The sequence below is a fragment of the Pseudomonas sp. JBR1 genome (assembly GCF_028198185.1).
GTDB lineage: Bacteria > Pseudomonadota > Gammaproteobacteria > Pseudomonadales > Pseudomonadaceae > Chryseomonas > Chryseomonas oryzihabitans_E.
On the sequence record NZ_CP116340.1, the window covers coordinates 2,262,910 to 2,319,694 of the forward strand.

The following is a 56,785-nucleotide window of genomic DNA, read 5'->3' on the forward strand; positions in this document are numbered from 1 at the left end:
TCCTCGCGGTCCATGTGACCCGTGAGGTGCACAACGGTCAGATCGTCGTGGCTCGGGTGGGCGATGAAGTCACCGTGAAGAGATTCAAGCGCTCGGGCAACCAGGTCACCCTGCTGGCGGAAAATCCCGAGTTCGCCCCTATCGAAGTCGATCTTTCCAGCCAGGAATTCGCCATCGAAGGGTTAAGCGTTGGCGTCATCCGCCGCTAACGTCTAGGGCTGGCCTGCGGGCCAGCCTCTTGTCACCGCCTTTTGCCTTACGCCGAAGTCTTGATCGGGGGTATCTGTTCGCGCTCCGGAAAGCGCTCAAGACCAGGCTGAGCACAGTGACGTCATGTATCCGTGGTACATGACCTCAAGTGGATTTGATCGAGTCGCCTCCAGGAGGTCGCCATGCAATTTCCCCTGATGTTCGATGCACCGCGCTCGTCCGTTCAAGAGCTGGACCTGGCACCTGAGTTCCTGCTGCAGGAACTCACCGCCTTTCTGCCCAAGTCCGGCAAGCCGGCACGGGAGCTGCCAGCCGCTCCGCTGCCGGATACCTTCAGCGAGATGTCCCTGCATGGCAGCCAGGAACAGTGCCTGCAACTGCTGGCCCCCATCCTGCGCCAACTGAGCGACAAGGACGATGCCCGCTGGCTGACCCTGGTCACCCCGCCATCGCTGCTCAGCAATGCCTGGTTGCGCAGCACCCATCTGAATCCGGAACGGGTGCTTCTGCTGCAGACGCCGAGTGCTGCCAAGACGCTGCAACTGGCCTGCGAAGTGCTCCGCAAGGGGCAGAGCCACACGGTGATCAGCTGGCTGCACGACCTGAGCGATGCGGGCAAGCAGCAATTGGCGCGCGCCGCGGCACAAGGCCACAGCCAGAGTCTGAACGTCAGATTCGCGTAGGGAGCAGGCGGCGGTACGTGATGTAGCGGCGGCATTCCAGGGCGGAATGCCGGATCGAGAAAAGAATCAGTGCAGGACGCGCGGTTGATCGTCGCGCTGGAGGCTATCGCCTTCGGCCAGTCGACCGGCCATCTGCACACCCAGGTTGAACATGGCCTTGGCCACCTCTATCTGCTGTCCATGCAGGAAATCCTTGGCATCGCTGGAAAACTCCAGGGTAACGAGGGCTTCCTCGTCGTCCGCACGGCGCAACACGATGCGACCATCGGAGAGTTCAACGATTTCCAGGTAGGCAGTAGTCATTCAGTATCTCCACAGCTAAGCGGATAGTGTAACAGCGTGGGGTCTGAGAGGCTGACTTGCCTGAGCCTTTTTCGACGGTCTGCAAGGCCAGCATCCTGGCAGCCTTGGATGAGTTGCTGGTGGAACGGGCCTACCACTCGGTCATGGCACCGCGGAATCTGAGCGCCGTCTGCTTGAGGCTTTCGCGCCAGGCTTCCACTTCTTCAAGACCCAGTTCCGGCTCGGCCGGTTCCAGACTGACCGCCTCGATCAGGGCCAGCGTCGGGTCCTGCTTGGGCCGTCGTGGCGCCTGGGGCGGTTGCAGCAGTCGCTGGTATTCGGTGATCAGCCGTGCCAGCCAGGTCTCCGAATTGCCAGCCAACTCGACCAGCTCGCCCATTTCCGGACTGGGCGCCTCGTTCAGTGCCTCGGGGCCGAGTAGAACGGCGAGCGACGTGGCCTCCATGGTCGGGTGGCGATAGAAGCCCGCTACCTCCTGACAGAGGCCCAGCAGGGCGCCATGCAGGTGGAACAGACAGGCCTCGCGTTCGGCCATGATGCGGCCCTGGCTTTGCGCGGAAGGCGCCGCCTGAGCCGAGCGCCAGCTTTCCAGGGCCAGACCGGCAAAATAGAGCTTCTGGTTGGTGCGGGTGTAACGCTCGTTGGCCATGCCCTTCTCCTGGAGCCGACTCACGCCGGCCGCCTGTCTCCTGCCAGAACCCAGGGCTCTAGCGCTTTTCTTCCACCTGCCACTTCTTGCCGTCGTAGAAGGCCTTCCAGCCGGTGGGCTTGCCCTCGACCTCGGTCTGCACGTACTGCTCCTTGGTCTTGCGGCTGAAGCGGATCACCGCCGGGCGACCTTCGGAATCCTTCACCGGAGCACTCAGCAGATAATGGTACTTGGGATCGATCTCGTCGCGATGGGGCAGCAGTTCGCTGACCAAAGGCGCACGGGTTTCACGATTCTTCGGAAAGCCGCTGGCAGCCAGGAACAGCCCCGAAGCACCGTCACGTAACACATAGGTGTCGTCGACCTTTTCGCAACGCAGCTCCGGCATGGGCACGGCGTCCATCTTCGGTGGTGCGGGCTCGCCATTCTTGAGCAATTTGCGGGTGTTCTTGCAGGCTGGATTGGTACAGCCGAAGAACTTGCCGAAGCGGCCCGTCTTGAGCTGCATCTCGCTGCCGCACTTGTCGCACTCGAGCGATGGACCTTCGTAGCCCTTGATGCGATAGCTGCCTTCTTCGATTTCGTAGCCCGGGCAGTCCGGATTGTTGCCGCAGACGTGCAGCTTGCGATGCTCGTCGATCAGATAGGCGTCCATCGCGGTGCTGCAGATGGGGCAGCGATGCTTGCCGCGCAGAACCAGGGACTCGGACTCGCCCTCGTCGTCATCGGCGATCTCGTCGCCCGGAACCAGGTTGATGGTGGCCTTGCAGCGTTCCTTGGGCGGCAGGGCGTAGCCGGAGCAGCCCAGGAAGACGCCGGTGGAGGCGGTACGGATCATCATCGGCCGGCCGCAGAGCTGGCAGGGAATGTCCGTCAGGGTCGGCTGATTGGCTCGCATGCCCTTCTCGCCCGCTTCGGCGTATTCCAGCTTCTGCTTGAAATCCCCATAGAATTCGTCGAGCAGATTCTTCCAGTCCCGTTCGCCCTGGGCGACGTTGTCCAGATTGCCTTCCATGTTGGCGGTGAAGCTGAAGTCCATCAGGTTGGCGAAGCTTTCGTTCAACCGGTCGGTGACGATGTCGCCCATCTTCTCGGCATAGAACCGGCGATTGTGCACCGTTACGTAGCCGCGATCCTGGATGGTGGAAATGATGGCGGCATAGGTCGACGGCCGGCCGATACCGCGCTTCTCCAGCTCCTTGACCAGACTGGCTTCGGAGAAGCGGGCCGGCGGCTTGGTGAAGTGCTGGCTGGGATCGAGCTTGACCAGGCCGAGGTCTTCGCCCTGCTTCATCTCGGGCAGGACGTCGTCGTCGCCCGGCTTGCCCTGCTGGGGCAGGACACGGGTGTAGCCGTCGAACTTGAGGATGCGGCCACGGGCACGCAGCTCGAAGTCTCCCGCCGCGGCGGTCACCGTGGTGGACAGGTACTCGGCCGGGGGCATCTGGCAGGCCAGGAACTGGCGCCAGATCAGCTCGTACAGGCGCTCGGCGTCCCGCTCCATGCCCGACAGGCTGTTGGGCTTGACGTTGACGTCGGACGGGCGGATGGCCTCGTGCGCTTCCTGGGCGCCTTCGCGGCTGCCGTAGACGTTGGCTTTTTCCGGCAGGTACTGCTTGCCGAATTCGCTCTCGATATAGCCGCGAGCCATGGCGATGGCATCACCGGACAGGTTGGTCGAGTCGGTACGCATATAGGTGATGTAGCCAGCCTCATAGAGACGCTGGGCCATCATCATGGTCTTCTTCACCCCGAAGCCCAGGCGATTGCTCGCCGCCTGCTGCAGGGTGGAGGTGATGAAGGGGGCGGAGGGCCTGCTGCTGGTCGGCTTGTCTTCGCGCTTGGAGATGCGATAGCCGGCCTTCTCCAGCTTGGCCAGCGCGGCCTTGGCCTGCGCCTCGTTCAACGGCTTGAAGGCTTCACCCTTCTCGCGCACCACCTCGAAGCGAACCTGGTCCTTTTTCGGGGTGGCGAGGTCGGCGTGAATTTCCCAGTATTCCTCGGGGACGAAGGCGCGGATCTCACGTTCGCGCTCCACGACCAGCTTGACCGCAACGGATTGCACCCGACCAGCGGACAGGCCACGGGCGATCTTCGACCACAGCAGCGGCGAGACCATGTAGCCGACCACGCGATCCAGGAAGCGACGGGCCTGCTGGGCGTTGACGCGGTTGATATCCAGCTCGCCGGGCTGGGAGAAGGCCTCCTGGATGGCCTTCTTGGTAATCTCGTTGAAGACCACGCGCTTGTAGCGCGAGTCGTCACCACCGATGGCCTCCCGCAGGTGCCAGGCGATGGCCTCCCCTTCGCGGTCCAAGTCGGTTGCGAGATAGACGGTGTCGGCGTCCTTGGCCAGGCGGCGCAGTTCCTCGATCACCTTTTCCTTGCCAGGCAGGATCTCGTAGTGCGCCTTCCAGCCGTGTTCGGGGTCGACGCCCATGCGGGTGAAGAGCTGGCGCCGGGCCTTTTCCTTGGGTGACAGCGCGGGCGCCTCGGCGGCGGTCTTGCGCGTCTTGGCGGCGGGCTCCTTGGCGGTGCCGGCGCCGCTGGTGGGAAGGTCGCGGATATGGCCGATGCTCGACTTCACCACGTACTGGTTACCCAGATACTTGTTGATGGTCTTGGCCTTGGCCGGGGATTCCACGATGACCAGCGATTTACCCATGGGAGAGTCAGATTCCTGCTTGAAAGCGGTGAGCGAGCGAAAGGCGAGCGCCGGGACGGCGGATGGAGGACCAGAACGACTTCAGTCTGGTGCGCCGGGGGCGGTCGGCCAACGCGGCACCGCTATATATAGTGGCGATGTCGGCAAGGTCAAGGCTGGGGCGTGGTATCCAGACCCAGGGGATCGGCTTCGACGCTGATCAGCGCGAAGCGCGGCACCTGCTCGCCATCCACCTGGACGCTCTCCCGAAACATGCTCAAGGGCCGCGCCCAGAGACCGTATTCGCCGTACAGCGCCTGATAGATGACCAGCTCTTCCTCGGTCTCCGAATGCCGGGCCACGCCCAGTACTCGATATTGCTGACCCTTGTAGTGCCGGTAGAGTCCCGTCTGCAATGCCATGTTCCACCTCGAAAAAAGAAAACCGGGACAGCCCTGGGGGCGCCCCGGTCGGATGACGCACGCCGCGGATCAGCGCAGGCGTTCGAACACCGTGGTGATGCCCTGGCCGAGACCCACACACATGGTGGCCAGGCCGAAGGTGCCGTCATTCTGTTTCATGACATTTAACAGCGTGCCTGAAATTCTGGCGCCAGAGCAACCGAAGGGGTGACCCAGGGCGATGGCGCCCCCGTGCAGATTGACCTTTTCCTCCATCTTGTCGAGCACCTTGAGGTCCTTGAGCACCGGCAGGGCCTGGGCCGCAAAGGCTTCGTTGAGCTCGATGAAATCGATGTCGGCGATGGTCAGGCCAGCGCGCTTGAGGGCCTTCTGCGAAGCCGGGACCGGACCGTAGCCCATGATCGCCGGATCCACGCCGGCCACGGCCATGGAGCGGATCTTGGCCAGCGGCTGCAGGCCCAGGTCCTGGGCGCGCTGGGCGGACATGACCAGCATGCAGGAGGCGCCGTCGGTGATCTGCGAGGAGGTGCCGGCGGTCACGGTACCGCCCTTGGGGTTGAACGCCGGCTTCAAAGCAGCCAGGCCTTCGAGGGTGGTTTCCGGACGGATGGTCTCGTCATGGCTGAAGACCTTGAGGAAGCCGTTCTCGTCGTGACCTTCCAGGGGAATGATCTCGTCCTTGAACTTGCCTTCCTGGGTCGCCTTCCACGCCAGCTGATGAGAGCGGTAGCCGAACTGGTCCTGGGCTTCGCGGGTGATGCCGTGCATCTTGCCCAGCATCTCGGCGGTCAGGCCCATCATGCCGGAGGCCTTGGCGGCGTGCAGCGACAGCTGGGGGTTCGGATCGACGCCGTGCATCATGCCGACATGGCCCATGTGCTCCACGCCGCCGACGACGAAGACGTCGCCGTTGCCGGTCTGGATCGCCTGGGCGGCGGTGTGCAGGGCGCTCATGGAGGAGCCGCACAGCCGGCTCACCGTCTGGGCACCGCTGGTATGGGGGATGCGGGTCAGCAGCGAGGCCATGCGGGCGATGTTCCAGCCCTGCTCCAGGGTCTGGTTGACGCACCCCCAGATCACGTCTTCCACCTCGGCCGGGTTGACCTGGGGATTGCGGTCAAGGACTGCGTCGATCAGCCGCGCCGACAGGGTCTCGGCGCGGGTGTTGCGGTGCATGCCGCCCTTGGAACGGCCCATGGGCGTGCGGGCGAAGTCGACGATGACGACGTCTCTCGGATTCAGACTCATTTCTTTACTCCAGGCTCAACCGAAGAAGCGTTGGCCAGCGGCGGCCATTTCGCGGAGTTTGGGGGTCGGGTGGTACAGCGGCCCGAGGTCGGCGTACTTGTCGGCCATGGCGACGAATTCGGCCACGCCCAGGCTATCGATGTAGCGCAGCGCACCGCCACGGAAGGGTGGGAAGCCAATGCCGTAGATCAGGCCCATGTCGGCCTCGGCGGCGCTGTCGACGATGCCGTCTTCCAGGCAGCGCACGGCTTCCAGGCACAGCGGTACCATCATCCGCTCGACGATTTCCTCGTCGGTGAATTCACGCTGTTCGTAGGTGACCGGTGCCAGCACCTCGGCCACGGCCGGATCGGCGACCTTCTTCGGCTTGCCCTTCTTGTCGGTCTCGTAGACATAGAAGCCCTTGCCGTTCTTCTGGCCGAAGCGCTGGGCTTCGTAGAGGGCGTCCACCGCGGTCTTGCGACTTTCCTTCATGCGCTCGGGGAAGCCCTCGGCCATGACGTCGCGGGCGTGGTGGGCGGTGTCCATGCCGACCACGTCCATCAGGTAGGCCGGACCCATGGGCCAGCCGAATTTTTCCATCAACTTGTCGACGCGCTGGAAATCGGCACCCTGGGCCAGCAGCGCGGCGAAGCCGCCGAAGTACGGGAAGAGGATGCGGTTGACCAGGAAGCCGGGGCAGTCGTTGACCACGATGGGGTTCTTACCCATCTGGCGGGCGTAGGCCACGGTGGTGGCGATGGCCCTTTCGCTGGTCTTCTCGCCGCGGATCACCTCCACCAGGGGCATCATGTGCACGGGGTTGAAAAAGTGCATCCCGCAGAAGTTTTCCGGACGCTTGAGCGCCTGGGCCAGGAGGCTGATGGAAATGGTGGAGGTGTTGGAGGTGAGGATGGCGTCCTCGCGTACCTGGCCTTCCACTTCGGCCAGCACGGCCTGCTTGACCTTGGGATTCTCGACCACCGCCTCGACCACCAGGTCGACGCTCTTGAAGTCGCCATAGGACAGGGTCGGCCGGATGCGATTGAGCGCCTCGGCCATCTTCACCGGCTCCAGGCGGCCCTTCTCGACACGCTTGTTGAGCAGCTTGCTGGCTTCGCTCAGGCCCAGCTCCAGGGCCTCATCGCGAATGTCCTTCATCAGGATCGGCGTGCCCTTGAGCGCGGACTGGTAGGCGATGCCACCGCCCATGATGCCGGCGCCCAGGACGCTGGTCAGCTTGACCGGAGCGGCCTGCTTTTCCAGCACCTTGGCCTTGCGCTTGAGCGCCTGGTCATTGAGGAACAGCCCGACCAGGCTGGCGGAGACCGAAGTCTGGGCCATCTTGGCGAAGCCGGCGCCTTCGACCTCCAGGGCCTTGTCGCGACCGTAGTTGGCGGACTTCTGGATCGCCTTGATGGCTTCCAGCGGCGCCGGATAGTGCGGCCCGGCCTGGCTGGCGACGAAACCCTTGGCCGACTCGAAGGCCATCATGGCTTCGATGGCATTGAGCTGCAGCTTCTCCAGCTTCGGCTTGCGCTTGGCGCGGTAGTCCAGCTCACCGGCGGCGGCGCGGCGGACCAGGTCCAGCGCCGCGTCGAACAGGTGCTCGGGCGCGACCACGGCATCGGCCACACCGACCTTGAGCGCGGTGGCGGCGTCGTTTTCCTTGCCGGAGGCGATCCACTCGATGGCGTTGTCGCTGCCGATCAGGCGCGGCAGGCGGACGGTGCCGCCCCAGCCCGGATAGATGCCCAGCTTGACTTCGGGCAGGCCGATGCGCGCGGCGGTGCTCAGCACCCGGTAGTCGGCGGCCAGGGTCATCTCGCAGCCGCCACCCAGGGCGATACCGCCCACGGCGGCCACGGTAGGTACCGGCAGGTCCTCGAAGTCGTTGAAGATGCGATTGATCTCGGCGATGCCGGCCTGCAGCTCTTCGGTCGGCCGGCCGAACATCTCGACGAATTCGGTGATGTCGGCGCCGACGATGAAGACGTCCTTGCCGCTGGTGACGATGACGCCGCGCAGTCCGGCATGGGCTTTCAGGGCGTCCACGGCCTGGCGGAATTCACGCAGGGTGATGGCGCTGAACTTGTTGACCGATTCGCCTTGGAGGTCGAAGCGAAGTTCGGCGATGCCGTCCTCCACGTCGCGCACCGAAAGGGCTTTGCCTTCGAAAATCATCAGCGGGTCTCCCTTGAGTCCTGGTCGCAAGGCGGGCGACAGCTTCGGATGGAAGCCGAAAGTCGCCAGCCCCGATATTGTTCTGTGGAGGGCACCGGCCGGGCCGGGGCGAAAATTCATACAACCGTTTGAACGGCTCGCACAACCTTCTGGCAAAAGCGCGCTCTTGTCAATTGGGACACAAGGGAAAGCGGCGGGTATTCGAACGACGGGTGCTTGAGCTTGCCGCGCTTCTGTGCAAGATAGCCGTGGAGCTATCCCCGACTCCTGGAGTCGAAACTACAAGTGGGCGAGCGTCTGCCTGAGCAGTTGTCGAGCGGAAGCCGATTCTGTTCAGCCAGAACCTGAAGCCCGCGAATCGAGCGCCAGCCATGGTATGGCCTGGCGCCCCATCATGAAGGAGAGATGTGTATGGCCTACCAACACATATTGGTTGCTGTCGACCTGACCGATGATTGCCAGCCGGTAATCCGTCGCGCCGTGGCCCTGGGTCAGTGCTGTGGCAGCAAGGTGTCCCTGGTGCACGTGGTCGAGCCCATGGCCATGGCCTTTGGCGGTGATGTGCCCATGGATCTGTCGTCGCTGCAGCAGCAGCAGATCGAGCAAGCCCGCGAGCGGCTGGATGGTTTCACTACCCAGTATGCCGAGCTGGCGGGCAACTGTGTGCTGGCCTACGGGCAACCGCGTCAGGAGATTCACCGCATGGCCAAGGAGCAGGGCTGCGACCTGATCGTGGTCGGCAGCCATGGTCGTCATGGTCTGGCCCTGCTGCTGGGCTCAACGTCCAACGACCTGCTGCACGGCGCGCCCTGCGATACCCTCGCGGTGGCCCTGAACAAAGACAAGGCCTAAAAGCCTGCTCAAAGTCTGCTGCGCGTCGGCCAAACTGCGTTGAAAATGGCCTGGGTCGCCAGCCCGGTCGGAATGCTCATTTACCACTCGTAAACTCGAGCGCGAGCCCGGTCCGCTTCTTCAGCCATTTTCGTGGGGCCGCCTAGGCCTTGTTTGTCTCTAGCTCGCGAGACTTTGAACGGACTCCAAGCCCGTGGCCGGGTTGGATCACTCCAACTCGGCCCAGCGCTCGATGAGGCGATCCAGTTCCGCTTGCAACGCCTCCATGCGGGCAAGCTTGCCGCGGCTGACCTCGGCAGGTAGCTGATAGAAACCCGGATCGGCGATGGCCGTCTGCAAGGCCTCCAGCTCGATCTCCGCGGTCTCGATGGCACCTGGCAGAGCGTCCAGCTCGCGCTGCTCCTTGTAACTGAGCTTGCGCTTGGCTGGCGCGGCTGTAGCAGCCACGGGAGTGGCGACCGGCGCAGGTTCACTCTTGCTAGCCGGTTGTGCCGACTTGCCGTCTTCACGGGTCTGCACACCCAGCAGACGTGGCGAGCCGCCCTGGCGCAGCCAGTCGTGATAGCCGCCGACGTATTCCTGTACCCGCCCTGCCCCTTCGAACACCAGGGTGCTGGTCACCACGTTATCGAGGAAGGCCCGGTCGTGGCTGACCATCAGCACGGTGCCCTCGAAACTCAGCAACACCTCTTCGAGCAGCTCCAGGGTCTCGACGTCGAGATCATTGGTCGGTTCGTCCAGCACCAGCAGGTTGGCGGGCTTGCTGAACAGCTTGGCCAGCAACAGCCGAGCCCGCTCACCACCGGACAGCGCCTTGACCGGCGTACGGGCACGCTGCGGACTGAACAGGAAGTCCCCCAGGTAGCTCAGTACGTGGCGATCCTGGCCATTGATGGTGATGAACTCGCGACCCTCGGCGAGGTTGTCGATCACCGTCTTTTCCGGCTCCAGTTGCAGGCGCAGCTGGTCGAAGTAGGCGATCTCCAGCTTGGTGCCGTACTGGATCTTGCCGGCGGTGGGCTGCAGGTCACCCAGCAGCAGCTTGAGCAGGGTGGTCTTGCCCGAGCCGTTGGGGCCGAGCAGACCGATACGATCGCCACGCTGGATCATCAGGGTCAGGTCGCGGATCAATGGCTCGCCGCCAGGATGGGCATAGCTCATATGCTCGGCGAGGATGACCTGCTTGCCTGACTTGTCGGCCGTTTCCAGCAGGAGATTGGCCTTGCCCTGGCGTTCGCGTCTCTCGCTACGCTCGTTGCGCATGGCCTTGAGGGCTCGGACGCGGCCTTCGTTGCGGGTACGTCGGGCCTTGATGCCCTGGCGGATCCAGACCTCTTCCTGGGCCAGGCGCTTGTCGAACAGGGCATTGGCGGTCTCTTCCGCAGCCAGCTGCTGCTCCTTGTGCACCAGGAAGCTGGCGTAGTCGCCCTGCCAGTCGATCAGGTTGCCACGATCCAGTTCGAGGATGCGGGTGGCCAGGGCCTGGAGGAAGGCACGGTCGTGGGTGATGAACAGCACGGCGCCGGGATAGCCGCGCAGGGCGTCTTCCAGCCAGGCGATAGCGCCGATGTCCAGGTGGTTGGTGGGTTCGTCGAGCAGCAGCAGATCGGGCTCGGCCACCAGGGCCTGGGCCAGCAGCACGCGCCGCCGCCAGCCACCGGAGAGTTCGGCGAGGGTCTTTTCCGCCGGCAGCTGCAGCCGGCTCAGGGTGCTTTCCACCAGTTGCTGCAGGCGCCAGCCATCACGGGCCTCCAGCTCCTGCTGGACGTGCATGAGGCGCTCCATGTCCAGTTCACCGCTGGTGTCCTGGGTGAGGTGGTGATACTCGGCGAGCAACTCGCCGACGCCCGCGAGGCCAGCGGCCACCACGTCGAACACCGAGCGGTCGTCGGCGCGTGGCAATTCCTGCGGCAGTTCGCCGATCTTCAGCGCCGGGGCGCGCCAGACCTCGCCATCGTCGGCCTGCTGCTCACCCTTGACGATGCGCAGCAGGCTGGATTTGCCGGTGCCGTTGCGGCCGATGATGCATACCCGCTCGCCCCGTTCGATCTGCCAGGACACCCCGTCCAGCAAGGGGGTGACGCCAAAGGCCAGGGATACGTTGGTGAACTTGAGCAGCGCCATGGGTTTCTCCGCGAAAAAGGCCAACCAGTCTAGCAGAGACGCCTACCCCGGCGCCGGTCGACGCGAGCCGGCGAAACGTCCGGACCGCCCGACGGCAGGCCATGGCCAACGCTTTCGCCGCCTGGCGCCGGCACGTAAGCTAGACTGCCCCGTGACGGTCGGCCGCCTGCCCTGCGTAGCGCGCGCCACCCCCTCCGCATCCAGCTTTTACGGAATTCCCATGCGCGGTCGCCTGTTCGTCATCCTGCCCCTGCTCCTCGCTCCCCTGATCGGCTCCACCACCTCGCAAGCCGCTCCCCTGGAGCAGCAGCGGCAACTCTACGACCAGGCCAAGGCGGCGCTGGACCGGGGCGACGCCAGTGTCTACCTGGCCAATCGCGGCGAATTGCGCACCTATCCGCTGGAGCCTTACCTGGCTTACGACGAGCTGATCAAGCGCGTTCCTGGCGCCAGCGACGCCGAGATCGAGACCTTTCTCGCCGAGCACGGCGATCTGCCGCAATCCAACTGGCTGCGGCTGCGCTGGCTGCGCAGCCTGGCCGATCGCGGCGACTGGAATCGCTTCGAGAAATACTATTCGCCCGACTACAACTTCACCGAGCTGGACTGCCTGCACGGCCAGTACCTGATCGCCCAGGGCAATGCCAGCGAGGGCTTCAAGCTGGCGGAAAAGTACTGGCTGGTGGGCAAGGCTCAACCGACCAGCTGCGATGGCCTGTTCCAGGCCTGGGCGGCGCGCGGCCAGCTCACCGAGGAGCGGGTCTGGGAACGCGCCAAACTGGCCGCCGACAAAGGCGAGTACGGCCTGGTGCGCACCCTCTCCGCCCAGTTGCCGACCCTGTCCGGCCAGGCCCAGCGGCTGATCGACGTGGCCCAGAAGCCCCAGCAGATCGCCAATGTCCAGGCCTTCGCCCCGGCCAGCGAAAGCCTCGCCGACGTGGTCGGCCTGGGACTGCGCAAACTGGCCCGCCAGGACCCGGAACAGGCCATGGGCCTGCTCGAGGTCTACAGCCAGCGCATGCCCTTCACCCGCGACGAGAAGGTGGCCATCGCCCGCCAGATCGGCCTGACCCTGGCCAAGAACTTCGATCCGCGCGCCCTGCCGCTGATGGAGCGCTACGATCCCGAGCTGCGTGACGACGACGTCAGCGAATGGCGCGCCCGACTGCTCCTGCGCCTGGGCCGCTGGAGCGATGCCCATGCCCTGATCGAGCGCTTCCCACCGAGCCTGGCCAAGGCCAATCGCTGGGAATACTGGCGCGCCCGCACCCTGGAGCTGATGCAGCCGCAGAGTCCGCAGGTGCTGCGCGAATACGCCGAGGTCAGCCGTGAGCGTGACTACTACGGCTTCCTCGCCGCCGACCGCAGCAAGGCGCCCTATCAGCTTAACAACAAGCCACTGATGCTCAGCGACGCGCTCAAGCGCAAGGTGCGCAACACGCCTGGCGTGCAGCGTGCCCTTGAGTTCATCGCCCGCGGCGAGCCGATCAATGCCCGCCGCGAGTGGTTCTATGTCAGCCGGCACTTCAACCGTGACGAACTGGTCGCCCAGGCCCGCATGGCCTACGACATGCAGTGGTACTTCCCGGCAATCCGCACCATCAGCCTCGCCAAGTACTGGGACGACCTGGACATCCGCTTCCCCATCGCCTATCGGGAAAGCTTCGTGCGCGAGGCCCAGACCCGCGGCCTGCACAGCAGCTGGGTGTTCGCCATCACCCGCCAGGAGAGCGGCTTCATGGCCGATGCGCGCTCCGGCGTGGGCGCCATAGGATTGATGCAGTTGATGCCGGCCACCGCCAGCCATACCGCCAGCAAGTTCGCCATTCCCCTGGCCTCGCCGCAGCAGGCGCTGACCCCGGAAAAGAACATCCAGCTGGGCACCGCCTATCTGTCCATGGTCCATGCCCAGTTCAACGGCAACCGCGTGCTGGCCTCGGCCGCCTACAACGCCGGGCCGGGCCGGGTGAAGCGCTGGCTGAGCGGCGCCCGCCACCTGGCCTTCGATGTCTGGGTGGAGACCATTCCCTTCGACGAGACGCGGCAATATGTGCAGAACGTGCTGGCCTATGCGGTGATCTACGGGCAGAAGCTCAATTCGCCGCAACCCCTGGTGGACTGGAACGAGCGCTTCTTCGACGAGACCTGAGCGCCCGCCGGCTAGTCCGGCCATCAACATAGCGGACTCGAACGCCTGGCGAGTCCGCTGCACAACCGCTCTCCAGAGCGCTTCTGCCGTCCCGCCATGGCTTCCGGCACCGTTCAGGGGTAGGCGACGGCTGCGCAAACGAGCGCCACCCCCTATACTGCAGCCCCTTTTTTTCCGCTATTGAACCGGAGAAACCCATGCTCAAGCGTTCGCTGGCCCTGGCAGCAGGCCTGGCCCTGTCCCTGACGTCCCTGCTCTCCCACGCCGCCGACGAATTGCGCGTCTCGGCCATTCCCGACGAGGCACCCACCGAGCTGATCCGCAAGTTCAAGCCGCTGGGTGAATACCTGCAGCAGCGTCTGGGCATGCCGGTCAAGTTCGTGCCGGTATCCGACTATGCCGGCGTGGTGGAAGCCATGGCGTCGGATCGGCTGGACATGGCTTGGTTCGGTGGCTTCACCTTCGTCCAGGCGCAGCGCAAGGCGCCGATGAATCCCCTGGTGCAACGCGAAGAAGATCAGCAGTTCACCAGCAAATTCATCACCGCCGACCCGGCCGTGAAGAGCCTGCAGGACCTCAAGGGCAAGACCTTCGCCTTTGGTTCGGTCTCCTCCACCTCGGGCAGCCTGATGCCACGCTACTTCATGCAAAAGGACGGCATCGTCCCTGAGCAGTTCTTCTCGCGGGTAGCCTATTCCGGCGCCCATGATGCCACCGTTGCCTGGGTTGCCGCGGGCAAGGCCGATGCCGGGGTGCTCAACGCCTCGGTGTGGAAGAAGCTGGTCGACGCCGGCAAGGTCGACACCAGCAAGGTGCGGGTGATCGCCACCACCCCGACCTACTACGACTACAACTGGACGGTGCGGGGCAATCTGGATCCGCAACTGGCGGCGAAGATCAAGCAGGCCTTCCTCGACCTGGACCCGGCCAAGCCGGCGGACAAGGCAATCCTCGACCTGCAGGCGGCCAGCCGCTTCGTGCCGACTTCGCCGGACAACTACAAGAGCATCGAGGCTTCCGCCCTGGCAGCCGGCCTGCTCAAGTGAGTCTCGCCCTCAGGGGCGTGACGCTGGTACACGCCGACGGCTCGCCTGCCCTGGCCGATCTCGACCTGCACCTGGAACAGGGTGAACAGGTCGCCCTGATCGGCCCGTCCGGTGCCGGCAAGACCAGCCTGCTGCGGCTGCTGGCCACCGGTCTGCGGCCGGTGGCGGGTCAGCTGGAGCTACTCGGGGAAGATCCCTGGACGCTGGGCAACCGCGCACGGCGCCAGCTGCGCGCCCGCATCGGCCTCATTCACCAGGCCCCGCCGCTGCCCGCACGCCAGAGAGTCATCACCGCGGTGCTGGCCGGACGTCTCGGCCAGTGGTCGCTGGCGCGCAGCCTGATCAGCCTGGTGCATCCCCTGGATCGCGACGGCGCCGCCGCCGCCCTGGCGCCGCTGGACCTGGCCGACCGTCTCTACGCCTCCTGCGATCAGCTGTCCGGTGGCCAGTTGCAGCGCATCGGTATCGCCCGGGCGCTCTACCAGCGGCCGCAGCTGCTGCTTGCCGACGAACCCGTGTCGGCCATGGACCCGGTGTTGGCCGGTCACACCCTGGAGGTACTGCGCGACACCGCCGGGCGCCAGGGCACCACCCTGGTCACCAGCCTGCACAATGTGGAGCTGGCGCTGCAGCGCTTTCCGCGCATCCTCGGCCTGCGCGCCGGCAGGCTGCTGTGGGACAAGCCCGCCAGCGCGGTGAGCGAGGCCGATCTCGCGGCGCTCTATGCCAATGACGGCCTGAGCACCACCCTATCGCCCGCCGCGCCGACTCCGGCCGAGACGCCGCTCGATCTGCCACGATGCTGAATCCGCCTCGTCGGGACCCCGCTGCCCGGCCCCGCCTGTTGCTTACCCTGCTGGCCCTGGTGCTGGCCTGGCCGACGCTGCGCCTGGCGGAATTCGATCTCTTCGGACTCTTCACCGGCGACAACGCCCGCACCATGGGCAACTTTCTCGCCGGCTTCTGGCCACCGGCCCATGACGCCGACTTTCTCGCCGTGCTGGGGCGCGCCACCCTGGAAACCCTGGCCATCGCCACCCTGGGCATGGCCCTGGCGGCACTGATCGCCCTGCCCGCCGCCCTGCTGGCCACCCGCGCGCTGTCGATCTCCGCCTTGCCCCGCGCCGGTCGCCCCGGTCGGTTGCCGCGCCTGCTCCGCGGGCTGGTCCGCGGGGTACTGATCGTCCTGCGCAGCGTGCCGGAGATCGTCTGGGCGCTGCTATTCGTCCGCGCCGTTGGCCTAGGCCCCACGGCGGGGGTGCTGGCCATCGCCATCACCTACGGCGGCATGCTGGGCAAGGTCTATGCGGAGATCTTCGAATCGGTCGATCCACGCCCGGCGCGGGCCCTGCTGCTGCAGGGCGCCGGTCGCCTGCAGGCCTTTGTCTATGGCGTGCTGCCCAATGCTGCCGGCGAGATGATTTCCTACAGTGTCTACCGCTGGGAGTGCGCCATCCGCGCCTCGGTGGTGATGGGCTTCGTCGGCGCTGGCGGCCTCGGCCAGCAGGTGGACCTGTCGCTGCGCATGTTTGCCGGTGGCGAGGTGGCCAGCCTGCTGCTGACCTTCCTGGTACTGGTGCTGCTGGCCGATGTGCTGAGCCGGCTGCTGCGCCAGGTGGAACGCGGCCGGGCCGGCGGCCGCGGGCTGTTGACGGTGGTGGCGATGGGCACCGCCCTGCTGGCTTCCATCAGCTACCTGGGCACGGCCTTCGGCGAATTGCTGAGCGCCCGCGCCCTGGGTCAGATGGGTAGCTTCCTGGCCGATTTCCTCAAGCCGGATTTCTCCGTCGTCCAGCTGTCGGCCGTGGTCCGGGGCGCTGTGGAAACCCTCGCGATGTCGGCCCTGGGTACCCTGCTCGCCGGACTGCTGGGGCTGCTGCTGGCCTTGCCGGCGGCCGGCCGCTTCGGCTTGGCCGCCCTGGCGCTGGCGCGACTGCTGCTCAACGCTCTGCGTGCCGTTCCTGAACTGGTCTGGGCGGCACTGATGGTGCTGGCCGCCGGACTCGGCCCCAACGCCGGCACCCTGGCTCTGGCCCTGCACACCGCCGGGGTACTTGGCCGATTGTTCGCCGAAGCCCTGGAAAACACCCCCAAGGCACCGGCCGAGGCCATCCGCCTGGCCGGCGGCGGCGCGCTGACGGCCTTTCTCTACGGCACCCTGCCGGCGGTCTGGCCGCAGTTGCTGGCCTATCTGCTCTATCGCTGGGAAAACAACATCCGCATGGCCAGCATCCTTGGCTTCGTCGGCGCTGGCGGCCTGGGGCAGCAGCTGTACTTCAGCCTGAGCCTGTTCCAGCAGGCCCAGGCCGCCACCGTGATCCTCGGCATGCTGGTGCTGGTGCTGGGCGTGGATCTGCTGAGCAACTGGGCAAGGCAGCGCTGGGTGGTGCGCTGAGCCAAGCCCTAGCGGATTTCCGGTAGCAGCAACGCTGGCAACTGGGCCAGGAAGGCGGCCTCGTCGTCGAGCTGGCGCAGGTCCAGCCAGAGGGCATCGGCGTCGATGCGTCCCACCACCGGGATGGACAGTTGACGCAAGGCTTCTTCCAGCTGCCGCAGGGCGCGGCCGCGCAAGCGCTTGCTGACCTGAGGGCGGCAGCACAGCGCCGCGCCGGGTAGCCGTGCCACTGGCTGGGCGCCGCTGCCGATCATGCCCAATGCCGGTTCCACGCTTACCGCATAGGTCGCGCCCAGGACGGCGGCGAAGGCTGGCAGCAGGCGCTCGGCCTGGGCGGTGATGTCAGCCGCCGGGCGAGATAGCAGACGCAGGCTGGGCAGCCGCTCGGCCAAGCGATCCGGATCGCGATAGAGCGCCAGGGTCGCTTCCAGGGCGGCCAGGGTCAGCTTGTCTACCCGCAGGGCGCGCTTGAGCGGATTCTTCTTGATGCGTTCGATGAGGTCGCGCCGGCCGACGATGAGGCCGCACTGGGGTCCGCCAAGCAGCTTGTCGCCACTGAAGGTCACCAGGTCCGCGCCATCGCGCAGGGCCTGCTGCACCGTGGGTTCGGCGGGCAGGCCCCAGCGGGTCAGGTCCACCAGGGTGCCGCTACCCAGGTCTTCCAGCAGCGGAACCTCATGGGCGCGGGCGATGGCGGCCAGCTCGGGGGTGGCGACGCTGGCGGTGAACCCCTGGACGCTGTAGTTGCTGGTGTGCACGCGCATCAGCAGTGCGGTACGCGGCCCGATGGCCGCCTCGTAGTCGCGCGCATGGGTGCGATTGGTGGTGCCCACTTCCACCAGCTTGACCCCGGCGCGGGCCATGATGTCGGGAATGCGGAAGGCGCCACCGATCTCGATCAGCTCGCCACGGGACAGCACCCCTTCCTTGCGTGCGCCTATGGCATGCAGGGCCAGCAGGACCGCCGCGGCGTTATTGTTGACCACGGTCACCGCCTCGGCGCCGGTCAGTTCGCGTACCAGGTCGGCCACCAGGTCGTCGCGATCGCCGCGCTTGCCGGTGGCCAGGTCGAATTCCAGATTCATCGGCTGACGCGCGGCCTCGGTCACCGCGGCGATGGCCTCTTCCGCCAGCAGGGCCCGCCCCAGGTTGGTGTGCAACACCGTGCCGGTGAGGTTGAACACCCGCCGCACCCGCGGCTGACTGCTCAGCGCCAGGCGCTCGCCCAGGCGTCCGGCCAGGACGCCCTCCTCCACCTCCACGGCGGCCAGGGTGCCCGCTCTCAAGGCCTCGCGCAGATCGTCCAGCAGGGACCGGTAGCCGCCAAGCACCTGCTCGCGACCGTGCCGCTCCTCCAGCGGACGCGAAGCAGGATGGCGCAGCAGGCGGTCGATGGATGGCAGGCGGATGGCGGTCATGAAAGCCTCTTGGGTCGAGTCGACCCCCAGTGTAGCCCGAACCCACGACGGGTCGACCAGGGTACTGGCAGACCCAAGGAGCTGCCGCAGGCGCCGCCAGCCATGACCGCAGGCGGCTGGGCCCAGACCTCGGCCGTCTGGAAATGACCCCCGGGTTCCCGGTTTGCCGCGTGCCAGAGCCCGTCCTAGGATGGAAATCGAGTGCTTGCCCGACCGTCCGCCCACGACGCCGACGGCAGCGCCCTGGCCACCACGTCCACCGCCTTCGACAACAACAAAGGTGCCGTCATGTCCAAGAAAACCTCCCTCTGGGCCAGCGATGGCCTGTTCGACCACAGCGACATCGTCAGCCTCGGCAACTTCACCTATGTGCACACGCTGAAGAGTGCCGAGGTCGCGCCGCCGCAGCAGACCGCCTCGTCCAGCACCCCCACCGTCAGCGAATTTCTCAACGGCGCCATCAGCGAGTACGTGCTGGGTGGCACGCCCGACGGCATGCGGCCCTTCCTGGTCGATGGCCATCAGCTGACGCTGCACAACTCGCTCAACGGCGCGACGGCCCACACCTGGATCACCGCCGAGAACCAGGTACTCATCACCTATGCCGGCACCACCCGCGGCGAGAACCTGCTGATCGATCCCCTCTCCACCGCCGGTGGCCTTCTGAGCGATCTGCAGATCCTCGGCCAGCAGGTGTCCAGCGCCCAGCACCAGTCGCTGGACTTCGCCCACCAGGTGATCGAGGCGGCGGCCAAACAGGGCTATGGCACCCAGGACATCTTCGTCACCGGTCACTCCCTGGGTGGCATCTCGGCGGAATACGTTGCCCAGCAGACCGGTCTGGGCGGCATCAGCTTCGAGGCCTCGGGGATTCCGCGTGACCTGCACGCGGTGGGCCAGGGAGGCAACTTCGTCAACGTGGTCACCCTCGGTGATCCAGTGGCCAACTACAGTTCCGACATCCGTGGCGAGCAACCCTTCGCACCCAGCTTCGTCAGCCAGGCCGAGGGCGGTGGCAGCCTGCCGCACTATGGCTCGCTGTTCCTGATCGGCGCTCAGGCGGATCAGCAGGACCTGGCCGAGGCGGCGGCCAAGGTGGGCCACCTGTTCAGCGGCGACAACGGCGGCCAGGTCACGCCGGTGGATGCCGCCCTGCATCCGGTCAGCGTCACTGCCGGACTGGCCGAGGCAGTACGGCTGATCGCCGAATTCCACCTGCCGGCCGCCGAGTACACCAACCTGGGCGTGACACCTACCGGCGGCTTTCTCGATACCCTGCCGGCCCATATAGGCACCGCCCACGGCCCGGTGCTGATGGTCGGCAACTACAGCGTGGCGGAGCTGCAGGCCTTTGCCGAGACCCACGCGACCTTCGGCTGAGAGCCCTCGCGGTGGCTTCTTTCGCCGCCGCGAGAGAACTCCCCCTTACCGTTCGGGTCTGCCCTCCTATCGCCCGGGACCCTCGGGGTCCCGCCCGCCGTAGCCCAGGAGAGAACCATGACCGAAGACGGTCCCCAGCGCATGACCGATGAAGAAGCCCAGGAATTCGCCACCGAGGTGTTCAACCTCGCCCGCACCGGCAATGCCGAGGTGCTGGCTCTGGTGCTGGAAAAGGGGCTGACGCCCAACCTGCGCAACCACAAGGGCGACAGCCTGCTGATGCTGGCCAGCTACCACGGCCACCTGGAGGCCAGTCGCGTGCTGCTGGAACACCAGGCCGACCCGAATCTGGCCAACGACATGGGCCAGTCACCACTGGCCGGCGCCGCCTTCAAGAACAACCTGCCCATGGCCGAACTGCTGCTGGACCAGGGCGCCGCCGTGGAAGGCGCCATGCCCGATGGCAAGACCGCGCTAATGATGGCGGCGATGTTCAATCACGTGCAGATGGTGGAGCTGCTCATCGCCCGCGGCGCCGATCCCAAGGCGCGCGACGCCGCCGGCAACACAGCGCTGAGCGTGGCCCGCGCCATGGGCGCCCAGGATACCCCCGCCGTGCTGGAGCGCCTTGGCGGCGTCTGATCAGCGCTTCTGGTAGCGATAGAACAGGTTAGGCTCGCTGACCACATAGAGGTTGCCGGCCCCATCCAGGGTGACCCCTTCCGGCTGGCGGATGCGCCGTGACAGGCCGCCGAAGGGTGCCACCAGGGAGCGGGTGTCCAGGGTTCGCCCCTGGTCGTCGAGTTCGATCAGCATCCGCGATTCGTCGCTGAGCAACAGCAGGTGACCGGTACGGCGATCGACATGGACCGCGGACAGATCGCCGGTGCTCGGCGCCTGGTCCAGCCAGGCCTGGCGGTCGATGATGCGCAGGGCGAACTCGCCGTCGAAGCTCTTGAGCAGGCCGCGGATTTCATAGAGCCTGCGCGGTGAGTGCTCCTTGACCACGAACAACCGATCGCGGACGGCGTCGTAGTCCAGGCCTTCGAAACCCTGGTTGGCGCGGGGGAAGAGATCCAGGGTCAGACTGCGGTAGTCGCTACGGCGCAGGACGTCATCTCCCTCGGGAATATCTACCAGGGTCAGGGCATTGGCGCCCTCTTCCGCCAGCAGCAGGCGATCGTTGCCCAGATAGGTTACGCCCTCTACATCGTCGAAGCCTTCCAGGCGATGCCGCTGCAGCAGGTCGCCGTCGCGACTCAGGGCCAGGAGCTCCGGCGGATTGTTGACCACTGCCCAGAGTCGATCGCGCACCGGGTCGTAGCTGAGATCGGAGAGATTCTCGGTGACGCCGGCCACCGGCTTGGCTTCCACCGCGACGCGATAACGCCCTAGCTCCAGGGAAGTCCGGGGTTCGCTCTGCCACTGTTGGCCGAGCCAGAACAGCAGCTGGCTATCCAGGTGGCTGCTGCGCAGGCCCTGGGTGAGCCCCAGCGCCAGCAGCAGGGCCAGGCCCAGCCGCCAACCGTTCCGCCCCACCCTGATCCGTCGTACCCACGCCGTCATCGCCTTGCCCCGTCATCGTTGTACGGGGCGGAGTATCCAGGGCTGTCTTTATGGTTGTATGACAGTCCTAACGACGGGGCTGAACGGGGTTACCTTCCCAACGCGAGTGATTTGGCAGGGTTTCGCCCTTCATCACCAGCGACAGGGGCCCCAGTTCCACGTTGTCGCCGACCCGGGCGCCATAGAGCACAACGCTGCGCGGCCCCAGGTTGATGCCGGCACCCAGCTCCACCTCGCCGACCTTCATCACCCGGTCTTCGAACAGGTGGGTCTGGGGACCGGCCAGGGCGTTGAGTTCGCCGTGATCGCCCAGTCGCACGCAGTCGAACTCGGTGAGGTCGGTGGTATCCAGGTAGGTGCCCCGGCCCAGTCGGGCGCCGAGCAGGCGCAGTGCCAGGGGCAGCCAGGGCGTACCGCGCAGGGTGCCGAGCAGATTGGGCACGGCCAGGGTCTCGTAGAGGCTGGTGATGGCTTCGCTGCGCCAGACGAAAAAGGTCCACATGGGCGCCGAGCGCGGGCGATAACGACCGATCACCAGCCACTTGAGGCCCAGCACCACCAGGAAACTGGCCAGGGCGAAAGCGCTGCCGGCCAGCAGGGTCTCGCCAAGCAGTTGCAGCCAGGCTCCGGCCTGCCACAGCGGTACCAGGGCTTCGGCGATGGCGCAGCCGGCGGCGACGGTGAAGCCGGTAGGCAGCACGATGCGGAGGGCCTCGATCAGACCACGCGCCACCCGGCGCCAGGGTGCCGGGCGGAACGTCAGGCTTTCCGGGTAGCCGGTGAGGGTTTCCCGCGCCGGCAACCGCACCGCCGGCGAGCCTAGCCAGGTTTCGCCCTGGCGCAGGGGCACGCCTTCGTCGAGCCGACCGAGGACACCGATCAGGACGTCCTCGGGGATATGGCAGCCGTCGGCGACATAGGCGCCGTTGCCGACGAAACTGCGGCGGGCGATGGAGGTGCGCCTGAGGGTCATCCAGCCTTGGGCCACCTGTTCGTCGCCGAGCATCACGGCATCGGCGATAAAGGTCTCGGCGCCCAGTTCCAGCAACGAGGAGACCGGGCCCTGGGCGGTGGATATCTCCGCATCACGGCCGACCCGGGCACCCAGCAGGCGATACCAGAGGGCCGAGTACACCGTGGCATAGAGGCCCTGCAGGCTTTGCAGCGCCGACTCCTGGATCAGGTTGACCAGCCACTTGCGCCAGTAGAAGAGGCTGTCGACCGACCACTGGCCTTCGTCCAGGCGCGGCAGGATCAACCGGCGCGCCAGGGCGCAGCCGAGCAGGGTCAGGGCGACGCTGACCACGCCCAGTGGCAGCGCCAGCACCCCATACTGCAGGGCGTCGAGCAGCAGCGAAGAGGTGTGCCACCAGGGCAGTCCACCGAAACTTTCCAGTTCGTCGATCAGCAGCGCCAGAGGGAACAGCGGCATGAAGAACAGCACCGAGACCACCAGGCCGCTGAGGGCATAGAGCCCTTTGAGCAAGGTACGTTGAATGCGGGACACCGGGGTCGGCGGCAGGACGCGGGCACCGGCGGCACCCTGGTCGTGGGCCGGCGCGCCGCCCCAGTTGCGTCCGGCCGGGACGCGCTGACCGCTGCGCAGGGCGGACTGGGCCTGCAGGCGAGCGCCGTCACCAAGGGCGGTATCACCTTCGAGGATGGCATAGGAGCCGACCTGGGCCTCCTGGCCGAGGGTCACGGGGCCAAGCAGCAACTCGCCGCGCAGCACCCGGGCGTTCTCGAAGTTGACGCCGTTGCCCAGGCTGGCGCCCTGCCCCAGGGTCAGCAGCTCGGGGACGCGCAAGGTCAGGGTGCCGACGAAGGCCTCGGCGCCGACCTGGGCGCCCAGCAGCCGGAGCCAGCCACGGGCCAATGGCGAGCCGCTGAGCAGGTAGGCCGGCGCCAGGGCGAGAAAGCGTTCGCCCAGCCACCAGCGGTAGTAGGTCAGGCCCCACAGCGGATAACGACCGGGCTGCAGGCGCCCGGTCAGGCGCTTGCCTACCAGGGCCACGGCGAACTCCAGGCCGATGGCCAGGACGAACAGACTCAGGGCGGTCAGCATGGCCAGGGGCAGCGTGGTGCCGGAATGGATCAGCAGCGGGAAGGCCAGGAAAGGTGCCAACCAGCGTCCCAGGCGCAGGGTCAGGAGTGGCGGCAGAGCCGCCGCCTGGGCCAGGCCGCAACGCCAGCGGCGCCAGCGGCTGGGTGGGGCCCAGGCCTCGGTGGCCGTGGCCTGGCCAGCCTCGGCGGCATCCGCCTCCAGGGCGTCGGCAATGGCGCCCAGGGTGCGACCGGAATAGACCGCCTTGACCGTGGCGCTGGCATAGCGCGAGTCCTGACGCAGGCGCGAAACCAGGCGGGCGGCAAACAGCGAGTGACCGCCCAAGTCATCGAAGAAATCCATCTCGGCGTGCAGCGCCTGGCCGGGAAACAGTTCGGCGGTGGCCGCGAGAACGGCGCCCAGGGCGCCGCTGGCCGGAGCGACCGGCGCCACCACGGCAATGGCCAGCGGCCGGGTGCGCAACTGCTTGCGGTCGATCTTGCCGGAATTCAGTCGCGGCATCTCGCCGAGCCACTCGAAACGGCTGGGCACCATGTACAGCGGCAGGCAGCCGGCCAGCTCGGTCCGCAACAGGTCGCTGCGCGGCACCGGGCCGCCATCACCGACCAGGAAGGCCACCAGTTGCTCGACGCCGGCCTCTTCGCGCAGCACCACTGCCACGGTCCCGACGCCGGGCTGCCTCGCCAGGGTGGCTTCGATCTCGCCCAGCTCGACCCGATAGCCGCGGATCTTCACCTGGTCGTCGACCCGCCCCAGGCAATGCACCTGGCCGTGTTCGTCGACCCGCGCCAGGTCGCCGGTGCGATAGAGCTTGAGGTCGTGGCTGCCGGTGCTCCAGGGATTGGGCAGGAATTTCTCGGCGGTCAGTTCGGGACGCCCCAGATAGCCATCGGCGACACCCGGACCGGTGATGCAGAGTTCGCCCACCTGGTCGCGCGGCAGCAAGGCCAGCGGCTGGCTGGCATCGGCCGGCACCACCAGCAGGCTGTAGTTGGGCAGCGGGCGGCCGATGGTCACGGGTTCGCCCGCGTGCAGCTGCGCCAGACTGGCCGAGACGGTGCCCTCACTCGGACCATAGGTATTGAATAGTTGCCGCTGCGGCCGACTCCAGCGCGCCACCAGGGGCTCGGGGCACATCTCGCCGCCGAGGTTGATCAGCCGCAGGCTAGGGACGTCTTCCGGCAACAGCGCCAGCAGGGTCGGCACCACGTGCAACACGCTGATGCGATTGGCGGTCAGGGCGCGGGCCAGGGCCTCGGGGTCGGCGGTGATCTCCCGCGGCGCCAGCCAGAGGGTGGCGCCCACCAGGTAGCTGATCCAGATCTCCTCGAAGGACATGTCGAAGGCTACCGAGAAGCCCTGGTAGACCCGGTCGCCGGCCTCGATGCCGAGCAGCGAATTCTCACTGCGCAAGAAGTGGCAGATGCTGTCCTGGCGGATGCCGATGCCCTTGGGTTTGCCAGTGGAGCCGGAGGTATAGATCAGGTAGGCCAGGTTGTCCGGGGAGACCTGGCCACGCCGGCGCAGGGTCTCGCCCTGGGCCAGGGCGACGCTCAGCTCGTCGGGGGTCCAGCAGCCAAGCCCGGGACGCGCCAGCAGATCGGCAAAGGGCGCTCCAGTGATGACACCGACCGCCTGGGCGTCCTCCAGGCAGAGGGCCACGCGGTCGGCCGGGGTATCGGCATCGCAGGGCAGCCAGGCGGCGCCGGTCTTGGCGATGGCCAGTTGCATCACCAGCAACTCGATGCCGCGCGGCAGCCAGAGGCCGACCACGCGGCCAGGCCCGGCGCCAGCCGCCAGCAGCCGCGAGGCGGCGCGATCGGCCCAGGCGTCCAGCTCGCCGTAGCTCAGGCTGCGCTCGCCTTCGAGCAGGGCGGGCCGCTCCGGCGCCCGCGTCGCGGTGGCCTCGAACAGATCGGCGAGGACTTCATCGCGGCACAGGTCGGGGCGGATGGGGCCTTCGACCAGACTGAGGGAGAGTTCGGCAAGCGCTTCCATGGGGACAGCCTCTGGGTGTTTAGCGCAGTCTGTATTCCCTCGGTTATGCGCTCCTTAAGGGGCGCTTAGGGTTTGCTTAAGGCGGGTCGGACGTGGCGTATCACACGCAAGGAAGGCTCTGTAATGCGCCTTCAAGGCGACTTTCCATTGATCGGCGATGAGTGGCGGGTCGGTTGCGCGGACAAAAAAACGCCTCCCGGAGGAGGCGTTTCTGGTTACCACGTGGCGATCAACGCAGATCGAAACGGTCCAGCTCCATCACCTTGGTCCATACCTTGACGAAGTCCTTGACGAACTTCTCCTGGGCGTCGGCACTGCCATAGACCTCGCTCAGGGCACGCAACTGGGCATGGGAACCGAACACCAGGTCGACCCGGGTACCGGTCCACTTCAGCTCGCCGCTCTGGCGATCACGACCTTCGAAGGTGGCCTTGTCCGGACCGGTGGCCTTCCATTCGGTGGCCATGTCCAGCAGGTTGACGAAGAAGTCGTTGGTCAGGGTCTGCGGCCGCTGGGTGAAGACGCCATGCTTGGCACCGTTCACGTTGATGTCCAGCACGCGCAGGCCGCCCAGCAGTACCGTCAGTTCGGGCGCGGTCAGGTTCAGCAGGTGCGCCTTGTCCACCAGCAGGAATTCCGGCTTGACCTTGAACTCCCCACCCACATAGTTGCGGAAGCCATCGGCCCAGGGCTCCAGGTGCCCGAAGGAATGGACGTCGGTCTGCTCCTGGGAGGCATCCACGCGACCCGGGGTGAAGGGCACGCTGATCGAATGACCCGCCGCCTGGGCGGCCTTTTCCACCCCGACGCTACCGGCCAGCACGATCAGGTCGGCGATGGAGACCTGCTTGCCCTCCCCGTGGAAATCACGCTGGATGCCTTCCAGCACTCCCAGCACCTTGGCCAGTTGCGCCGGCTGGTTGACCTCCCAGTCCTTTTGCGGCGCCAGGCGCAGACGGCCACCGTTGGCCCCACCGCGCTTGTCGGAACCGCGGAAGGTGGAGGCAGCCGCCCAGGCGGTGCCGACCAGTTCGGACACGCTCAGGCCGGACGCGGCCAGCTTATCCTTGAGCGCCTTGACCTCGGCCTCGCCCAGGGGCGCGCCTTCGGCCTTGGGCAGCGGGTCTTGCCAGAGCAATTCTTCGCTCGGGGTTTCCGGGCCCAGGTAGCGGGCCAGGGGCCCCATGTCCCTGTGGGTCAGCTTGAACCAGGCACGGGCGAAGGCGTCGGCCAGTTGGTCCGGGTTTTCCAGGAAGCGGCGGGAGATCTTTTCGTAGGCCGGATCGAAGCGCAGCGCCAGGTCCGAAGTGAGCATGGTCGGCTGGTGACGCTTGTTGGGATCATGGGCATCGGGCACGGCATTGGCACCAGCGCCGTCCTTCGGTCGCCACTGGTGGGCACCGGCGGGACTCTTGAACAGCTCCCACTCGAACTTGAACATGTTCTCGAAGTACTCGTTGCTCCAGCGGGTGGGCGTGGAGGTCCAGGTCACTTCGAGGCCGCTGGTGATGGTATCGGCGCCCTTGCCGGTGCCATAGCTGTTCTTCCAGCCAAGGCCCTGCTGCTCCAGATCAGCCGCTTCCGGCTCGGCACCGACGCTGGTGGCGGGACCTGCGCCGTGAGTCTTGCCGAAGGCGTGACCGCCAGCGATGAGGGCGACGGTTTCCTCGTCGTTCATGGCCATGCGGCCAAAGGTCTCGCGGATGTCATGGGCCGAAGCCACCGGGTCGGGGTTGCCCTCCGGGCCTTCCGGGTTCACGTAGATCAGGCCCATCTGCACCGCGCCCAGGGGATTTTCCAGGGTGCGCTGTGGGTTATCGTTGCGACTGTGCTCCATCGGATGCTGCTCGGGCTGTGCGGTCAGCACACCGTCGCCGGGCTGCTCCATCTTCTTGTGGGCGCCATAGCGCACGTCACCACCCAGCCAGACGGTTTCCGAACCCCAGAACACCGCATCGTCCGGTTCCCAGACGTCCTGGCGACCGCCGGAGAAGCCGAAGGTCTTGAAGCCCATGGATTCCAGGGCGACGTTGCCGGTGAGGACGATGAGGTCGGCCCAGGAGATCTTGCGCCCGTACTTCTGCTTGACCGGCCAGATCAGCCGGCGTGCCTTGTCCAGGCTGACGTTGTCCGGCCAGCTGTTCAGGGGCGCGAAGCGCTGCTGGCCCTGACCGGCGCCGCCGCGGCCGTCACCGACCCGATAGGTACCGGCGCTGTGCCAGGCCATGCGCACGAACAGCGGACCATAGTGACCGAAGTCGGCCGGCCACCAGTCCTGGGAATCGGTCATCACGGCGCGCAGGTCAGCCTTCACCGCTTCCAGATCGAGGCTCTTGAATTCGGTGGCGTAGTCGAAGTCCTCTCCCATGGGATCGGACAGGGACGAGTGCTGGTGCAGGAAGTTGAGATTGAGCTGATTCGGCCACCAATCCTTGTTGGTGGTACCACCGCCGGCGGCATGATTGAACGGGCACTTGGATTCGGTCGACATCTTCTTGGCACCTCAGGGTCTTGTTCATCCGGTTGTCAGCCGCGACGAGATCGCGGCCTGTCACAGTGGTAGTTCCGGCCAGAGTGGCCTAGCGGCCCGACGGCCAGGCTGGCGTCGGCTGTGGCAGGAGCCCTACCACGGGCAAAACGGACGTTGCGGTCATTGTTATCCCCTCATCAGATGGGCACGCCGACGAAGCGGCGCAATCTCCATACTAGACGCCTTCCCTGCGCCGCGTGATAGAAGGTTTTGTGCTCGTCGATAGACTGGCTCTGCAAGATGACCTGCGGGTGACAGCGGCGTGATAGCCCGTTCCCAGCGATGGGAGCGGCGTGCAATGGCCCTGCAAAGACTCGCGGCCTGGCATCAAAAGCGCCGGGCCGCCGCGGTTGCCGGAGGAGCGTGCCTGGTAGCCGCCGCTACCGGTAGAAGAAGGTTCGCCAGGACGACCGCCCTGCCCCGGGCGGTCGTGGCGCTCGGCCTAGCCGGGGGCGAACAGCAGGTTGGGCGCGTGGCGTTCGTAGCCCTCTTCCGCCAGGCGTACGTCCAGCGCCAGGCTGGCAAGGTCGGCGGACAGGGGTTCGCTGCGAGCGTCGTAGTCGCGGTAGAGGTGCTTGAGGTAGGTCTTGCAGTGGGCGCAGGTCTCGGCGCGTAGCGGCGCCTTCTGGGCGTTGGCGTCGTCGGTGCTCAGGGAGTAGTAGCCCAGGCCCTTGCCAGTCTCGCAGTGGCTGCACTTGACCCGTACGAAGTGCCACTCGCAGGCGCACAGCGAGCAGGTGAGATACCTCAGGCCATTGGCCTTGCCCAGGTGATGGATGATGCCGGCCATGGGCGGCGCGCCGCAGCAGGGGCAGAGGGTCTGGCTGCCCTGTTCGCGCAGGGCACTGAAGTCACTGCGCTGCAGCCAGTGGGTCCAGGCTACCTGCAGGGCGGCGCCGAGGAAGGGCACCACGCCGGCGGGCACCAGCTCATAGCTGCCGGCCAGCAGGGCGATGGCCCAGGCCTTGCGCTGGCCGGCATCGGCCTGGCGCAAGGCGTCGAGGGCGGCCCGTACCGGCGCCTGCTCGACCGTGCAGGCCTCCAGTAGCGCATCCAGCGCGGGCAACCAGTCACCTTCGCGGACCAGGGTGTCGTAACCCAGGGGTGGCAGACCGTGCGCCAGGCTCTGGGCGCTGCGGGCCTCGTCCAATGGCAGGGGCGCGAGCTGGTCGAAGACCCCTTGCTGGGCCTCGCACAGGTCGGCCATCAGCAGCAGGTAGTCACTTAGCGCATTGCCGGTGGCCAGCAGTCGCAGGCGGTCGGCGCGATAGCCGAACAGCTCGCCACCAGGCAGGAGGATGAAATCGGGGTTGACGGCCGCGGCTTCGATTTCGCCGGGCTCGAGGATCTGGCCCGCCATGGCAGGGCTCCTTAGCAAAACGGTGGAAGATAGAGGATTCAGGATAGCGGGCGGGTCGGGATGTTGGGCTCTGCTGCCCTCACCCCAACCCTCTCCCGGAGGGAGAGGGGGTCAGATCGGTGCGCAGGAGAAATCCCGCGCTCCTAATCCGTAGGTTGGGTTGAGCGCAGCGAAGCCCAACAACAGGCTCATTTCTTCTCGCGGGTGACCTTCTCGTACCACAGCGAATGGTGCTTCTTGGCCCAGGCGCGACTGACCCAACCGGTCATCATCGCGGTCACCGAGCCCTTGATCCATATCCCCGCATAGATGTGCACGATGATCGACAGCACCAGCACGAAGGCGGCGACGGCGTGGGCCAGGGCGCCCAGGCGGATCACCGGGATGGGGAACAGGTGGGCGAAGTACTGCCGCCAGATGACCACGCCGCTGACCAGCAGGATCAGCATGCAGGCCAGTAGCACCCAGAACAGGATCTTCTGCCCGGGGTTGTACTTGTCGATCGGCGGCAGCTTCTCCTCGCGGTTGTTCAGCACGTCGTTGATCTGCTTGAGCCACTGGGCGTCTTCGCGGCCGATCTTGTTGTGCCGCCAGAAGCGGATCACCAGAAAGGCGAAGAACAGGAACATCGCCACACCCATGAAGGGATGCAGGATGCGCGTCCAGGTGCCGCCGCCGAACAGGCTCGACAACGGAAACAGCGCGGGGTGGAACAGCGCCAGTCCCGACAGCCCGGCCATGAAGAACAGGATCGCCACGATCCAGTGGTTGGTCCGCTCGTTGGCGTTGTAACGCTGGATTTCAGGTTTCATCTCGATCTCCCAGGACGCCCCCGGCTAACCGGGGGCGTACACCTGCTAGGGCTGCTTGTCGTGCGGATCGAAGATCTGCACGGACGGACTCAGCTGCTTGACCTCGCCCTTGGGCGCATCGCCCTCGTGACGGGGCGGCGCCTCGACCACTTCGTCGTCGTCATCGGTCCGGTTGGGACCGACGCGCACGTAGTGGAAGAAACCGGCCAGCACCGCCGCGCCCATGGCGAACAGCGCCAGGGGTTTGGTGAAGCCCTTCCACAGCCCCACGGTGGGGCTGATGGTCGGATCCTTGGGCAGGTGGTTGTACAGCTGCGGCTGGTCGGCATGGTGCAGCACGTACATGACGTGGGTGCCCCCTACCCCAACCGGGTCGTACAGACCGGCGTTCTCGTAGCCGCGGCTCTTGAGATCGACGATGCGCTCGGCGGCATGCTCCTTCATCTCGTCCTTGGTGCCGAACACGATGGCGCCGGTCGGGCAGGTCTTGACGCAGGCGGGCTCCAGGCCGACCCCGACCCGGTCCGAGCAGAGGGAACACTTGTAGGCCTTGTTGTCCTTCTTCGAGATCCGCGGGATGTCGAAGGGGCAACCGGCGATGCAGTAGCCGCACCCGATGCAGTGGTCCTGGTTGAAGTCGACGATGCCGTTGGCGTACTTCACGATGGCCCCCGGACTCGGACAGGCCTTCAGGCAGCCCGGCTCGGCGCAGTGCATGCAGCCGTCCTTGCGGATCAGCCACTCCAGCTTGCCGGCCTCGTCCTCGTGCTCGGTGAAACGCATCAGCGTCCAGGAGTCCGCGGTGAGGTCCGCCGGGTTGTCATAGGTGCCGTGGGTATGGCCCACCTCGTCGCGCAGCTCGTTCCATTCCGAACAGGCGACCTGGCAGGCCTTGCAGCCGATGCACTTGGACACATCGATCAGCTTGGCCACTTCCGCCTGATTGCGCACGGACGGATAAGCCGTAGTCGTCGCGGAGCGGGCGTAGATATCTTGGCTTGCCATCACGCTTTCTCCACGTTGACCAGGAACGACTTGAACTCGGGCGTCTGGGTGTTCCCGTCACCCACGAAGGGAGTCAGGGTGTTGGCCAGGTAACCCATCCGCGCCACGCCGGAGAAGCCCCAGTGGATGGGGATGCCGATATGGTGCACCGTTTCGCCATTGACCTGCAGCGGACGGATCCGCTTGGTCACCACCGCCTTGCAGACGATATGGCCGCGCTTGGAGCTGACGCGTACGAGATCACCCGCGGCGATGCCCTTCTGCTTGGCCAGCACCTCGCCGATCTCGACGAACTGCTCGGGCTGGATGATGGCGTTGAGGCGGCAGTGCTTGCTCCAGTAGTGGAAGTGCTCGGTCAGGCGGTAGGTGGTGGCCGCATAGGGGAAGTCCTTGCGATCGCCGAAGTCCGCCCAGTCGTCCTTGAACACCCGCGCCGCCGGGCTGTTCAGCGCCTTGCGGTTGTTGGGGTGCAGCGGGTTGACGCCGATGGGCGTTTCGAACGGCTCGTAGTGCTCCGGGAAGGGCCCCTCGGCCATCTTGTCCAGCGAGAAGAAGCGCGCTACCCCTTCCGGGTTCATGATGAACGGACTCATCCCGTCGCCAGGCTTGCCGTCGATCTTGAAGTCTGGCACGTCGGTACCGCCCCATTTCTGCGCCTTGTCGTTCCACCACACCAGCTTTTTGCTCGGGTCCCACGGCTTGCCGCTAAGATCCGAGGAGGCACGGTTGTAGAGGATGCGGCGGTTGTTCGGCCACGACCAGGCCCAGCCCAGGGTCTGCCCCATATGGAACGGATCGCTGTTGTCGCGCCGCGCCATCTGGTTGCCCTGCTCGGTCCAGGCGCCGCAATAGATCCAGCAGCCCGAGGCGGTACTGCCGTCGTCCATCAACTGGCCGAAACCGGCAAGTTGCTGGCCAGCCTTGGCCGAAACGGCGCCCTTGGCATCGAGCACGTCGGTCACAGCGTAGCCGTTGAACTCCTTGGCCAACTCCTCCGCCGAAGGCTCTCCTGGTTTGGCATAGGGCCAGGAAAGGCCCAGGATTGGATCAGGAAAGGCACCGCCGTCCTGGCGATAGGCCTCGCGCAATCTGAGGAACAGTTCGGACATGATGACGATGTCGCTTCGGCCCTCGGCAGGCGCTTCGGCACCCTTGAAGTGCCACTGCAGCCAGCGGCTGGAGTTCACCAGGGAGCCGTCTTCCTCGGCGAAGCAGGTGGTGGGCAGGCGGAACACCTCGGTCTGGATTTCCGCGGTATTCACATCGTTGTGATCGCCGTGGTTGCGCCAGAACTCGGAGGTCTCGGTGGCCAGCGGATCCATGATCACCAGCCACTTGAGCTTGGACAGCCCGCGCATCACCTTGGCCTTGTTGGGGAAGGCGGCGATGGGGTTGAAACCCTGGCAGAAATAGCCGTTGACCTGACCCTTGCCCATCATGTCGAAGTAGCGCAGCACATCGTAGCCGGCACCCGTGACATCGACCTTGGGCAACCAGTGGTAGCACCAGTCGTTATCCTTGGTGGCATTGTCGCCGTACCAGGCCTTCATCAGGCTGACGTGAAACTTGCCGTAGTTCTGCCAGTAGCTCATCTGTCCCGGGCGCAGCGGCTTGCTGGCGCGTCGGTCGATGAAGGCGTGGTAGTCCTGCTCGCCGTCGGCGCCGATGGTCAGGTAGCCCGGCAGCTGGATCGACAAGAGACCCAGGTCGGTAAGGCCTTGGATGTTGGAGTGACCGCGCAGGGCGTTCATCCCGCCACCGGGCATACCGATGTTGCCAAGCAGCAGCTGCACCATGGCGCCGGCACGAATGATCTGGGCGCCAATGGAGTGCTGAGTCCAACCTAGGGCATAGAGGATGGTCATCGTGCGACCGGGCGCCGAAGTCTCAGCAATCTCGGCCCAGACCTTCTGGATCGCCTCAACGGGCGTACCACATACCTGACTGGCCACTTCCAGGGTGTAGCGGCTGTAGTGCTGCTTCATCAACTGGAAGACGCAACGCGGGTGCTCAAGCGTTGCATCGATCTTGACGAAGCCGTCGTCGCCGATCTCGTAGCCCCATTGAGTCTTGTCGGTATAGGTACGTTTTTCAGCGTCGTAGCCGGTATACAGGCCGTCTTCGAAGGAGAAGCCTTCCTTCACGATAAAGCCTACGTCGGTGTAGTTACGGACGTATTCGTGCTGGATCTTGTCGTGAGTGATCAGGTAATTGATCAACCCGCCCAGGAAGGCAATGTCGCTGCCGGTCCGGATGGGGGCGTAGTAGTCCGCAACCGAGGCAGAACGGGTATAGCGCGGATCGACCACGATCAGCCGGGCGTTGTTGTGCGCCTTGGCCTCGGTGACCCACTTGAAACCACACGGGTGCGCTTCAGCGGCATTGCCGCCCATGATCAAGACGAGGTTAGCGTTCTTGATGTCGCTCCAGTGATTTGTCATGGCGCCACGGCCAAACGTCGGGGCAAGACCTGCCACCGTCGGGCCGTGTCAGACGCGCGCTTGGTTATCGAAGGCCAACAGGCCCAGATTCCGCGCGATCTTGTGCGTCAAATAACCGGTTTCATTGGAGGACGCCGAGGCGGCCAGGAAGCCCGTGGTCAGCCAGCGATTGACCGTCTGGCCCTTGTCGTTGGTGGCGATGAAGTTGGCATCGCGGTCTTCCTTCATCAGGGTAGCGATGCGGTCAAGCGCCTCGTCCCAGCTGATGCGGGTCCACTCATTGCTGCCAGGCTTGCGCACCTCGGGATACTTGAGGCGATTGGGGCTGTGGATGAAATCCAGCAGGCCGGCGCCTTTCGGGCAGAGGGTGCCACGGTTGACCGGATGGTCGGCGTCGCCCTCGATGTGAATGATGTTCTGGGCCACGTTCTTGGCCCGGTCACCCATGCTGTACATGATCAGGCCGCAGCCGACCGAGCAGTAGGGACAGGTATTGCGGGTTTCCACGGTGTGCGCCAGTTTGAAATGGCGCACCTGGTCGGCAAAGGCGGCTGTGGGAGCCATGCCTAACGCCGCCAGGCTGGATCCCGCAAGGCCGACTCCAGCGACCTTGAAGAATTGCCGACGGTTCATATCCACGTTTTCTTGTCCTCGTTCAGGCTAGGCCTGGTGCATAGCCAGGCCCTGAGGCAAGAGTAACTCAATCGTTTGGCTTATTGAGCGCTTCGCCCTTGTCGCCGATCAATGGAAGTCATCCTTTTGTCCCCTAACCCGACGCTGCCTGACGAATGGCCTTGGCCTCCCGTTCAGCCGGCGCGCTGTCTGCCTGCAGGGGATTGTCGCCCCGTTCCAGCAGCCGTTCGCCAACCAGTCGCGAGCCGCTGACCTTGAGGTGGTTGCCGTCCTGATACAGCGGCGTTCCGTCCAGCGCGGAATGGCGGCGCTGGGCATCGCAGGTGATCGCCTCGGGATCCAGGGTCACCCGTTACGGATAGCGCTGCTTGAGGTCGTCGAGCATCAGGAGGAAAGGCCCCTGGCGCCGCACCACGTCTTCCCGCTCGATGGAGCAGTCGTTGGCGGTATGGAACAGCCTGTTCTTGACCAGGCAGGTGTCGCGTTCGGCGCCGATCTCGGGGATGCCGGCAAGATCACTGGCGTGGCGCCACTCTGGATGAGCGGGGCGCGCCAGGAATGCCGAGACAGCCCTGGCAAGCAGGCGGCACGGTCACCGCTGCAAGGTTGGCTGCGCATCCGGTCGCACAACGCGTCTTCAAGCCCTGGATCGAACAGCGGTTACAGGAACAATATACTTATAATTCAATAGCTTGAAAGATCTGACTGATGGCGATTTGCTGCCAACGAAACGGTCACCAATGTCGCTGATTCGGCAGTATCGGCAAGTCATGCTAAGCTCGCTAACTTTCCTCGCGATACCTACGGACCCTCCGCCATGTCCAATCGCCTGCCGACGCCGCCATAGTCGAGCGCGCTACCATCCTTCCTGGTAGCCGCGCCTGCGGCGCGTGACCTTTCCGTACCGCCCTATGGTTTCTCCGCGACCGTACCCCTCGTGCCGTCGCCTGTTCTGGATACGCCATGAAAAGTGTTTCTCCCCGCGCCGACATCCTGGCCGGTCTCACCACGTCCTTCGCGCTGGTGCCCGAGTGCATCGCGTTCGCCCTGGTTGCCCATCTCAATCCGCTGATGGGGCTCTATGGCGCCTTCTTCATCTGTACCCTGACGGCCCTCTTTGGTGGACGGCCCGGCATGATCTCCGGCGCGGCCGGCTCCATGGCGGTGGTGATCGTCGCCCTGGTGGTCCAGCACGGCGTGCAGTACCTGCTGGCCACAGTGGTGCTGGGCGGCCTGCTGATGATTGCCTTCGGCCTGCTGCGCCTGGGCAAGCTGATCCGCATGGTGCCGCACCCCGTCATGCTGGGCTTCGTCAACGGCCTGGCCATCGTCATCGCCCTGGCCCAGCTGGAACACTTCAAGCAGGGCGACACCTGGCTCAGCGGCGCCCCGCTGTATCTGATGATCGGCCTGACCCTGGCGACCATGGCCATCATCTGGCTCCTGCCCCGCCTGACCCGTGCCGTACCGCCAGCGCTGGCGGCCATCCTTGGCGTGGGGCTGGCGGTGTATTTCCTCGACCTGCCGACCCGCACCCTGGGCGACATGGCTCACATCGCCGGCGGATTGCCGCAGCTGGCCCTGCCCGACATCCCCTGGACGCTCGAAACGCTGCAGATCATCCTGCCCTATGCGGTGCTGATGGCCCTGGTCGGCCTCCTGGAAACCCTGCTGACGCTGAATCTCACCGACGAGATCACCGAGAGCCGCGGCCTGCCCAATCGTGAGTGCGTAGCCCTCGGCGCGGCCAATATGGCGTCCGGCCTGTTCGGCGGCATGGGCGGCTGCGCCATGATCGGCCAGACCATGATCAACCTGAGTTCGGGCGGCCGCGGCAGGCTATCGGGTCTGGTCGCGGGGATCCTGATGCTGCTCTTCGTGTTGTTCCTGTCGCCGCTGATCGAGCGCATTCCGCTGGCGGCGCTGGTCGGCACCATGTTCGTGGTCGCCCAGCAGACCTTTGCCTGGGCCTCGCTGCGCGTGCTGCACCGGGTGCCGCGCAGCGACACCCTGATGATCATCGCCGTCACCGTGATCACGGTGTTCGCCGACCTCGCCACCGCGGTGCTCTGCGGCATCGTCCTGGCTGCGCTCAACTTCGCCTGGCAGCACGCCCGGCGCCTCTATGCCGACAGCCACCTGGAAACCGATGGCAGCAAGAGGTACCAGGTGCACGGGACCTTGTTCTTCGCCTCCACCGCCACCTTTCTCAACCAGTTCGATCCGGCCGGCGATCCGCCCAAGGTGGTGGTGGACTGCAGCCACCTGAGCTTCGTCGACTACTCCGCCGTGGCGGCACTGCGCACCCTACACGAACGCTATGCCAAGGCCGGCAAGCGGGTGCGCGTATTGCACCTGTCCGCCCGCTGCAAGCAACTGCTGCGTCGTGGCGGCGTGACGGACGACCTCGCCCTCGGCGATTGAACCCCTGACGGCGCCTTCGGGTCTCTCCCAGCAATGTCCTGCTTTCGGAGACCCGCGGCCATGTCCAAGATCCTCGCCTGCCTCGACGGCTCCGCCGTGAGCGCCGCCGTCTGCGACTTCGCCGCCTGGGCCGGCACCGCCCTGGACGTCCCGATCACGCTGCTCCACGTCCTGGATCAGCGCCGCTTTCCCCGCCCCGGCAACGGCGTTCCGGCGCCCCTGCTGGGCAATCGCGAGCAACTGCTCACCGACCTTGCGGCCCTCGACGTCCGGCGCGGCGATCTGGCGGAAGATCAAGGTCGTCTATTGCTCGACGCCGCCCAGTTGCGGGTGGAAGAGCAGCGGGCGCGTTGCGCTGGCGCCGTATTGCAGCATGGCGATCTGATGACTTCACTGGAGAGCCTGCAGGAAGACTTCGACCTCATCGTGCTGGGTCGCCAGGGCGAGGACAGTCCACCCAAGCGACTGATCGGCCGCCATCTGGAAAGCGCCATCCGCCTCCTGCATCGTCCCCTGCTGGTGGCTGGCCACCTGTTCGTCAAACCCAGCGGCGTACTGCTGGCCTATGACGACAGCAGCAGCGCTCGCAAGGCAGTGACCTGGGTGGCCCACTGCCGCTTGTTCGATGGCCTCGTCTGCCACCTGGTAACCGTCGGCCGCGACCGCGAAGAGCGCCGTGCCGCCCTCACCCGCGCCGCCGACGAACTCCAGGCCCAGGGCCGCCAGGTCATCACCGCCATCACCGATGGCGACGTGGAACTGGGCCTGGAGCGCTATCGCAAGCAGCACGGCCTGGAGCTGGTGGTGATGGGCGCCTTCGGCCACTCCCGCCTGCGCCACTTCTTCATGGGCAGCAACACCCGCAACATGCTGGAGACCGCTGGCAGCGCGCTGATCGTGGTGCGTTAAAGCCGGATCGACCACACCCTAGAAATCCACCCGCCCGCGATTGGCCTTGACGCCGCTGCGGCGGGACTTGCCCTCCAGGCGGCGCTGCTTGGAGCCATAGGTGGGCTTCGTCGGGCGACGTGGCTTTTCCGGAACGTTGGCCGCAGCGATCAGCGCAGCCAGGCGTTCCAGGGCGTCGGCCCGGTTCTGTTCCTGGGTGCGATATTGCTGTGCCTTGATCACCACCACGCCCTCGCGACTGATGCGCTGGTCGCGCAGACCCAGCAGGCGCTCCTTGAGCGACTCCGGCAGCGAAGAGGCCTGGATGTCGAATCTCAGGTGAACGGCGCTGGAGACCTTGTTGACGTTCTGGCCGCCCGCGCCCTGGGCACGTACCGCCACGAGCTGGACTTCCTGCTCCGGCAGCGTCAGTCGCTCATCGATGACCAGGCTCACGCTGGGTGCGCGCCGCGGATCAGCCAGGCGTCCAGCAACGGCTCCAGCTCTTCCAGCGGCTGGTAGCCGTTGGTGATCAGAGCCAGTTGGCCCGCACGCTCGGCCAGCAGGGTCGGGAAGCCGGCGATACCCAGATTCAGGGCCCAGTCGAAATCCGCCTGAGTGGCCTGGTGCGCGGGTTCGCCATCGAACAACGGAGCGAACTCGATGCGCGGCAGGCCACAGGCCTCGGCCAGCTCCACCAACAGCGCCGGCTGGGTGACGTCGCGAGCCTCGACATAGAAGGCCTGCTGGATGCGTTTGGCCAGCGGCCAGACCGCGTCTTCATCAAGCTGGCGGGCGGCGACCAGAGCGCGGCACGCCGGCTCGGTGTCGTACACCAGGCCTTCCGGCGGGCCCTGGTCCAGGGCGAAGGGCTGGCCGGTGGTCTCCTGTACCGCCTGCCAGTAGGCCAGGGTGCGCACCCGGCTGGCGGTGTCCTGGGCCGCCCGCTCGCGACGCAGACCGCCGACCACCAGGCGCAGGGAGATGCCCTGGGCGGCCGCCCGCTCGGCCAGGCGCTCCACCACCGGGGCGAAGCCCCAGCACCAGGAGCACATGGGGTCCATCACATAGAGCAGGCGACCGGGCATCCTAGACCTCCTCTAAGCTGGGCGTGGCGTTCAACCGCGGATCGCGGCCGATGGGATGGGGTTCGTTACGCAGGCGGGCCAGTTCGATCTGCTTCTGCCGCTCGCGGGCACCGGCACGGGTCTTTTCCGAAAGCGAATCCCAGCAGTGCGGGCAACTGATGCCAGGGCTGTAGTGCGGCGACTGCATGTCCTCGGGCGAAACCGGATGGCGACAGGCGTGGCACTGGTCGTAGACCCCTTCGGCCAGCTCGTGGGTCACGGTCACGCGGTTGTCGAAGACGAAGCACTCGCCCTCCCAGCGCGACTCGGCCGCCGGGACTTCTTCGAGGTACTTGAGGATGCCACCCTTGAGGTGGAAGACCTCGGGAAAGCCCTCCTGCAGCATGAAGCTGGAGGCCTTCTCGCAGCGGATGCCACCGGTGCAGAACATGGCGACCTTCTTGTGCCGGGCCGGGTCGAAATGCTCGCGGATATAGGCCGGGAAATCGCGGAAACTCTTGGTCTTGGGGTCGATGGCGCCCCTGAAGCTGCCGATGTCCACCTCGTAGTCGTTGCGGGTGTCGATCACCAGCACCTCGGGGTCGTCGACCAGGGCGTTCCAGTCCTGGGGTTCGACATAGGTGCCCACGCGCTGGTTGGGATCGACGCCGGGCACGCCCAGGGTGACGATCTCCTTTTTCAGCTTGACCTTGGTGCGATAGAAGGGCTGCTCGGCGCAGTAGGATTCCTTGTGGTCGATGTCGACCAGACGCGGATCGGCGCGCAGCCAGGCGAGCACGGCATCGATGCCTTCGCGGCTGCCGGAAACCGTGCCATTGATACCTTCCTCGGCCAGCAGCAGGGTGCCCTTGACGTCATTGGCCAACAGGGTCTGCAGCAGGGGTTCACGCAATTGGACGTAGTCGTCCAGGGTGACGAACTTGTACAAGGCCGCCACGACAATCTTGTCGGTCATCTTCGGGTTCCCAGGGGTCGCCCTCGCAAAGGGCGGACCGGTTAGACGAAAACGCCGGCAAGGATGCCGGCGCCGGTCAAATTTTAACCAATTAGCAGGGCACCGAACAATGGCGCCCTGAACTCAACCCGCCAGGTCGTGCTTACTGCCGCCACGGCAGGTGGGCGAATCCGGCGCCTGACCCCGGGCCGCCCACTCCTCCGGGGTATAGGTGTGCAGCGCCAGCGCATGGAACTGGCCCATGAGCTCGCCCAGGGTGCCGTAGACCTTCTGGTGGCGCTTCACCGAGTTGAGGCCGGCGAAGTGTTCGCTGACCACCACCGCCTTGTAGTGGGTCTCCTGGCCGCGACTGTGCATGTGGCTTTCGTCCTGCACCTCCAGGTACTCGGGTTGCAACAGGCCCAGGCTGGACTGGATACGTTCGCGCATGCTCATGGGGATACCTCGACTGTGAGAACCGTCATTCTAGCGAGCCTGGGCACCGCCCGGAAACGACAAAGCCCGGAACGGGTCCGGGCTTTGCGGCATGGCTGAATCAGCGCTTGGCGGGCGGGGTGGCGTTGCCGGCCCCGGCCGGCGGCTTGACGCCCAGCTCCTTGTCCATCTCGGCGAGGATGCCATTGACCTTGGGCACCGCCTGCTCCAGCTTGGCCTGGGTCATCTGCGCGGACTGGGCCGACAGGCGCGGCAGCGTGGCGATCATCTTCTTGCCCAGATCCGACTGGTAGAACTTGATCAGGCCTTCCAGCTCGTCTTCGGTGAAGTTGTCGGTGTACAGCTTGACCATCTCGGGCTTGATCTTTTCCCAGCCGATGGTGCTGTCCAGCGCCTGATTGGCGCGGGCGGTATAGCTTTCCAGCACGGCCTTCTTGGCCGGCGCCTTGGCCTGCTCGAAGTGCTGGGCGAAGAGCTGCTGTACCTGGGCGTAGACCGGCGTGGTCAGCTTGTCGGCGTTGGCCAGCTTGAGAAAGCGCTCTGCGTCGGCTGCGTGGCTTTTGGCGTCGGCCAGGGCCAGACCACTCGCGCTGGACAGCAGGACGAGGGCACCGAGCGTACGGAGAGTCTTTTTCATGGGCGTCCTTGGGGATGCGAAAAATGGACGGGAAGTCTGGCAGAGATGGGCTGAATGCCAGCTGAACTGCCCACGACACCTCGCACAATTGAGAATATTTCCCATTTGGGAACCCTGGCGCTAAGCTGCTGCCCAACTTAGCTGGACCCACCCATTCCTAAGCGGAGACCGCCATGAGCCGTACCGAAACCGATAGCATCGGCCCCATCGAAGTGGCCGACGACGTCTACTGGGGCGCCCAGACCCAAAGGTCGCTGGAGAACTTCGCCATCGGCAACCAGCAGATGCCGCTGGCGGTGGTGCATGCCCTGGCGACGGTGAAGAAGGCCGCCGCCCGGGTCAATCTGCGCCTCGGCGAATTGCCGGAAGATGTCGCCACCCTCATCGAAAAGGCCAGCAGCGAGATCCTCGACGGCTTCCATGACGACCAGTTTCCCCTGGTGGTCTGGCAGACCGGCAGCGGCACCCAGAGCAACATGAACGTCAACGAGGTCATCGCCGGCCGCAGCAACGAACTGGCCGGCAATGGCATGGGCGGCAAGCAGCCGGTCCATCCCAACGACCACGTCAACCGCGGCCAGAGCTCCAACGACTGCTTCCCCACCGCCATGCACATCGCCACTGCCCTGGCGGTGCAGAACGACCTGCTGCCGGCCATCGCCGAGCTGTCCGGCGGATTGGCGCTGCAGTCGGCACGCTACCAGAACCTGGTCAAGACCGGTCGCACCCACATGATGGATGCCACCCCGGTGACCTTCGGCCAGGAACTGTCGGCCTTCGTCGCCCAGCTGGACCTGGCCGAGCGCGCCATCCGCAACGCCCTGCCGGCGGTCATGGAACTGGCCCAGGGGGGTACCGCGGTCGGCACCGGCCTGAATGCGCCCAAGGGCTTCGACGAAGCCATCGCCAAGGAAATCGCCGAACTCACCGGCCTCCCCTTCGTCACCGCACCGAACAAGTTCGCCGCCCTCGCCGGCCATGAACCGCTGGTAGCCCTGCACGGCGGCCTCAAGACCCTGGCCGTGGCGCTGATGAAGATCGCCAACGACCTGCGCCTGCTGGGCTCCGGTCCGCGCGCGGGCTTCGCCGAGGTCAGGTTGCCGGCCAACGAACCGGGCAGTTCCATCATGCCGGGCAAGGTCAACCCGACCCAGTGCGAGGCGCTGTCGATGCTGGCCTGCCAGGTGATCGGCAACGACGTCACCGTCGGTTTCGCCGCCAGCCAGGGTCATCTGCAGCTCAATGTCTACAAGCCGGTGATCGCCCATAATGTCCTGGAATCCATCCGCCTGCTGGCCGATGGCAGCCGCAATTTCAACACCCATTGCGTCACCGGCATGGAGCCGGATGAGCACAAGATGGCCGAGCACCTGGAGCAGGGGTTGATGCTGGTGACGGCGCTCAATCCGCACATTGGCTACGACAAGGCCGCCGAGATCGCCAAGAAGGCCTATGCCGAGAACAAGACCCTGCGCGCTGCCGCGCTGGAGCTTGGCTACCTGACCGACGAGCAGTTCGATCAGTGGGTACGCCCGGAGACCATGCTGGAAGCCGGTGGCCGTGGCTGAGGCTCGCGGCGCCACGCCGCTGGAAGGGGATGGCCGGCGCCTGCTGGTCATCCAGGGCAATCCCAAGAGCACCAGCTTCTGCCAGTCGCTGGCCGACGCCTATGTCCAGGGCGCCCAGGCCAGCGGCCAGGTGGTGCGTCAGCTCAAGCTGGCCGACGCCCAGTTCGACCCGGTGCTGCGCGAGGGCTATGACCTCTCCCAGACCCTGGAGCCGGATCTGCTGGAGGCTCAGCGGCAGATCCATTGGGCCGAGCACCTGGTGTTCATCTACCCGGTGTGGTGGAACGGCCTGCCAGCGGTACTGGCGGGCTTTCTCGAACGGGTGCTGCAGCCGGGCTTCGCCTTCGCCCAGCGCGACCAGACCTGGGGCGGCGAACCCCTGCTGACCGGGCGCAGCGCCGAACTGCTGGTCACCTCCGATACCCCGCCCTCCCCCTGGCAGCGCCTGCGCAACCAGGCGCCCCATCGCCAGGTCATCCAGGAAGGCCTCGAAGCCTGCGGCATCCAGGTGCTGCAGGTGCACGAGTATTCGCCGGTGCGGGCGGCCGACGAGGAGCAGCGGCTGCGCTGGCTGCAGGAAGTGGAACGGCTGGGGCGGAACGAGTAGTCCACCCAACGGCCTTGGTAGGTTGGGTTGAGCGCCAGCGAAGCCCAACGGAGCGGAGGCCTTGATACCGGCAGTGTTGGGCTTCGACGGTAGAGCCGTCTCAGCCCAACCTACGGTTTTTCGCGGCCATGGCGGTCCATCGATACAGCCACTCCTACGCGGTGCTACCAGTAGGAGCGGCCCATGGCCGCGATCACCCCCAATCCATCGGCATAACCAAAGCGCCTTTTATTCTTTCTCATCCAGATCATCCGCCGTCACTATCGGCTCTCCCCTTTTGTCCGCGGAGATCCGCCATGACCCGCTATCTCATCCTGCCCGGCTGGCAGGGCTCCGGTCCCGACCATTGGCAGACCCACTGGCAGCGACTGCTGCCTGACGCCCGCCGCGTCGAGCAGGACGACTGGCAGCGTCCCGACCCACAGCGCTGGGTAGCGGCGCTCGACCGGGCCATTGGGCAAGCCAGCACCCCGGTAGTGGTGATAGCCCATAGCCTGGGCTGCGTGACCGTCGCGCGTTGGGCCGCCAGCGCCCCGGTGGCCCGACGGCAGCGGGTACTCGCCGCCTTGCTGGTCGCTCCGGCCGATGTGGAGCGACCCGGCTGCCCGGTGGAACTGGTGGGGTTCGCGCCGCTGCCGCGCCAACCGCTGCCCTTCCCGACACGGATGGTGACCTCGGACAACGACCACGCCATCAGCCTCGCCCGGGCCGAAGCCCTGGCACGCGACTGGGGCAGCGACCTGGACATCCTGCCAGGCGCGGGCCATATCAATACCCGCTCCGGGCATCGGCAGTGGGAAGAAGGTCTGCTGCACCTGGCCAAGTTGGGGGCCGCCCAGGGCCTCCGGGTTGCCTGAGCGGCGCTCGGAGGTCAGAAACGTCCCATGACCTGGGTCTGGCCGGCCTTGAGCCAGCCGATGCTCTGCAGCGCCGGGGCGATCTCGCTGCCGGGCTGCGCCGTACCCTGCACCTGCCCCCGCCAGTTGGCCAGGCTCAAGCGGATCTCCAGATGATGCTGGGCCCCGCGTTCGAAGACGCCCTGCAGCCAGGGCGCCGTCTGGCAATCCACCTGTAACCGGGCCTCACCCAGGGCCAGGCGGCGGGGCACCAGGACCTGCAAGGCATCGCCTTGCCAGCTGCCACTGGCGGCCTGGCACCGGCGCCAGCTGCCTGCCAGCCGTACCTCGCCCGTCAGCCGGCCGGCCAGCAGGGCGCTGCCCGGGGCCTGCAGCCAGCGCAGATCGCCGCCGGCGAGATCGGCCTGCCACTGCCAGGGCCAGCCACTCAGGTTCATTCCCCAGGGCGCGCCCTCGGGCTCGCCTACCGTGACCTGCAGCTTGCCTGGCCAGCGCAGGTGCCACTGCCAGGGCCCGGCACCACCACCCGGCCAGGCGAGGCGCTGCATGCCGCCGCCGAGCAAGGAGCCCTGCAAGCCGACCGACGTGACCTGGGTCGGCAGCAGGCGCGGCAGCCAGTCCGCGGCCGGCCAGTAGAGCAGGCAGCCCAGGGCGAAGATCAGGCAGGCGAACAGGGTGAACGCCAGGCGCACGAGCCAGCGAGTCATGGCGCGCGCTCCACCAGTACCGCCAGGACTTCCAGTTCGAAGGCCACGCCCGTCGGCTGGCTGCGAATTCTCAGGGTCCGGGGTAGCCAACCCCGCGCCCGCGCCCAGGCCTGCAACCGTTCCACGGCGCCCACGTCGACCGCCTCGCCACGCACCTGCCAGACCGGCTCGGCCAGGGTCAGGACGCTGAAGGTCACGCCGTCGACCGCCCCGCGCCAGTCCGCCTCCTGCAGCGGCTGGGCGACGGGCAGCGCCCGGGCCTCTTCGGCGAGGCGCACCCAATCGGTGGTGGCTGGGCGGCTACCCGGGGTGGCGCGCAACAGCAGGATGGCGGCCAGCACCAGGATGACCAGCCCGCCAAGGGCCAGCCGCTGGCGCTCGGCGGGCAGGCGCTGCCAGTGCTGAAGGATGGTGCTCATGGTCGCTTCTCCACGGGGCTAGCCAGGCGCAGGGTCAGGTGCCCGGCCTGACGCTGCCACTGCAGGGTATCGAATTCCTGGCCGAGTCGGGTGCGCAGGGCCTTGTCCAGGCTGGCGGGGCCGTCCAGCACCACGCGGATGCCCTGCTCGTCCAGCGCCCATTCCACCAGCCGCCAGCCGGGCTGGGCGCCGAGCGCAGCGCCCAGCGGACCGCTGAAGCGCTGCCAGAGGCGCCACTGCCCTTCCAGCTGCCGCTGGGCCCGGCTGGCCAGCTGGAGTTCGCGCTCGGCGCGACCGGCATCGAGGCGGTCACTGGCCAGGCCCAGGCGCTGGGCGACAACGTCCCGGTCGAGCCGCGCCAGGCGCCCGTGCTGGACCTGTTGCACGCCCAGATGCAGCAGCGCCAGCCCGGCCGCCGCGGCCATGCCCAGCAGCAGGGGTCGGGGCAGCCCCAGGGACGGCCGGCGACGGTGCTGGCCCTGTCGCGGCCAGAGGTCCTGGGGCGCCGAGCCGGCGACCGCATCGGGCCAGAGCCGCTCAGCGGACGCCGCGGGTCCCGCGTCGATCAGGGCCGCCAGGGCCGGCGGCAGATTGCCTTCGAGCGCGGCTGGCCAGGTCAGCCAGACCTCGCGGTCATCGGTGCGGGTCTTGAATCTCAGGCTGTCGCCCAGACGCAGGCCGATCCCACCCCCGGCCGATGGCTCAGGCAGCAACTGGAAGTCGACCCAGCAGGCGGCCACTGACCAGCCAACGGCGGCGCAGTGTTCGCGCCAGGCGTCCAGCAGCGCCTGGTCCAGGGCCAGCAGGCGCAGCCGCCCGGGCGCGCGACCCAGGCAGACCAGGTGCTGGCCGCTGGCATCCCCCAGCAACTGATCTTCCAGCAGCAGCCCCCACTCGTGCGGGCGCAGTCCCTTGGGCGCGGCCACATCGAATAGGCTGCACTCTTCGCCGTGCAGCAGCAGGGTGACCGGCTGGGCCGCCGCGGGTAGCACGGTCATGGCCTGGAGGTGGTCATCCTGCAGATGCGCGGTCATTACCGGATTATCCGGGCCGGGCGGGCCGGGATGGCGCGTGCGCAGCAGCAGGCGGTCGCCGGTACGAGCCGGGCTGAAGTCGCGGCGGATCAGGGGCAGGAGGCGTCCGAGCGTCGAGGAGGCGTGCATGGCGTCAACCGGTCTGAGGCAGGGCGAAGGTGCAGACATAGCCGGCGCCCTGGAGGGTAAAGGTCAGCCGCACCCCGTTGGCGGGTTCGGCCAGCGGCGGATAGGCGAGCCAGCGCCCGCCGCCATGGAATTCCAAATTCAGGCGCTCGACGCCTGGCTGATCGAGGACCTGCTGCCAGGCGGGAGCATCCACCGCGTCCAGCTCGGCGCTACGGCTCAGCCGCAAGCGGTCGGTGCTGGCGTTCCACTCCAGACGCTGGCGGCGCAAGCGCCCGCCCCCCTGGTCCGCGCCCACCGGCAAGGCATCCAAGGCGACCCAGTCCAGCCGGTTCTCGGCGGGGTGCCAGTCCAGCACGGCGTTGTGCAGCGGCCGGCGCTGTTCCTGCAGCGGTCGCCAGACCAGTCCGGCCAGGCGCCGATCCAGCAGGCCGCAGATGTCCAGCACCCGCGCATTGGTCGACTCCCGGGCGGCCAGCCGGCCACGCGCATCGAGCCAGAGATTGACCAGGCTACCGAGCAGCACGGCGAGCAGCGCCGTGAGCGCCATGGCCAGGAGCACCTCGATCAGGGTCATGCCCTGCTGGCGGCTCATGGGCGGGCTCCGGCATAGAGCGGCCAGTCGCCCAGCGCGCGACTAAAGGCGGCATCGGCATAGAGCGAGAGCCGCTGCGCGCCCAGGGCTCCGCCGGCGGCTTCAAGACGCCAGTAGCAGCGGTCGCCGCCCTGGCTCAATTCGCCCTGCCCCGCGGCCAGGCCTTCCACCTGCCAGCGGGCATTGAGCTCGCGGGCGCAGAGCTGGGCCAGTTCGCGGGATTGGGCGACGCCGGCGATGTCCAGCCGCTGACCGATCACCTGGCTGACACCCACGGCCATGAAGGCGACGATGGCCAGGGCCACCAGCACCTCCAGCAGGGTGAATCCGGTCTGCCTCATGGCCGTTCCACCGAGGCGCGGCCGTGCGCGTCCACCACCAGCAGCCACTGCCGTTCCTCTTCGGCGAAGGCGAGGCGCTGAGCACGGGTATCGCCGTTCGGCCACCAGATCAGGCGCGGCTGAGCGCTGGCCGGTTCGGCCAGGTGCAGTCCCGCCGGCCAGTGCCCGTCAGGCAGATCGGCGCTGGCCAGGGGCTGCCAGCGTGGGCCACGGGCGTCACCCACCAGCTGCAGATAGCGAAAGCCGGCGGCGTCGGCCTGCCAGCCGAGGATGCGTCCGCTGCGGCGGGCGGTGTCCCGTGCCAGTTGGAAGTCGCTCGCCAGGCTTTCCAACCGCCACTGTCCGGCCGGACTGCCACCGCCAAGGCGCGCCACGCCCACCGCGGTCAGCAGGCCGACGATCAGCAGCACGACCATCAGCTCCAGCAGGGTGAAACCGCCCTGGCGCCCCGGCATGGGAATTCAGAGCGTCCAGTTGCCGATGTCGGCATCGCTGCCCTCGCCGCCTTCGCGGCCGTCGGCGCCGAGGGTATAGAGGTCCACCCGGCCGTGTTCGCCCGGAATGCGATAGCGGTAGGCGGCGCCCCAAGGGTCCTCCGGCAGGCGGCGGATATAGCCGTCGGCGCGATAGTTGCGCGGCTCGGGGGCCTGGGTCGGCTTGCTCACCAGGGCGGCGAGGCCCTGCTCGGCGGTGGGATAGCGCAGGTTATCCAGGCGGTACATGTCCAGCGCCTGCTCCAGGCTGGCGAGATCGGCGCGGGCCTTCTGCTGCATGGCCTTGTCCTGGTTGTCCAGTACATTGGGCGCGACGATGGCCACCAGCAGGCCGATGATGAAGATCACCACCATGATCTCGATGAGGGTGAAACCGGCCTGGCGGGCGGCTACGGCATGGGAACGCATCGCGAAAGTCTCCTTGGGGCGTATTAGAGGTTGAGCGCCTGGTTGAGCTGCATGATGGGCAGCAGGATGGCGAGCACGATGGCCAGTACCACCCCGCCGAGCACGAGGATCAGCACCGGCTCGAACAGCGCCAGGGCCAGGTCCACCTGCTGGTTGAAATCCCGCTCCTGGGCCTCGGCGACCCGCTCGAGCATGGCGTCGAGGGTGCCGCTGGCCTCGCCGCTGGCAACCATGTTCACCAGCAAGGGGGGAAAGACGCCGCTACGGTCCAAGGCCCGGCCGAGGCCGGTACCGGAGGTGACCTGTTCGATGGCCGCCTCCAGGGCATCGCGCAGGACCTGATTGCCCAGGGTGGCGCGGCTGACCTGCAGACCTTCGAGCACCGGGATGCCGCTGCCGACCAGGATCGCCAGGCTGCGGGTCAGGCGGGCGCTGTCGAGGGTACGCAGCAACTCGCCCAGGCGCGGCAGGCGCAGCAGCTGGCGATGCCAGCGTCGCCGCCACTCGAGTTGGCGCAACAGGCGCTGTAGACCTAAGCCGGCCAGCAATAGCAGGCCCAGCAACCAGGGCCCGAAGACCAGCAGGCCGTCACTGACGGCCACCAGGGCGCGGGTGATCCAGGGCAGTTGCAGGCCGCTGTGGATGAATTGCTCGGTGAGCTTGGGCACCACGAAGGTCATCAGCCCCGCCACCACGGCGACCGACACCAGGGCCAACGCCAGCGGATAGATGAGCGCGGTGCGCGCCTTGTGGCGCTGGCGCTGCACCCGTTCGAGATAGTCGGCCAGGCGTTCCAGCACCGGACCCAGGCGTCCGGCCCGTTCGCCAGCGGCCACCAGGGTCAGGTACAGCGGGTCGAAGGTGCCCGGATGGCGCCCCAGGCTGTCGGCCAGGGTATAGCCCTCGCGCACCTGGCCCAGCAGATCCAGCAGCAGCGCCTTGAGCGCCGCCTGGCGACTCTGGCGCTCCAGCATCTGCAGGGCGTCGGCCAGGGGAATGGCGGCGCCCACCAGGGTCGCCAGCTGGCGGGTGAAGTCGGTGCGGCTGTTGGCATCCAGCCGTCCGGCGCGGCTGCGCGCGCCCCGCGCCGGACCCGCCGCCTGCAAGGTGCGGGGAAAGAGGCCGCGCTCGCGCAGCAACTGGCGGGCATGGCGTTCGCTCTCGGCCTGGATGACATCGCGCTGGCGACGCCCCTCGCCGTCCAGCGCCAGGTAGCGGTAGGCCGGCATCAGCGCAGCGCCCCGCCAAGGGCGTTACTGGTGCACCGCACGCAGCACCTCCGCGAGGCTGGTCTCGCCCGCCGCCAGGCGCTCCAGGGCGCTCTCGGCCAGGCTGGCGCGGCGGCCCTCCAGCAACCGCGTCATCTCGCCCTCCCCGGCGCCGCGATAGATGAGCTCGGCCAGTTCGGCGTCCAGGGCGACGAATTCGTAGAGACCCAGGCGACCGCGATAGCCACTGCCATTGCAGCTTGGGCACCCCTGGGGCTCGCGCAGCCGTTCGAGCCCGGCCAGCCCTGGCAGCAGCGTCTGTTCGGCCGCCCGCACCGGACGCCAGGCCGCGCAGCTGCACAGCCGTCGTACCAGCCGTTGGGCCAGCACGCCCTTGAGGCTCGACGCCAGCAGGAAGGGCTCCACGCCCATGTCGCGCAGCCGGGTGATGGCCCCCAGGGCGCTGTTGGTATGCAGGGTGGAGAGCACCAGGTGGCCGGTGAGACTGGCCTGCACGGCGATGCCGGCGGTCTCCACGTCGCGGATCTCGCCGATCATGATGACGTCCGGATCCTGGCGCAGGATGGCCCTCAGGCCACTGGCGAAGGTCAGGCCGGCGCGCGGGTTGACCGGCGTCTGGCCGATGCCGGGCAAGGCGTACTCCACCGGATCTTCCACGGTGAGGATGCTGCGGCTGCCCTCGTTGAGCAGCCCGAGGCTGGCATAGAGGGTGGTGGTCTTGCCCGACCCGGTGGGGCCGGTAACTAGGAGGATGCCATTGGGCTGGGCCAGGGCACCGCGCAAGCCGGCATCGATGGCCGGTGGCAGGCCGAGGCGCGAGAGCTCCAGCAGGCTGGCCTGCTTGTCGAGGATGCGCATGACCACCCGCTCGCCATGGACGCCAGGCAGGGTCGAGACGCGGATGTCGACATCGCGCCCGCTGGCTCTCAGGGTGATGCGGCCGTCCTGGGGCTGGCGCTTCTCGGCGATGTCCAGCCGCGCCATGACCTTGATCCGCGACACCAGCATGGCCGACAGCGCCCGCGGCGGGCGCAGCAGCTCACGCAGCACCCCATCCACCCTTACCCGCACCACCAGCGCCTGCTCGAAGGTCTCCACGTGCAGGTCGGAGGCGTCCAGGCGCAGCGCCTCGGCGAACAGGGCGTTGATCAGCCGGATCACCGGGGCCTCGCCAGCGCTGTCGAGCAGGTCCTCGACCCGGGGCAATTCCTCCATCAGCCCAGCCAGGTCGACGGTCTCGCCGAGGCCTTCCACCAGCGCCTCGGTGCTGGCCTGCCCGGCTTCATAGAGCGGCCCCAGACGCTGCTCGAAGACCTCGCGCGGGAGCCATTCGCAGCCTTGCGGGGGACCGTGGCGACGCTGCACCTCCTGCAGCAACGCCAGGTCCGCATCCAGGCGGCACAGCAGCCGATAGCCGTCGGGCACGGTGGCCAGGGCGATGCCGGCCTGGCGGGCCAGGCGATAGGGCAGCGTCGGCGTCATCAGAGGCCGTCCAGGCGCGCCCGCGCCGAGGGATAGAGACTCTGCAGGGTGGGCGCGCCGCGCGTACCCGGCGGCGTGGCCGGCAAGGCCGCGGCTGGGGCGGCGGCACGCATGCCGCGGTACTTGTCCTCGCTGATCTGCTGCACCAGCGCCGGATCCCGGAGGATGCGCGGGCGGATGAACACCACCAGATTCTGCTTGGTGCTGGAGCGGGTACGCGACTTGAAGAGATTGCCCAGCACCGGCACGTCGCCCAGCAGCGGTACGCGCTGGTCGCTGTCGTTGCCCTCGTTGCTGATCAGGCCGCCGAGGACGATGAGGCCATTGTCCTCCACCATCACCGTGGTCTTGATCTCGCGCTTGTTGGTGACCACGTCGCTGGCACGCACGTTGTCGGCCAGCGACGAGACCTCCTGGACAATCTCCATGCGCACCGTGTCGCCCTCGTTGATCTGCGGCTTGAGCCGCAGCTTCACCCCCACTTCGCGGCGCTCGATGGTCTGGTAGGGATTGGCGTTGTTGCTGGTGACCGAGCCGGTGACGAAGGGCACTTCCTGGCCGACCATGATGGAGGCCTCGGCGTTGTCCAGGGTCAGCAAGGTCGGTGTCGACAGCAGGTTGAAGCCGCTCTCGCTGCGCATGGCCTGCAACAGGGTGACGAAGTTCAGCCCGCTGCCACCGATGCGCCCGACCCCGGCGGAGATGCCCTGCATGCCCGAGAGCAGACTGCCCAGGGCACTGGTGTCCTGGTTGGCCGCGGCGGCGGCGATACCGTTGATGGGCGTGCCGTTGGTGAAGTTGACGCTGCCCGTCGGCAGGTTGCCGTTGCGATCGAGGAACAGCCACTGGACGCCGAGCTGGTTGGCCTTGGTGTCGGTGATCTCGGCGATGATCGCCTCCACCACCACCTGGGCACGGCGGATGTCCAACTGGCTGATGATGCGCTTGTAGGCGGCCAGCTCTCGCGGCGGGCCGATCAGCACGATGGAGTTGGTACCCATGTCCGCTTCCAGGCGAATGCCAGGCGCGCCGGGCGCCAACGTCCCACCACCGCCCTTGGCAGGAGGAGCCTCCCCCTCCCCACCACCTTCTACAGGGGTGGTATTAATCATGGGCGGTGCCGTCACGGGAATCTCCACCCGCGCGTCCTGGGTGACCTCGCCGCTGAGCCCGCGCAGCACCTTGACCACCTCGCCGGCCTTGGCGTGGTGCAGATAGACCACCTCGGTGTCGCTGGCCGCGTCGCGGGAGACGTCCAGCTCGGCCACCAGTCGGCGCACCTGGCGACGCACGGCTTCGTCGCCGCGCACCATGAGGGCATTGCTGCGGGCGTCGGCCAGCACCTGGACCCCGCCGCCGGCCTGGCCGCGGCTGGCCAGCAGGCGCTCCACCAGGGGCGCGGTGTCGCGCGCCTGGGCATGGCGCAGGGTGATCATTTCCACCGGTTCGTCGCGACCACGATCCAACCGCGCCAGCAGCTGGCCGATGCGGCTGAGGTTGCTGCGCCAGTCGGTCACTACCAGCAGGTTGCTGGCGGGATAGGGCGTGGCCACCCCGACCCGGGCGTCCATCAGTGGGCGGACGATGCCCAGCAGCTGTTCGAGATTGCCGCCGCGCACGGCGAACACCCGGGTCGCCACGGTATCCCCGGCACCGGGCTTGGCCGGGGCGCCATCGTCCACCTCCACCGGCAGGGGTTCGGTCCGGGCCGCTTGGTCCGGCAGGATCTTCACGCTGCCATCGTCCAGCTCCACCGCGGCATAGCCATTGGCGCGCAACTGGGCCAGGGCCAGGGCATAGACGTCGTCGGCGGCCAGGGGCTGGGCGCTGCGCACCGTCAGGGTACCGCGCACTCGCGGGTCGATGACGAAGTTGGTGCCGGTGATGCGTCCCACGCTCTCGATGAACAGATCGATCTCGGTGTTCTCGAAATTGACCTCGAAGCGTTGTTCGGCCTGGGCACCGAGCAGCCAGAAGGCGAGGAGCAGGCCGCAATAGCTGCGTTTCTTCACAGGGACAGTCTCACGGGTAGGGCCAGGGCGTGGCCCTGACGTTCCAGTTCCAGGGTCAGGGCGCCGGTGGCGCGCCAGTGCGGCAGGCGTTGCAGCAGCGCCCGGGTATCGGCCACGGGGACGGCATCCACCCGGCGCAGCACGTCCCCGGGCTCAAGTCCGAGGCCGCTGAAGAAGGCCGGCTCGGCCCCGGGTTGCAGCCGGTAGCCGGTCAGTTCGCCATGCTCGCGGACCGGGGTGGCGCGAATGCGGCGCAGCAGGCTGGCGAGATCGCCCTCCTCCGCCACCGGCGTGGGCGGCGCCTTGACGGCTGTCGGCTTGGCCGTACCGCTGGCCGCGAGGCCCACCAGCTCACGCGGCGCCGGCCAGGGCAACCGCTCTTCGCGGCCGGCGCGGCTGAAGACCAGGCCCTGGGCGTCGATGGCGGTCAGCACCAGGCCGGGCGCCAGGCTGTCGCCCAGGACTAGGGACCGCTGGCGATCGCCATGGCGCAGGACCACCACGGAGCCGTCGATGGGCACCGCCTTGATCGCCCCGACCCACTGAATCGGCAGGGTGCTGGGCGCCGCCTGGCTGGCGGTGCGCCAGTGGCTGGCCAGCAGATCCGTGGCGGATGACGGCTCGCTTTGGACGCTGGGCGCGGGCGTCGGCAGCCACAACAGGCGCAGATCGCAGACCACCCGCGCCGCCAGCCAGGCGGCGATGCCCAGCCAGAGCAGAGTCAGCAGGCGCAATGCCAGGGGATGGATGAGCAGCCGCGCCATCAGGCCAGCCGCTCCAGCTGCCGGCGCAAGGCGGCCAGCGGATGCCAGCCCGGATGGCCTTCGACGAACTCCAGTCGGGGCACCGGCAACGGCGCCAGTCCCCAGTCGGCGGGCCGGGCGCGCAGATAGGCTTCCAGGCGTTGCCAGAGCGCCTCGCCAGTGCCGAGGTCAGGCCCCAGGGCAAAGGTGCGACAGGTGAAGGCGGCGCCCAGGGGCACCTGCAGGGGCGGGATACGCTGGCCACGGGGGGCGCCATAGCGACAGCTCCACGAAGCACCTACCAACCGCGGCAGGTCCTGGCTGTTGTCCAGTAGCAGAGGCTCGCCGAAGCGGTTGTCGGCAGCCTCTTCCAGGAGCGTGCGCAGGCCATCGGCCGTGGTAGGCAACTCCAGCACCGTGGCGTCATGGCCACCACAGAGGGCGATCAGGTGTTCACGGGTGATCCAGTCGCCCCGCCGCAGCGGCAGGTCGTATCTCAGGCCAGGCAGCAGCACCGGCTGAGCCTCGCTGTCCCCCAGGGCCGCAGCGATCAGGGCGTCCCAGCTGCCGCCGAGCAGATCACGGCGCCAGAGATCCACCGGCGCGCGCGCCAGGCGCTGGTCGAGCCAGCCCGCGTGGGGAGCCCGGGCCACCGCCAGCTGCCGTTGGTAGTTTTCCAGCAGGGTGCGGTCGAGCACGCGCTCGGCCTGCACCGGATGAAAGACGGCGTCCAGGCGCCAGCCATCGCGGCCGCCCCGGCAGCGGATCTCGAAGATACCGACGCCTCGGGTGCCCGGCAGGCAAACCGGCAGCGGACGACCACTGCCACGCATCACCGGAATCAGCTCCGGCCAGAGATCCTGGCCGCGGGCGCACAGCAGCAGGTCGGCCTCCTCCAGGCGCTCGGCCAGCCACAGCCCCGGGCCAGTGCCGACATCGGCCAGCACCACCAGCAGATCGGCCTGACCGCGTGCCTCGGCCAGCACCGGGCGCAGCCGGGCATACCAGTCGGCCAGGGGCGCCTGCTGGTCGCTGGCATAGGGATCGGTCACCCCGACCAGGGCGATACGCACGCCGTCGCGCTCGATCAGGGTGAAAGGAGCGACGCCCAGGGCGCTGCGCTGTTCCTCGGTGAGGGTGGCGCCCAGTACCGGACGACCGTAGCGGCGATAGAGGGCGGCGCTGCGCTTGGGCCAGAGCAGACGCTCGTCACTGCTGACCCGGGCCTCGCTGCCCAGCAACTGGCTGCCATCGACTCCAGCCTCACCGCGGGTCAGTTGGGTCAGGCCGCTGCCGTTCCAGCACTGGCCGTTCTCCAGGGTCAGGCTGCGGGTCGCGCCCTGGCGAGCACGCAGGTGGGCCAACTGGGCGGCCAGGGCGGCATAGCCACCGTAGCGCTGGCCGTCGCCACGACTGGCATCGAGCAGGGGCGCGAGCCCGCGCGCAAGACGCGCCGCATCGGCACCGGTGCGCCAGGGCGCGGCACCAATGCGGCTGGCAGGTCCCAGGCGGACCCGGGGCACCACCGGCCAGCCGGGCTCGCGGGCATCCAGGGTATCGGCGACATAGAGCAGTTGCAGATCGGCATCCATCGGGCGGCTGGAAAAGCCCTGGGCACAGCCGCCCAGCAGCGGCGCCGTGGCGCCAGCTGCGAGCCAACCCAAGACCTGGCGTCGTGCCCAGTTGCCCATCCGATGTCCGCCTTGCGCGCTAAAGAGGGCGGCATCCTAGGCGGTGAAAAGCTACAAATTCATGACAAAACAGCTGGTTACAAAATGTTACATGTCGACGAGCGGTAAATAACGACCTGTAACTTTTCGGTCACCAGACCATCACAGAGGCTTCCTAAAGTCGCCGGCTCCCGTGATCAACCAAGGAAGCTTTGCGCATGAGCACTTTCACGAGCGACGACCGTAACCGCAACGAAAGCGGCAACGAACCGCTGGACGCCGTCATCGAGCGTTACCTGTCGCGCCGCAGTGTCGTGAAGGGCGGCCTGGGCGCCGCCATCGCCATGATCGCCGGGGGTGGCCTGACCGCGTGCTTCGACGGCGGTGGCGGCTCCCATGACGAGCCGGCCCCCAGCCAACCCTCACCGACGCCGCAGCTCAAGCTTGGTTTCGAATCCATCCGTGGCGCCCATCTCGACGCCGTGGTCCTGGCCGCCGGTTACAGCGCCCGCACCCTGGCCCCCTGGGGTACCCCGCTGAACAACCTGGCCAACGCCTGGCGCAGCGATGGCAGCAATACCTCCACCGATCAGGCCAACTCGGCCGGCATGCACCACGATGGCCTGCACTTTTTCCCGCTGAACAATTCCAGCAGCGAAGGCCTGCTGGCCATCAACTACGAATACATCGACCAGAAGGCGCTGCACCCCAACGGCCCGACCACCACCAACGGCAAGCGTCCTGCCGAGGAGGTGCGCAAGGAGATCAACGCCCATGGCGCGGGGGTGATCCACATCCGCAAGGTCAACGGCATCTGGCAGGTCGTCGCCAACGATGCGCTCAACCGTCGCTTCACCAGCGCCACCCCCATGGAGATCGCCGGTCCGCTGCGCGGCAACGCCAATCTGATCACCCCCTACTCCCCCGACGGCACCCGCACCCGCGGCACCAACAACAATTGCGGCAACGGCTTCACCCCCTGGGGCACCTACCTCACCTGCGAGGAAAACTGGCCAAACAACTTCGTGAACAAGGGCACCCTGCCGGCCGATCAGAAACGCCTCGGCATCGGCAACAAGAGCAGATACGGCTGGGAGACGGCAGCGGGTGACGCCAGCGAAGTGGACAACGAATTCCGCCGCTTCGACCTGACCCCCACCGGCGCCAGCGCCAGCCAGGACTTCCGCAACGAAGCCAGCGGCTATGGCTACATCGTCGAGATCGATCCCTACGACAGTGCCACCCCGGCCACCAAGCGCACCGCCATGGGTCGCTTCCGCCACGAAGGCTCGGCCTACAGCATTCCGGTTGCCGGCCAGCCGCTGGCGTTCTACATGGGCGACGATTCGCAAAACGAGTACATCTACAAGTTCGTCTCCGCTGCTACCTGGGATCCGGCCGACGCCAACCCTGCCAACCGCCTGGCCACCGGTGCCAAGTACCTGGACAACGGTACCCTCTACGTGGCCCGTTTCGACGACGGCGGCAACGGCAAGTGGCTGCCGCTGACGGTCAATGCACCGACCAAGGACGGCCGCACCCTGGGCGCCCTCTACGGTGATCTGGCCGGCATCATCCTCAACACCCGTGGCGCTGCCGATGCGGTGGGCGCGACCCCCATGGACCGCCCGGAGTGGACCACGGTCAACCCCTTCACCGGTGAGGCCTACGTCTCTCTCACCAACAATACCAAGCGCACCTCGGCCAACGCCGCCAACCCGCGGGTGCCCAATGTCAACGGCCACATCCTGCGCTGGAAGGACAACAGCAACCAGACCGACTTCACCTGGGACATCTTCGTCTTCGGTGCGGACGCCGGCGCTGCACCCGACATCAACCGCTCCGGCCTGACCGAACTCAACCAGTTCGCCAGCCCCGACGGCCTGGCCTTCGACAGCCGCGGCATTCTCTGGATCGAAACCGACAATGACGGCAACGCGGTGGCCGAGTACACCAACGACCAGTTGCTG

48 protein-coding genes and 1 pseudogene (2 of these 49 running past the window's edge) are annotated in these 56,785 nt (G+C 66.8%); 16 read left to right on the forward strand and 33 right to left on the reverse strand.

Annotated elements, in window-relative coordinates:
* Positions 1 to 209, forward strand: the 3' portion of a protein-coding gene (gene lexA / locus PJ259_RS10500; RefSeq protein WP_059315859.1) for a transcriptional repressor LexA. 403 nt of this gene lie to the left of the window's left edge; 209 of the gene's 612 nt are visible here — the last part of the coding sequence; the start codon falls outside the window, past its left edge; it ends in the stop codon at positions 207 to 209.
* Positions 210 to 392: 183 nt separating this feature from the next.
* Entirely contained in the window at positions 393 to 893 is a 501-nt protein-coding gene (sulA, locus tag PJ259_RS10505) for an SOS-induced cell division inhibitor SulA (protein ID WP_059315860.1), read from the forward strand.
* Between the two features lie 66 nt (positions 894 to 959).
* Here sulA and PJ259_RS10510 read toward each other — a convergent pair whose 3' ends face one another.
* The 6 genes from PJ259_RS10510 to fadB all read right to left on the reverse strand — a co-directional run bounded on the left by PJ259_RS10510 (position 960) and on the right by fadB (position 8,322).
* Positions 960 to 1,196, reverse strand: a complete 237-nt coding sequence (locus tag PJ259_RS10510; protein ID WP_007162387.1) for a hypothetical protein — start codon at positions 1,194 to 1,196, stop codon at positions 960 to 962.
* Positions 1,197 to 1,326: 130 nt separating this feature from the next.
* Positions 1,327 to 1,845: a DUF6586 family protein gene (locus tag PJ259_RS10515; RefSeq protein WP_271655703.1), complete on the reverse strand. Its 519-nt coding sequence runs from the start codon at positions 1,843 to 1,845 to the stop codon at positions 1,327 to 1,329.
* 58 nt (positions 1,846 to 1,903) lie between these two features.
* Positions 1,904 to 4,510, reverse strand: a complete 2,607-nt coding sequence (gene topA / locus PJ259_RS10520) for a type I DNA topoisomerase (RefSeq protein ID WP_271655704.1) — start codon at positions 4,508 to 4,510, stop codon at positions 1,904 to 1,906.
* Between the two features lie 149 nt (positions 4,511 to 4,659).
* Positions 4,660 to 4,911: a DUF1653 domain-containing protein gene (locus PJ259_RS10525; RefSeq protein ID WP_059315863.1), complete on the reverse strand. Its 252-nt coding sequence runs from the start codon at positions 4,909 to 4,911 to the stop codon at positions 4,660 to 4,662.
* Positions 4,912 to 4,980: 69 nt separating this feature from the next.
* Positions 4,981 to 6,159, reverse strand: a complete 1,179-nt coding sequence (fadA, locus tag PJ259_RS10530) for an acetyl-CoA C-acyltransferase FadA (protein ID WP_059315864.1) — start codon at positions 6,157 to 6,159, stop codon at positions 4,981 to 4,983.
* Between the two features lie 15 nt (positions 6,160 to 6,174).
* Complete coding sequence (gene fadB / locus PJ259_RS10535; protein ID WP_059315865.1) at positions 6,175 to 8,322, reverse strand: fatty acid oxidation complex subunit alpha FadB; 2,148 nt, start codon at positions 8,320 to 8,322, stop codon at positions 6,175 to 6,177.
* Positions 8,323 to 8,733: 411 nt separating this feature from the next.
* Between fadB and PJ259_RS10540 the strand changes: the two genes are divergently transcribed.
* Positions 8,734 to 9,174, forward strand: a complete 441-nt coding sequence (locus PJ259_RS10540; RefSeq protein ID WP_059315866.1) for a universal stress protein — start codon at positions 8,734 to 8,736, stop codon at positions 9,172 to 9,174.
* 207 nt (positions 9,175 to 9,381) lie between these two features.
* On the opposite strand, the gene PJ259_RS10545 is transcribed toward PJ259_RS10540, so the two are convergent.
* Positions 9,382 to 11,298, reverse strand: a complete 1,917-nt coding sequence (locus PJ259_RS10545) for an ATP-binding cassette domain-containing protein (RefSeq protein WP_271655705.1) — start codon at positions 11,296 to 11,298, stop codon at positions 9,382 to 9,384.
* Between the two features lie 220 nt (positions 11,299 to 11,518).
* Here PJ259_RS10545 and PJ259_RS10550 point away from each other — a divergent pair, with 220 nt between their 5' ends.
* From PJ259_RS10550 to phnE, 5 genes and pseudogenes are all read left to right on the forward strand, one after another.
* The gene (locus PJ259_RS10550; RefSeq protein ID WP_271655706.1) at positions 11,519 to 13,447 is read left to right on the forward strand and encodes a transglycosylase SLT domain-containing protein; all 1,929 of its coding nucleotides are present in this window, start codon (positions 11,519 to 11,521) and stop codon (positions 13,445 to 13,447) included.
* Between the two features lie 197 nt (positions 13,448 to 13,644).
* Complete coding sequence (locus PJ259_RS10555; RefSeq protein WP_059315869.1) at positions 13,645 to 14,493, forward strand: putative selenate ABC transporter substrate-binding protein; 849 nt, start codon at positions 13,645 to 13,647, stop codon at positions 14,491 to 14,493.
* Positions 14,490 to 15,299: a phosphonate ABC transporter ATP-binding protein gene (locus PJ259_RS10560; protein WP_271655707.1), complete on the forward strand. Its 810-nt coding sequence runs from the start codon at positions 14,490 to 14,492 to the stop codon at positions 15,297 to 15,299. The genes PJ259_RS10555 and PJ259_RS10560 overlap by 4 nt, the downstream gene beginning before the upstream one ends.
* Positions 15,293 to 16,105, forward strand: a pseudogene (locus tag PJ259_RS10565) (PhnE/PtxC family ABC transporter permease); the annotation flags it as partial. The gene PJ259_RS10560 and the pseudogene PJ259_RS10565, both read left to right, overlap by 7 nt.
* 51 nt (positions 16,106 to 16,156) lie before the next feature.
* A complete protein-coding gene (phnE, locus tag PJ259_RS10570; protein WP_237140621.1) occupies positions 16,157 to 16,888 on the forward strand; it encodes a phosphonate ABC transporter, permease protein PhnE in 732 nt (243 codons plus the stop codon).
* Positions 16,889 to 16,896: 8 nt separating this feature from the next.
* Here the strand turns inward: phnE and selA are convergent, their stop codons facing one another.
* Complete coding sequence (selA, locus tag PJ259_RS10575; RefSeq protein WP_271655708.1) at positions 16,897 to 18,306, reverse strand: L-seryl-tRNA(Sec) selenium transferase; 1,410 nt, start codon at positions 18,304 to 18,306, stop codon at positions 16,897 to 16,899.
* Positions 18,307 to 18,507: 201 nt separating this feature from the next.
* Here selA and PJ259_RS10580 point away from each other — a divergent pair, with 201 nt between their 5' ends.
* Positions 18,508 to 19,686, forward strand: coding sequence for a hypothetical protein (locus PJ259_RS10580; protein WP_271655709.1), 1,179 nt, complete (start codon positions 18,508 to 18,510; stop codon positions 19,684 to 19,686).
* A gap of 117 nt (positions 19,687 to 19,803) precedes the next feature.
* A complete protein-coding gene (locus PJ259_RS10585) occupies positions 19,804 to 20,328 on the forward strand; it encodes an ankyrin repeat domain-containing protein (RefSeq protein WP_271655710.1) in 525 nt (174 codons plus the stop codon).
* On the opposite strand, the gene PJ259_RS10590 is transcribed toward PJ259_RS10585, so the two are convergent.
* From PJ259_RS10590 to PJ259_RS10625, 8 genes are all read right to left on the reverse strand, one after another.
* Positions 20,329 to 21,252, reverse strand: a complete 924-nt coding sequence (locus tag PJ259_RS10590) for an SdiA-regulated domain-containing protein (protein ID WP_442964880.1) — start codon at positions 21,250 to 21,252, stop codon at positions 20,329 to 20,331.
* Positions 21,253 to 21,319: 67 nt separating this feature from the next.
* Positions 21,320 to 25,315: a Pls/PosA family non-ribosomal peptide synthetase gene (locus PJ259_RS10595; protein ID WP_271655712.1), complete on the reverse strand. Its 3,996-nt coding sequence runs from the start codon at positions 25,313 to 25,315 to the stop codon at positions 21,320 to 21,322.
* A gap of 229 nt (positions 25,316 to 25,544) precedes the next feature.
* A complete protein-coding gene (katG, locus tag PJ259_RS10600) occupies positions 25,545 to 27,806 on the reverse strand; it encodes a catalase/peroxidase HPI (RefSeq protein ID WP_271655713.1) in 2,262 nt (753 codons plus the stop codon).
* A 481-nt stretch (positions 27,807 to 28,287) separates the two neighbouring features.
* Entirely contained in the window at positions 28,288 to 29,205 is a 918-nt protein-coding gene (gene fdhE, locus PJ259_RS10605; protein WP_059315877.1) for a formate dehydrogenase accessory protein FdhE, read from the reverse strand.
* A 188-nt stretch (positions 29,206 to 29,393) separates the two neighbouring features.
* Positions 29,394 to 30,017, reverse strand: a complete 624-nt coding sequence (locus PJ259_RS10610; RefSeq protein ID WP_059315878.1) for a formate dehydrogenase subunit gamma — start codon at positions 30,015 to 30,017, stop codon at positions 29,394 to 29,396.
* A 45-nt stretch (positions 30,018 to 30,062) separates the two neighbouring features.
* Positions 30,063 to 31,022 carry a formate dehydrogenase subunit beta gene (gene fdxH, locus PJ259_RS10615; protein ID WP_160923247.1) on the reverse strand — a complete coding sequence of 320 codons (960 nt, stop codon included), beginning with the start codon at positions 31,020 to 31,022 and terminating at the stop codon, positions 30,063 to 30,065.
* On the reverse strand, positions 31,022 to 34,102 hold the full coding sequence (gene fdnG / locus PJ259_RS10620) for a formate dehydrogenase-N subunit alpha (RefSeq protein ID WP_156428969.1): 3,081 nt from the start codon (positions 34,100 to 34,102) through the stop codon (positions 31,022 to 31,024). Before fdnG ends, fdxH begins: the two co-directional genes overlap by 1 nt.
* Before the next feature lie 127 nt (positions 34,103 to 34,229).
* A complete protein-coding gene (locus PJ259_RS10625) occupies positions 34,230 to 34,445 on the reverse strand; it encodes an SGNH hydrolase domain-containing protein (protein WP_271655714.1) in 216 nt (71 codons plus the stop codon).
* A gap of 614 nt (positions 34,446 to 35,059) precedes the next feature.
* Between PJ259_RS10625 and PJ259_RS10630 the strand changes: the two genes are divergently transcribed.
* Positions 35,060 to 36,520 carry a SulP family inorganic anion transporter gene (locus PJ259_RS10630; RefSeq protein ID WP_271655715.1) on the forward strand — a complete coding sequence of 487 codons (1,461 nt, stop codon included), beginning with the start codon at positions 35,060 to 35,062 and terminating at the stop codon, positions 36,518 to 36,520.
* A gap of 60 nt (positions 36,521 to 36,580) precedes the next feature.
* A complete protein-coding gene (locus tag PJ259_RS10635) occupies positions 36,581 to 37,429 on the forward strand; it encodes a universal stress protein (RefSeq protein ID WP_271655716.1) in 849 nt (282 codons plus the stop codon).
* A gap of 18 nt (positions 37,430 to 37,447) precedes the next feature.
* Here the strand turns inward: PJ259_RS10635 and arfB are convergent, their stop codons facing one another.
* From arfB to PJ259_RS10660, 5 genes are all read right to left on the reverse strand, one after another.
* A complete protein-coding gene (gene arfB, locus PJ259_RS10640) occupies positions 37,448 to 37,864 on the reverse strand; it encodes an alternative ribosome rescue aminoacyl-tRNA hydrolase ArfB (RefSeq protein WP_271655717.1) in 417 nt (138 codons plus the stop codon).
* Positions 37,861 to 38,496: a DsbA family protein gene (locus PJ259_RS10645; RefSeq protein WP_271655718.1), complete on the reverse strand. Its 636-nt coding sequence runs from the start codon at positions 38,494 to 38,496 to the stop codon at positions 37,861 to 37,863. Before PJ259_RS10645 ends, arfB begins: the two co-directional genes overlap by 4 nt.
* A 1-nt stretch (position 38,497) precedes the next feature.
* Positions 38,498 to 39,451 carry an oxygen-dependent tRNA uridine(34) hydroxylase TrhO gene (gene trhO, locus PJ259_RS10650; protein WP_271655719.1) on the reverse strand — a complete coding sequence of 318 codons (954 nt, stop codon included), beginning with the start codon at positions 39,449 to 39,451 and terminating at the stop codon, positions 38,498 to 38,500.
* A gap of 123 nt (positions 39,452 to 39,574) precedes the next feature.
* A complete protein-coding gene (locus PJ259_RS10655; protein WP_271655720.1) occupies positions 39,575 to 39,886 on the reverse strand; it encodes a BolA family protein in 312 nt (103 codons plus the stop codon).
* 100 nt (positions 39,887 to 39,986) lie between these two features.
* Complete coding sequence (locus tag PJ259_RS10660; RefSeq protein ID WP_059315889.1) at positions 39,987 to 40,523, reverse strand: DUF2059 domain-containing protein; 537 nt, start codon at positions 40,521 to 40,523, stop codon at positions 39,987 to 39,989.
* A 173-nt stretch (positions 40,524 to 40,696) separates the two neighbouring features.
* Here PJ259_RS10660 and PJ259_RS10665 point away from each other — a divergent pair, with 173 nt between their 5' ends.
* From PJ259_RS10665 to PJ259_RS10675, 3 genes are all read left to right on the forward strand, one after another.
* On the forward strand, positions 40,697 to 42,091 hold the full coding sequence (locus tag PJ259_RS10665; protein ID WP_059315890.1) for a class II fumarate hydratase: 1,395 nt from the start codon (positions 40,697 to 40,699) through the stop codon (positions 42,089 to 42,091).
* Positions 42,078 to 42,698, forward strand: a complete 621-nt coding sequence (locus PJ259_RS10670) for an NAD(P)H-dependent oxidoreductase (RefSeq protein WP_059315891.1) — start codon at positions 42,078 to 42,080, stop codon at positions 42,696 to 42,698. Before PJ259_RS10665 ends, PJ259_RS10670 begins: the two co-directional genes overlap by 14 nt.
* 296 nt (positions 42,699 to 42,994) lie before the next feature.
* Positions 42,995 to 43,555, forward strand: a complete 561-nt coding sequence (locus tag PJ259_RS10675) for an RBBP9/YdeN family alpha/beta hydrolase (RefSeq protein WP_271655721.1) — start codon at positions 42,995 to 42,997, stop codon at positions 43,553 to 43,555.
* Between the two features lie 14 nt (positions 43,556 to 43,569).
* Here PJ259_RS10675 and PJ259_RS10680 read toward each other — a convergent pair whose 3' ends face one another.
* Genes PJ259_RS10680 through PJ259_RS10735 form a run of 12 tightly spaced genes read right to left on the reverse strand, consistent with a single transcriptional unit; the run spans position 43,570 to position 54,836 of the window.
* Entirely contained in the window at positions 43,570 to 44,262 is a 693-nt protein-coding gene (locus PJ259_RS10680; protein WP_271655722.1) for a hypothetical protein, read from the reverse strand.
* Positions 44,259 to 44,681: a hypothetical protein gene (locus PJ259_RS10685; RefSeq protein WP_271655723.1), complete on the reverse strand. Its 423-nt coding sequence runs from the start codon at positions 44,679 to 44,681 to the stop codon at positions 44,259 to 44,261. The genes PJ259_RS10680 and PJ259_RS10685 overlap by 4 nt, the downstream gene beginning before the upstream one ends.
* Positions 44,678 to 45,844 carry a type II secretion system protein GspL gene (locus tag PJ259_RS10690; RefSeq protein ID WP_271655724.1) on the reverse strand — a complete coding sequence of 389 codons (1,167 nt, stop codon included), beginning with the start codon at positions 45,842 to 45,844 and terminating at the stop codon, positions 44,678 to 44,680. The genes PJ259_RS10685 and PJ259_RS10690 overlap by 4 nt, the downstream gene beginning before the upstream one ends.
* A 4-nt stretch (positions 45,845 to 45,848) precedes the next feature.
* Complete coding sequence (locus PJ259_RS10695; protein ID WP_271655725.1) at positions 45,849 to 46,436, reverse strand: prepilin-type N-terminal cleavage/methylation domain-containing protein; 588 nt, start codon at positions 46,434 to 46,436, stop codon at positions 45,849 to 45,851.
* Complete coding sequence (locus tag PJ259_RS10700) at positions 46,433 to 46,777, reverse strand: type II secretion system protein (protein WP_271655726.1); 345 nt, start codon at positions 46,775 to 46,777, stop codon at positions 46,433 to 46,435. The genes PJ259_RS10695 and PJ259_RS10700 overlap by 4 nt, the downstream gene beginning before the upstream one ends.
* On the reverse strand, positions 46,774 to 47,232 hold the full coding sequence (locus PJ259_RS10705; RefSeq protein WP_271655727.1) for a GspH/FimT family pseudopilin: 459 nt from the start codon (positions 47,230 to 47,232) through the stop codon (positions 46,774 to 46,776). Before PJ259_RS10705 ends, PJ259_RS10700 begins: the two co-directional genes overlap by 4 nt.
* Positions 47,233 to 47,238: 6 nt before the next feature.
* Positions 47,239 to 47,679: a type II secretion system major pseudopilin GspG gene (gene gspG, locus PJ259_RS10710; RefSeq protein ID WP_271655728.1), complete on the reverse strand. Its 441-nt coding sequence runs from the start codon at positions 47,677 to 47,679 to the stop codon at positions 47,239 to 47,241.
* Positions 47,680 to 47,702: 23 nt separating this feature from the next.
* Positions 47,703 to 48,908 (reverse strand): type II secretion system inner membrane protein GspF, encoded by a 1,206-nt coding sequence (gspF, locus tag PJ259_RS10715; protein WP_271655729.1) that lies wholly within the window; start codon positions 48,906 to 48,908, stop codon positions 47,703 to 47,705.
* A 24-nt stretch (positions 48,909 to 48,932) separates the two neighbouring features.
* On the reverse strand, positions 48,933 to 50,390 hold the full coding sequence (locus PJ259_RS10720) for a GspE/PulE family protein (protein ID WP_271655730.1): 1,458 nt from the start codon (positions 50,388 to 50,390) through the stop codon (positions 48,933 to 48,935).
* Positions 50,390 to 52,402: a type II secretion system secretin GspD gene (gene gspD / locus PJ259_RS10725; protein ID WP_271655731.1), complete on the reverse strand. Its 2,013-nt coding sequence runs from the start codon at positions 52,400 to 52,402 to the stop codon at positions 50,390 to 50,392. Before gspD ends, PJ259_RS10720 begins: the two co-directional genes overlap by 1 nt.
* The gene (locus PJ259_RS10730) at positions 52,399 to 53,166 is read right to left on the reverse strand and encodes a hypothetical protein (RefSeq protein WP_271655732.1); all 768 of its coding nucleotides are present in this window, start codon (positions 53,164 to 53,166) and stop codon (positions 52,399 to 52,401) included. Before PJ259_RS10730 ends, gspD begins: the two co-directional genes overlap by 4 nt.
* Positions 53,166 to 54,836: a lipoprotein UxpA gene (locus PJ259_RS10735; protein WP_271655733.1), complete on the reverse strand. Its 1,671-nt coding sequence runs from the start codon at positions 54,834 to 54,836 to the stop codon at positions 53,166 to 53,168. Before PJ259_RS10735 ends, PJ259_RS10730 begins: the two co-directional genes overlap by 1 nt.
* A gap of 197 nt (positions 54,837 to 55,033) precedes the next feature.
* On the opposite strand from PJ259_RS10735, the gene PJ259_RS10740 reads away from it, so the two are divergent.
* Positions 55,034 to 56,785, forward strand: the 5' portion of a protein-coding gene (locus tag PJ259_RS10740; RefSeq protein WP_271655734.1) for a PhoX family protein. The gene runs 285 nt beyond the window's last position; the window shows 1,752 of its 2,037 coding nt (coding positions 1-1,752); the start codon lies at positions 55,034 to 55,036; the stop codon falls past the right edge of the window.

What these genes read in the sequence shown, in the direction of transcription:
- sulA (WP_059315860.1), top strand. Translation starts at nt 393, where the DNA reads ATGCAATTTCCCCTGATGTTCGATGCACCGCGCTCGTCCGTTCAAGAG.
- fadB (WP_059315865.1), bottom strand. Translation starts at nt 8,322, where the DNA reads ATGATTTTCGAAGGCAAAGCCCTTTCGGTGCGCGACGTGGAGGACGGC.
- PJ259_RS10545 (WP_271655705.1), bottom strand. Translation starts at nt 11,298, where the DNA reads ATGGCGCTGCTCAAGTTCACCAACGTATCCCTGGCCTTTGGCGTCACC.
- PJ259_RS10590 (WP_442964880.1), bottom strand. Translation starts at nt 21,252, where the DNA reads ATGACGGCGTGGGTACGACGGATCAGGGTGGGGCGGAACGGTTGGCGG.
- PJ259_RS10655 (WP_271655720.1), bottom strand. Translation starts at nt 39,886, where the DNA reads ATGAGCATGCGCGAACGTATCCAGTCCAGCCTGGGCCTGTTGCAACCC.
- PJ259_RS10540 (WP_059315866.1), top strand. Translation starts at nt 8,734, where the DNA reads ATGGCCTACCAACACATATTGGTTGCTGTCGACCTGACCGATGATTGC.
- trhO (WP_271655719.1), bottom strand. Translation starts at nt 39,451, where the DNA reads ATGACCGACAAGATTGTCGTGGCGGCCTTGTACAAGTTCGTCACCCTG.
- PJ259_RS10685 (WP_271655723.1), bottom strand. Translation starts at nt 44,681, where the DNA reads ATGAGCACCATCCTTCAGCACTGGCAGCGCCTGCCCGCCGAGCGCCAG.
- topA (WP_271655704.1), bottom strand. Translation starts at nt 4,510, where the DNA reads ATGGGTAAATCGCTGGTCATCGTGGAATCCCCGGCCAAGGCCAAGACC.
- PJ259_RS10515 (WP_271655703.1), bottom strand. Translation starts at nt 1,845, where the DNA reads ATGGCCAACGAGCGTTACACCCGCACCAACCAGAAGCTCTATTTTGCC.
- PJ259_RS10695 (WP_271655725.1), bottom strand. Translation starts at nt 46,436, where the DNA reads ATGAGCCGCCAGCAGGGCATGACCCTGATCGAGGTGCTCCTGGCCATG.
- PJ259_RS10720 (WP_271655730.1), bottom strand. Translation starts at nt 50,390, where the DNA reads ATGACGCCGACGCTGCCCTATCGCCTGGCCCGCCAGGCCGGCATCGCC.
- PJ259_RS10700 (WP_271655726.1), bottom strand. Translation starts at nt 46,777, where the DNA reads ATGAGGCAGACCGGATTCACCCTGCTGGAGGTGCTGGTGGCCCTGGCC.
- PJ259_RS10730 (WP_271655732.1), bottom strand. Translation starts at nt 53,166, where the DNA reads ATGGCGCGGCTGCTCATCCATCCCCTGGCATTGCGCCTGCTGACTCTG.
- PJ259_RS10680 (WP_271655722.1), bottom strand. Translation starts at nt 44,262, where the DNA reads ATGACTCGCTGGCTCGTGCGCCTGGCGTTCACCCTGTTCGCCTGCCTG.
- PJ259_RS10690 (WP_271655724.1), bottom strand. Translation starts at nt 45,844, where the DNA reads ATGCACGCCTCCTCGACGCTCGGACGCCTCCTGCCCCTGATCCGCCGC.
- PJ259_RS10595 (WP_271655712.1), bottom strand. Translation starts at nt 25,315, where the DNA reads ATGGAAGCGCTTGCCGAACTCTCCCTCAGTCTGGTCGAAGGCCCCATC.
- PJ259_RS10635 (WP_271655716.1), top strand. Translation starts at nt 36,581, where the DNA reads ATGTCCAAGATCCTCGCCTGCCTCGACGGCTCCGCCGTGAGCGCCGCC.
- PJ259_RS10630 (WP_271655715.1), top strand. Translation starts at nt 35,060, where the DNA reads ATGAAAAGTGTTTCTCCCCGCGCCGACATCCTGGCCGGTCTCACCACG.
- gspF (WP_271655729.1), bottom strand. Translation starts at nt 48,908, where the DNA reads ATGCCGGCCTACCGCTACCTGGCGCTGGACGGCGAGGGGCGTCGCCAG.
- PJ259_RS10585 (WP_271655710.1), top strand. Translation starts at nt 19,804, where the DNA reads ATGACCGAAGACGGTCCCCAGCGCATGACCGATGAAGAAGCCCAGGAA.
- PJ259_RS10610 (WP_059315878.1), bottom strand. Translation starts at nt 30,017, where the DNA reads ATGAAACCTGAAATCCAGCGTTACAACGCCAACGAGCGGACCAACCAC.
- phnE (WP_237140621.1), top strand. Translation starts at nt 16,157, where the DNA reads ATGGGCACCGCCCTGCTGGCTTCCATCAGCTACCTGGGCACGGCCTTC.
- fadA (WP_059315864.1), bottom strand. Translation starts at nt 6,159, where the DNA reads ATGAGTCTGAATCCGAGAGACGTCGTCATCGTCGACTTCGCCCGCACG.
- PJ259_RS10675 (WP_271655721.1), top strand. Translation starts at nt 42,995, where the DNA reads ATGACCCGCTATCTCATCCTGCCCGGCTGGCAGGGCTCCGGTCCCGAC.
- PJ259_RS10645 (WP_271655718.1), bottom strand. Translation starts at nt 38,496, where the DNA reads ATGCCCGGTCGCCTGCTCTATGTGATGGACCCCATGTGCTCCTGGTGC.
- PJ259_RS10660 (WP_059315889.1), bottom strand. Translation starts at nt 40,523, where the DNA reads ATGAAAAAGACTCTCCGTACGCTCGGTGCCCTCGTCCTGCTGTCCAGC.
- fdxH (WP_160923247.1), bottom strand. Translation starts at nt 31,022, where the DNA reads ATGGCAAGCCAAGATATCTACGCCCGCTCCGCGACGACTACGGCTTAT.
- PJ259_RS10665 (WP_059315890.1), top strand. Translation starts at nt 40,697, where the DNA reads ATGAGCCGTACCGAAACCGATAGCATCGGCCCCATCGAAGTGGCCGAC.
- PJ259_RS10735 (WP_271655733.1), bottom strand. Translation starts at nt 54,836, where the DNA reads ATGGGCAACTGGGCACGACGCCAGGTCTTGGGTTGGCTCGCAGCTGGC.
- PJ259_RS10555 (WP_059315869.1), top strand. Translation starts at nt 13,645, where the DNA reads ATGCTCAAGCGTTCGCTGGCCCTGGCAGCAGGCCTGGCCCTGTCCCTG.
- gspG (WP_271655728.1), bottom strand. Translation starts at nt 47,679, where the DNA reads ATGCGTTCCCATGCCGTAGCCGCCCGCCAGGCCGGTTTCACCCTCATC.
- PJ259_RS10550 (WP_271655706.1), top strand. Translation starts at nt 11,519, where the DNA reads ATGCGCGGTCGCCTGTTCGTCATCCTGCCCCTGCTCCTCGCTCCCCTG.
- fdhE (WP_059315877.1), bottom strand. Translation starts at nt 29,205, where the DNA reads ATGGCGGGCCAGATCCTCGAGCCCGGCGAAATCGAAGCCGCGGCCGTC.
- PJ259_RS10705 (WP_271655727.1), bottom strand. Translation starts at nt 47,232, where the DNA reads ATGCCGGGGCGCCAGGGCGGTTTCACCCTGCTGGAGCTGATGGTCGTG.
- PJ259_RS10510 (WP_007162387.1), bottom strand. Translation starts at nt 1,196, where the DNA reads ATGACTACTGCCTACCTGGAAATCGTTGAACTCTCCGATGGTCGCATC.
- katG (WP_271655713.1), bottom strand. Translation starts at nt 27,806, where the DNA reads ATGTCGACCGAATCCAAGTGCCCGTTCAATCATGCCGCCGGCGGTGGT.
- PJ259_RS10525 (WP_059315863.1), bottom strand. Translation starts at nt 4,911, where the DNA reads ATGGCATTGCAGACGGGACTCTACCGGCACTACAAGGGTCAGCAATAT.
- selA (WP_271655708.1), bottom strand. Translation starts at nt 18,306, where the DNA reads ATGACCGCCATCCGCCTGCCATCCATCGACCGCCTGCTGCGCCATCCT.